The sequence below is a fragment of the Methanoplanus limicola DSM 2279 genome (assembly GCF_000243255.1).
In the GTDB taxonomy this organism is placed as follows: domain Archaea; phylum Halobacteriota; class Methanomicrobia; order Methanomicrobiales; family Methanomicrobiaceae; genus Methanoplanus; species Methanoplanus limicola.
The window spans coordinates 2446569-2504239 of record NZ_CM001436.1 but is presented as its reverse complement, the minus strand read 5'-3'; the positions used below and the strand labels follow the sequence as shown (position 1 = coordinate 2504239).

General features: G+C 42.4%; 47 protein-coding genes (1 of these 47 only partly in view). 16 read left to right on the top strand and 31 right to left on the bottom strand.

Annotation, left to right across the window (positions count from 1 at the left end):
- Positions 1 to 655 precede the first annotated feature (655 nt).
- Positions 656 to 820, bottom strand: a complete 165-nt coding sequence (locus tag METLIM_RS16720) for a hypothetical protein (RefSeq protein WP_004078681.1) — start codon at positions 818 to 820, stop codon at positions 656 to 658.
- Positions 821 to 946: 126 nt separating this feature from the next.
- Complete coding sequence (locus tag METLIM_RS11785; RefSeq protein ID WP_157202308.1) at positions 947 to 1306, bottom strand: hypothetical protein; 360 nt, start codon at positions 1304 to 1306, stop codon at positions 947 to 949.
- 302 nt (positions 1307 to 1608) lie between these two features.
- Here METLIM_RS11785 and METLIM_RS11780 point away from each other — a divergent pair, with 302 nt between their 5' ends.
- From METLIM_RS11780 to METLIM_RS11755, 5 genes are all read left to right on the top strand, one after another.
- A complete protein-coding gene (locus METLIM_RS11780) occupies positions 1609 to 2277 on the top strand; it encodes a hypothetical protein (protein WP_004078680.1) in 669 nt (222 codons plus the stop codon).
- Positions 2278 to 2631: 354 nt separating this feature from the next.
- Entirely contained in the window at positions 2632 to 2838 is a 207-nt protein-coding gene (locus METLIM_RS11775) for an antitoxin VapB family protein (RefSeq protein ID WP_157202307.1), read from the top strand.
- On the top strand, positions 2839 to 3255 hold the full coding sequence (locus tag METLIM_RS11770; protein WP_004078678.1) for a type II toxin-antitoxin system VapC family toxin: 417 nt from the start codon (positions 2839 to 2841) through the stop codon (positions 3253 to 3255).
- Between the two features lie 829 nt (positions 3256 to 4084).
- Entirely contained in the window at positions 4085 to 9367 is a 5283-nt protein-coding gene (locus METLIM_RS11760) for a NosD domain-containing protein (RefSeq protein WP_004078674.1), read from the top strand.
- A gap of 188 nt (positions 9368 to 9555) precedes the next feature.
- On the top strand, positions 9556 to 10356 hold the full coding sequence (locus METLIM_RS11755) for a hypothetical protein (RefSeq protein WP_157202306.1): 801 nt from the start codon (positions 9556 to 9558) through the stop codon (positions 10354 to 10356).
- A gap of 269 nt (positions 10357 to 10625) precedes the next feature.
- Here the strand turns inward: METLIM_RS11755 and METLIM_RS11750 are convergent, their stop codons facing one another.
- The 3 genes from METLIM_RS11750 to METLIM_RS11740 are packed head-to-tail and all read right to left on the bottom strand — an operon-like array spanning position 10626 to position 15004.
- Entirely contained in the window at positions 10626 to 12011 is a 1386-nt protein-coding gene (locus METLIM_RS11750; RefSeq protein WP_004078673.1) for a TolB family protein, read from the bottom strand.
- Positions 12012 to 12017: 6 nt separating this feature from the next.
- Positions 12018 to 13439, bottom strand: a complete 1422-nt coding sequence (locus METLIM_RS11745; protein ID WP_157202305.1) for a hypothetical protein — start codon at positions 13437 to 13439, stop codon at positions 12018 to 12020.
- A gap of 59 nt (positions 13440 to 13498) precedes the next feature.
- Positions 13499 to 15004 (bottom strand): hypothetical protein, encoded by a 1506-nt coding sequence (locus METLIM_RS11740; protein ID WP_004078671.1) that lies wholly within the window; start codon positions 15002 to 15004, stop codon positions 13499 to 13501.
- A 394-nt stretch (positions 15005 to 15398) separates the two neighbouring features.
- Here METLIM_RS11740 and METLIM_RS11735 point away from each other — a divergent pair, with 394 nt between their 5' ends.
- The 5 genes from METLIM_RS11735 (at position 15399) to METLIM_RS11715 (ending at position 24871) form a co-directional block, all read left to right on the top strand.
- Positions 15399 to 16136, top strand: coding sequence for a winged helix-turn-helix transcriptional regulator (locus METLIM_RS11735; protein ID WP_245543533.1), 738 nt, complete (start codon positions 15399 to 15401; stop codon positions 16134 to 16136).
- Between the two features lie 425 nt (positions 16137 to 16561).
- Positions 16562 to 19366: a type I restriction endonuclease subunit R gene (locus METLIM_RS11730; protein ID WP_217177978.1), complete on the top strand. Its 2805-nt coding sequence runs from the start codon at positions 16562 to 16564 to the stop codon at positions 19364 to 19366.
- Between the two features lie 2 nt (positions 19367 to 19368).
- Positions 19369 to 21684, top strand: a complete 2316-nt coding sequence (locus METLIM_RS11725; protein WP_048145972.1) for an nSTAND3 domain-containing NTPase — start codon at positions 19369 to 19371, stop codon at positions 21682 to 21684.
- 17 nt (positions 21685 to 21701) lie between these two features.
- Entirely contained in the window at positions 21702 to 23330 is a 1629-nt protein-coding gene (locus METLIM_RS11720; RefSeq protein ID WP_004078667.1) for a restriction endonuclease subunit S, read from the top strand.
- Entirely contained in the window at positions 23327 to 24871 is a 1545-nt protein-coding gene (locus METLIM_RS11715) for a Fic family protein (protein ID WP_004078666.1), read from the top strand. Before METLIM_RS11720 ends, METLIM_RS11715 begins: the two co-directional genes overlap by 4 nt.
- 401 nt (positions 24872 to 25272) lie before the next feature.
- Here the strand turns inward: METLIM_RS11715 and METLIM_RS16265 are convergent, their stop codons facing one another.
- From METLIM_RS16265 to METLIM_RS16715, 3 genes are read right to left on the bottom strand one after another with little or no spacing between them, the layout of a single operon-like run.
- Positions 25273 to 25488 (bottom strand): type II toxin-antitoxin system HicA family toxin, encoded by a 216-nt coding sequence (locus tag METLIM_RS16265; protein ID WP_004078665.1) that lies wholly within the window; start codon positions 25486 to 25488, stop codon positions 25273 to 25275.
- On the bottom strand, positions 25466 to 25690 hold the full coding sequence (locus METLIM_RS11710) for a type II toxin-antitoxin system HicB family antitoxin (protein WP_004078664.1): 225 nt from the start codon (positions 25688 to 25690) through the stop codon (positions 25466 to 25468). Before METLIM_RS11710 ends, METLIM_RS16265 begins: the two co-directional genes overlap by 23 nt.
- A 20-nt stretch (positions 25691 to 25710) precedes the next feature.
- Positions 25711 to 25854, bottom strand: a complete 144-nt coding sequence (locus METLIM_RS16715; RefSeq protein WP_004078663.1) for a hypothetical protein — start codon at positions 25852 to 25854, stop codon at positions 25711 to 25713.
- Positions 25855 to 25989: 135 nt separating this feature from the next.
- Here METLIM_RS16715 and METLIM_RS11705 point away from each other — a divergent pair, with 135 nt between their 5' ends.
- The 3 genes from METLIM_RS11705 (at position 25990) to METLIM_RS11695 (ending at position 28204) form a co-directional block, all read left to right on the top strand.
- Entirely contained in the window at positions 25990 to 27447 is a 1458-nt protein-coding gene (locus tag METLIM_RS11705; RefSeq protein WP_004078662.1) for a type I restriction-modification system subunit M, read from the top strand.
- A gap of 285 nt (positions 27448 to 27732) precedes the next feature.
- Positions 27733 to 27993, top strand: a complete 261-nt coding sequence (locus METLIM_RS11700; RefSeq protein ID WP_004078661.1) for a type II toxin-antitoxin system HicB family antitoxin — start codon at positions 27733 to 27735, stop codon at positions 27991 to 27993.
- Complete coding sequence (locus METLIM_RS11695) at positions 27980 to 28204, top strand: type II toxin-antitoxin system HicA family toxin (RefSeq protein WP_004078660.1); 225 nt, start codon at positions 27980 to 27982, stop codon at positions 28202 to 28204. Before METLIM_RS11700 ends, METLIM_RS11695 begins: the two co-directional genes overlap by 14 nt.
- Positions 28205 to 28268: 64 nt before the next feature.
- Here the strand turns inward: METLIM_RS11695 and METLIM_RS11690 are convergent, their stop codons facing one another.
- From METLIM_RS11690 to METLIM_RS11665, 6 genes are read right to left on the bottom strand one after another with little or no spacing between them, the layout of a single operon-like run.
- Complete coding sequence (locus METLIM_RS11690) at positions 28269 to 29504, bottom strand: ABC transporter substrate-binding protein (RefSeq protein WP_004078659.1); 1236 nt, start codon at positions 29502 to 29504, stop codon at positions 28269 to 28271.
- The gene (locus METLIM_RS11685; RefSeq protein WP_004078658.1) at positions 29501 to 30385 is read right to left on the bottom strand and encodes a class I SAM-dependent methyltransferase; all 885 of its coding nucleotides are present in this window, start codon (positions 30383 to 30385) and stop codon (positions 29501 to 29503) included. The genes METLIM_RS11690 and METLIM_RS11685 overlap by 4 nt, the downstream gene beginning before the upstream one ends.
- A gap of 3 nt (positions 30386 to 30388) precedes the next feature.
- The gene (locus tag METLIM_RS11680; protein WP_004078657.1) at positions 30389 to 31630 is read right to left on the bottom strand and encodes an ABC transporter substrate-binding protein; all 1242 of its coding nucleotides are present in this window, start codon (positions 31628 to 31630) and stop codon (positions 30389 to 30391) included.
- Complete coding sequence (locus METLIM_RS11675) at positions 31621 to 32463, bottom strand: class I SAM-dependent methyltransferase (RefSeq protein WP_004078656.1); 843 nt, start codon at positions 32461 to 32463, stop codon at positions 31621 to 31623. The genes METLIM_RS11680 and METLIM_RS11675 overlap by 10 nt, the downstream gene beginning before the upstream one ends.
- A 23-nt stretch (positions 32464 to 32486) precedes the next feature.
- Entirely contained in the window at positions 32487 to 33344 is an 858-nt protein-coding gene (locus METLIM_RS11670; protein WP_004078655.1) for an ABC transporter ATP-binding protein, read from the bottom strand.
- A 4-nt stretch (positions 33345 to 33348) separates the two neighbouring features.
- Positions 33349 to 34428 carry a FecCD family ABC transporter permease gene (locus METLIM_RS11665; protein ID WP_004078654.1) on the bottom strand — a complete coding sequence of 360 codons (1080 nt, stop codon included), beginning with the start codon at positions 34426 to 34428 and terminating at the stop codon, positions 33349 to 33351.
- A 252-nt stretch (positions 34429 to 34680) separates the two neighbouring features.
- Between METLIM_RS11665 and METLIM_RS11660 the strand changes: the two genes are divergently transcribed.
- Positions 34681 to 35895 carry an ISL3 family transposase gene (locus METLIM_RS11660; RefSeq protein WP_004078653.1) on the top strand — a complete coding sequence of 405 codons (1215 nt, stop codon included), beginning with the start codon at positions 34681 to 34683 and terminating at the stop codon, positions 35893 to 35895.
- 178 nt (positions 35896 to 36073) lie between these two features.
- On the top strand, positions 36074 to 36355 hold the full coding sequence (locus METLIM_RS11655; RefSeq protein WP_004078652.1) for a hypothetical protein: 282 nt from the start codon (positions 36074 to 36076) through the stop codon (positions 36353 to 36355).
- Between the two features lie 191 nt (positions 36356 to 36546).
- On the opposite strand, the gene METLIM_RS17450 is transcribed toward METLIM_RS11655, so the two are convergent.
- The 9 genes from METLIM_RS17450 to bchH all read right to left on the bottom strand — a co-directional run bounded on the left by METLIM_RS17450 (position 36547) and on the right by bchH (position 48263).
- Positions 36547 to 37422: a vWA domain-containing protein gene (locus METLIM_RS17450; RefSeq protein WP_052300922.1), complete on the bottom strand. Its 876-nt coding sequence runs from the start codon at positions 37420 to 37422 to the stop codon at positions 36547 to 36549.
- A 128-nt stretch (positions 37423 to 37550) separates the two neighbouring features.
- On the bottom strand, positions 37551 to 38615 hold the full coding sequence (locus METLIM_RS17445) for an ATP-binding protein (protein WP_048145970.1): 1065 nt from the start codon (positions 38613 to 38615) through the stop codon (positions 37551 to 37553).
- Between the two features lie 120 nt (positions 38616 to 38735).
- Entirely contained in the window at positions 38736 to 39500 is a 765-nt protein-coding gene (locus METLIM_RS11640) for an ABC transporter permease (protein ID WP_004078650.1), read from the bottom strand.
- Positions 39497 to 40489: an ATP-binding cassette domain-containing protein gene (locus tag METLIM_RS11635; RefSeq protein ID WP_004078649.1), complete on the bottom strand. Its 993-nt coding sequence runs from the start codon at positions 40487 to 40489 to the stop codon at positions 39497 to 39499. The genes METLIM_RS11640 and METLIM_RS11635 overlap by 4 nt, the downstream gene beginning before the upstream one ends.
- Positions 40490 to 40641: 152 nt before the next feature.
- Positions 40642 to 41409 carry an ABC transporter ATP-binding protein gene (locus METLIM_RS11630; protein WP_281034227.1) on the bottom strand — a complete coding sequence of 256 codons (768 nt, stop codon included), beginning with the start codon at positions 41407 to 41409 and terminating at the stop codon, positions 40642 to 40644.
- 8 nt (positions 41410 to 41417) lie between these two features.
- Positions 41418 to 42461, bottom strand: coding sequence for a FecCD family ABC transporter permease (locus METLIM_RS11625; RefSeq protein ID WP_004078647.1), 1044 nt, complete (start codon positions 42459 to 42461; stop codon positions 41418 to 41420).
- Positions 42462 to 42479: 18 nt separating this feature from the next.
- Positions 42480 to 43703, bottom strand: a complete 1224-nt coding sequence (locus METLIM_RS11620) for an ABC transporter substrate-binding protein (RefSeq protein WP_004078646.1) — start codon at positions 43701 to 43703, stop codon at positions 42480 to 42482.
- A complete protein-coding gene (locus tag METLIM_RS15785) occupies positions 43703 to 44185 on the bottom strand; it encodes a hypothetical protein (RefSeq protein ID WP_157202304.1) in 483 nt (160 codons plus the stop codon). Before METLIM_RS15785 ends, METLIM_RS11620 begins: the two co-directional genes overlap by 1 nt.
- A gap of 259 nt (positions 44186 to 44444) precedes the next feature.
- The gene (bchH, locus tag METLIM_RS11610) at positions 44445 to 48263 is read right to left on the bottom strand and encodes a magnesium chelatase subunit H (protein ID WP_004078644.1); all 3819 of its coding nucleotides are present in this window, start codon (positions 48261 to 48263) and stop codon (positions 44445 to 44447) included.
- Positions 48264 to 48445: 182 nt separating this feature from the next.
- Between bchH and METLIM_RS11605 the strand changes: the two genes are divergently transcribed.
- The gene (locus METLIM_RS11605) at positions 48446 to 49180 is read left to right on the top strand and encodes a class I SAM-dependent methyltransferase (protein ID WP_004078643.1); all 735 of its coding nucleotides are present in this window, start codon (positions 48446 to 48448) and stop codon (positions 49178 to 49180) included.
- Positions 49181 to 49409: 229 nt separating this feature from the next.
- Here the strand turns inward: METLIM_RS11605 and METLIM_RS17075 are convergent, their stop codons facing one another.
- The 8 genes from METLIM_RS17075 to METLIM_RS11565 form a co-directional block, all read right to left on the bottom strand.
- On the bottom strand, positions 49410 to 49982 hold the full coding sequence (locus METLIM_RS17075; RefSeq protein ID WP_004078642.1) for a type IV pilin N-terminal domain-containing protein: 573 nt from the start codon (positions 49980 to 49982) through the stop codon (positions 49410 to 49412).
- A 2-nt stretch (positions 49983 to 49984) separates the two neighbouring features.
- Positions 49985 to 50689, bottom strand: coding sequence for a type IV pilin N-terminal domain-containing protein (locus tag METLIM_RS11595; RefSeq protein ID WP_004078641.1), 705 nt, complete (start codon positions 50687 to 50689; stop codon positions 49985 to 49987).
- A gap of 335 nt (positions 50690 to 51024) precedes the next feature.
- Positions 51025 to 51972 (bottom strand): hypothetical protein, encoded by a 948-nt coding sequence (locus METLIM_RS11590; protein WP_004078640.1) that lies wholly within the window; start codon positions 51970 to 51972, stop codon positions 51025 to 51027.
- Entirely contained in the window at positions 51969 to 52385 is a 417-nt protein-coding gene (locus METLIM_RS11585; RefSeq protein ID WP_245543532.1) for a type IV pilin N-terminal domain-containing protein, read from the bottom strand. The genes METLIM_RS11590 and METLIM_RS11585 overlap by 4 nt, the downstream gene beginning before the upstream one ends.
- Before the next feature lie 17 nt (positions 52386 to 52402).
- Positions 52403 to 54232, bottom strand: a complete 1830-nt coding sequence (locus tag METLIM_RS11580) for a type II secretion system F family protein (protein ID WP_245543531.1) — start codon at positions 54230 to 54232, stop codon at positions 52403 to 52405.
- A complete protein-coding gene (locus METLIM_RS11575) occupies positions 54192 to 55904 on the bottom strand; it encodes a type II/IV secretion system ATPase subunit (RefSeq protein WP_004078637.1) in 1713 nt (570 codons plus the stop codon). Before METLIM_RS11575 ends, METLIM_RS11580 begins: the two co-directional genes overlap by 41 nt.
- Before the next feature lie 8 nt (positions 55905 to 55912).
- Positions 55913 to 56692, bottom strand: coding sequence for a hypothetical protein (locus METLIM_RS11570; protein ID WP_004078636.1), 780 nt, complete (start codon positions 56690 to 56692; stop codon positions 55913 to 55915).
- A gap of 787 nt (positions 56693 to 57479) precedes the next feature.
- On the bottom strand, positions 57480 to 57671 hold the 3' end of the coding sequence (locus METLIM_RS11565) for a hypothetical protein (RefSeq protein ID WP_004078635.1). The gene runs 312 nt beyond the window's last position; 192 of the gene's 504 nt are visible here — the last part of the coding sequence; its start codon lies off the right edge, out of view; it ends in the stop codon at positions 57480 to 57482.

Genomic DNA, 57671 nt, shown 5'->3' with positions numbered 1-57671 from the left:
TCTTTGAAGTGACCGTAATTTTGAGTTTTTCTATGATGTGACCGTAATTTTGATTACTTCTGTGCAGTTTACCGTAATTTTGATTACTTCTGCGTAGTTTACCGTAATTTTGATTACTTCTGTGCAGTTTACCGTAATTTTGATTATTTCTGTGCAGTTTGCCGGATTTTTTATCTGTTCAGAGAGGTCTGAATTTTTCCGGGAAAAAAGTGCTTCTTAAATTTATGAAATTATATGGGCCGGGATATATTGGATTTTATCTGATATTGCCCGGTTCCATTCGCCCCAAAACCCGAAGATGCCGCAATGAAAACAACGGGGCGGAACGGCATGCGGATTTTTTATCTGCCGGACGATTGAAGTGATTTGGAATAAAGACCGCCCGATATTGAGATTGTGTCTGATAATATATATGTCTTCTTATTTTGTTCTGTTTCCGGCCTGATTTTAATCCTCCGGTTCTCTTAATTTTTCAGGTTCCTGATTTCAGGACATGGTGTTATCAAGCTATCATGATCTCATGATATAGTTTTGTCAGGTCATCATGATCTCATAATATAGTTTTGTCAGGTCATCATGATCTATAGGTTTTGATGATCGAAAACGGCATTATTGATGATAATACTGATGATAATAATGATTATAATGATAATAATCAGTACATATCAAGTGCTTCCATGTCATCGTCTATGTCATCCGGATACTTTAGTTCAATAACTTCCGATCCATCGGGCAGGATATCTCCTGTCTGAAGCCACATTGTATCTTTCATCTCTACTGTGTCAAGTTTTCCGTCTGGTGTTTTTATTACTACCTGCATGTCTTCTTAAAACCTCACATAGTGTGATTACAATTTTATATTATGTTCCGGAATATTAAATCTATTGGCTGTGCCTGCCGGAATTTGCTGGTGTTTTTGGTTATTGTAATTTTAAATTTATCCGCCTTATGGGTGTTTTTTCCCGCAAACTACTTCTAAAAATTCTTCTCCGTGTTTTGTAAGCTGATAGTGGGTCTTAATCTTTTCAAGAATTCCATGTCTTACAAGGAGTTCTCTTTCATATGAGTCCATCTCTTCAGGATCACCCATTAAGGCACTGACGAGATAGGAGAGGTAATCTTCAGGATATGGGAGTGTCGGAATTCTGATTATTTCGTATGAACGCCGGGACGGGAAGAGTATATAGTCATAATCCTGCCTGTTTGCTTCGTAAAGTTCCTCTTTTTCTTCCTCTGTTCTGGCTAATGCAAAATTCTGAATCTCTTTTCTGTAAAATTCAGGCACAGCAGTTTTCATGGGTTGCATAAGGCGTTACACCAAAATAAGGACTGCAACGGGAAACAGAATGGCAGAGGAAAGGTGACACATTCAAGTTGCATAAGGCGTTACACCAAAATAAGGACTGCAACAGGGTAATAAAGATATGCGGAAGGAAGCAGAATGGCGGTTGCACAAGACGTTACACCAAAATAAGGGCTGCAACCCGTTTTATTAACTGAAATATCGAACCTATAATAATTGCAGCAGGGCATTGCACAGCAGCATAATGACTGAAAAACCTCATCAGAAATGCTAAGTTAATCCGGAATAAATAATTATAATATATCATGACATCAGGCAAAAAATCCGGAAAATCCGGGAATCCTGCAAATGCCGGCAAAAATGGAAATACCAAATACCCTGTAAATAACCGGAAAAACCCTGTCAATACCCGGAAAGATGGAACTGCCGTAAAATCTGAAAAAACTGCAAAATCTGCAAAATCTGCAAAATCCGTAAATGCCACAAACCCTACAAACTCCGTGAACAAATACACAAAAACCTCCGCAGCCATATTAATAATATCCGGAGTGGCAATTGTGGCAATTCTTCTTGCAGCACTATTCCTCTTCCCGGCAGATTTAAACCCTGAATCCCGGACTGACCAGTCGTCCGGCAATGACCTCTCAGGCAAAAAAGACAGCCCTGCTGCCCGGGAGATAATTGAAAATGAGAGTAAATCACTCTTCTTTGAAGAAGCACTTGTCAGTGATGAAAATATCATCTTCAGGGTAGTTCCAACCGGAGAGGGAACCGCCAACTACTCAATAGAATACCAGATAGAGAGGGAATACGGCAGCGACTTCACAGGGGCAGAAAAACTCACCGGAATAACGCCCAAAAACCCGGTTGAACTTAACATCACCAAAAGTCCGGGCGAACGGGTGAATATACACATTAATATTACAGCTGAAAACGGCACCCTTCTTTGGGACAGTCAGAGCGGTTATGCCTGAAGATAGATTACTTAAAACCTGAAAAAAATTTTCAAAATTTGCTTTTAATCCACATTGTCAAAGTTTAATCCACATTGTCAAAGTTTAATTCACATTGTCAGATTTTAATCCACATTGTCAGATTTTAATTCACATTGTCGGATTTTAATTCACATTGTCGGATTTTAATTCACATTGTCAGATTTTAATCCATATTGTCAAAGTTTAATCCACATTGTCAAAGTTTAATTCACATTGTCAGATTTTAATCCATATTGTCAGATTTTAATCCACATTCTCAAATTTAAATCCTCAGATATTCTCTGATTGATAATTGTGAAACATTTATTGCTGAATATGACTATAGGTGAATATATGGGAACTAAAAGTATAAACGTTTCAGAAGAAGCATATGAGCGCCTTAAAACATGGAAACAATCAGATGAAGAAAGTTTTACGAGTGTTATTCTGAGAGTATTACCTAAAAGAAAAAGTATATTGGAGTCATATAGAGAATTTCAGAGATCAGGAAAGACAATATCTGATGAAGATGCAGATCAGTTAATAAAGGATCTCGAGTGAATGATAATCCTCGACACCACCTTCCTGGTAGATTATATAAGATGCGGCAATAAGAAAAATAATAATTCACCAATATTAAATAAATTTGAATACCTTCTAAATTCTGGTGAACCCTGTGTAACAACATTTGTCAACATTTTTGAACTGCACAGGGGGGCATACAAATCTCTGAAAAAGGAAAGGGAACTTGAAGCTATAAGAACCCTGATGGAAGAAATAGTGGTTCTCGGCTTTGAAGAAAATTATTATTCAGAATATGGAATCTTATCATCAATGCTTGAAAAAAATGGTAATCACATTGGGACTTTTGATGAGTTGATTGCAGCAATAGCCCTTTACAATGGAGCAAAAGTCCTGACAAGAAACGTAAAGGATTTTTCAAGAGTCCCTAACCTGGAAGTAATTCCATATCCTTAATAGCCGTATTGGTAAATATTAATGTGATTTTATATAGATATTTCATTTTACCCCATATTGTAATGCCATCTCGATCTGCTCAGCTCTGTCACTTAGAAACATCTCATCTTTAACAGGCTCGGGATAGAGCTACAATAGCTTCACGGATATTATTAAAAGCTCCCTCTTTATTATCGCCTTCGCTTATGCGAAGCCCGGAAGAGGCGGCACATATAGTATATCCTCCCTCATCACCTGGTTCAGGAAGGATCTGCAGGTTCATTATGATAGTTATGGACAGATAATTTATTTTTTTTCATTGTTATCCATTCATTAAAGGCTGCATCTCAAAACCTAAAAAAATCAGACATACAGAAATATGTTTCAGCCAAAAGCACCAAAAGTCCGGGCGAACGGGTGAATATACACATTAATGTTACAGCTGAAAACGGCACCCTTCTCCGGGACAGTCAGAGCGGTTATGCCTGAATGATTAGAATTTACTCTATTTCATCTTATTTTAGAATGTCATTAGCTGTCCGGAGTGCACACTCAGCAGCATTTACCACAAATTCAGCTGATTCAGCATTATAAAAACATCCATAATCAGCATCTTCCCTCATTCTCATAGCATCTGAAAAATTTTCAATAACAGAATAATCAATCCTGCCGGCACATAAAACTCCGGGCAGACTTTCCGGAAGACATAGCCATCCTGAACAATTATCCGAAATTATAATCCCTCTCTGGAGCAACTGTTAATTTATATTAATAAATCTACAATAGTGTTCAGGTTGTGTTCAGGTTGTTCAGAAATACATCATATAAAATTTTAATACTGGCGTCATTAATGCTGGTATTTTTAATTCAGCCGGCGTTTGCAGAAATGCCGGCAGGGGATAATACATCCCCTACAGAAGGTCTGGAATACGAATACAGCAATCCGGAAATTCTAACGAATCCGGGTTTTCTGCCCGGAAATTCCGGTGAACAGACAGAAGTGCGGGAGAGAACTTCCGGAAATAACCCCCGGCTCCCGCCGGCTGATCAGGAATGCACAGGAAATTCTGACAGAGCAGATAAAACAGGAATAGAGAAGGTCCAGGCCTTCAGTCAGGATAAAAACTCCTGTGATTCTCTTCCCTACATCGACAACCGGACAGTCTGGTATGTAGATGCCGGTGCCCCCGCAGGAGGAGACGGGACAAAGGAGAAGCCGTTTCAGGACATCCAGACAGCCGCAGATGCCTGCAACACCTCAGAAAAAAATACAATCCTTATCGCATATGCAGGCGGAGCCGTATATCCGGGATTTTCTGCATCAGTGCCTGACCTTATAATCATGTCGGAGTCAGACGTCCCTTCAGAATATCCGGTTATCTCAAACCCAGACGGAACAGGGGCCGAATTAACCGGAGATAACATAATTCTCTGCAAACTTGTCATTACAGGGTGCAGCGGGGATGATTCCGAATATGAAATATCGGGAAGTGCCGTATTTGTCCACGACAGCAGCGGGACTGAAATTAAACGGTGCATAATCAGAGACAATTCAGGATATATAGGTGCAGGAATTACATTTCACAATGCTGAAGGGTGGATCTGCGGAGCAGAGATTAGAAACAATAACGCCTCAGCAGGAGGAGGGATATTAATCGTCAACAGTTCCGTATATGTCCGCAATGCAACAGTCTGTGAAAACGAGGGCTATGAAGGTGCAGGCATCACCGTTATATCGGGGAAAGCAGACATCCGCAACTCCCGGATAATACAGAACAACGGAGAAATCGGTGGAGGAATACTCTCATTATTCTCAGAATGTGAGATCCATTACACCAATATTTCAGGAAACACTGCTGAAAACGGTGCAGGAGTTGTTCTGGCAATGAGTGAATCCTCAGTTTATTACTCAGATATCACCTCAAACAGTGCAGCAAATACGGGAGGCGGACTGGTAAGCCTTATGTCTGATACAGAAGTTTATGATACCGACTTTTCAGGCAATACCGCAGATTTTGGAGGCGGATATCTGAGCAGATACGGCGCTGACACAATCCGCGGTTCGGACTTTACCGGAAATAAAGCAGTATCAGGTGCTGGAATTGCATTAATCAATGTAAATTCTTCAGTATGCGGGAGCCGTGTAGAGAATAATATAATCACTGCTCCGGACAATACCGAAAATCTGCTCTCAGAAGATACATCCATAACAGAAGTTCTCCTGTCCGTCATCGATCAGTTCCCGGTTATCCCTGCCGGTGAAGACATGAACAGGTTGGACAACCTCCGGACAGAACAGGAAGATTATACCCCATACACAGGAGCCGGCATATATGCACAGTACTGTGAAGATCTAACCCTGAAAAACAACGAAATCAGAGATAACATTCCGGCTGAGAACATCACACCGGCTGTAGCCGGCGGCGGAGTTGCAGTACTGGAGTCAGAAGGAATAATATCCGGAAACAGATTAGAAAGCAATTATGCCGATATGGGAGCCGGCATTCTCTCTTTTAATTCAGAGATGGAGATATGCGGAAATATAATTGAGAATAACAATGCAACCATGGCCGGTGGCGGAGTAATTATTGCATCAGGCTCAGCCATAATCTCGGAAAACACCATATCAGAGAACAACGCATCCCTTTTTGGTGCCGGAATAGTTGCATTAACCGGAAAAACTGAAATTACAGATAATACCATCGAAGAAAACAACGCAGGATTTGGAGGTGGCGGAATCTGTGGAATTGCAGCAGAACTTTTAATATCTGAAAATACAGTCTCTTCAAATACAGCAGGAAACGGCACTCCGCTGCTCTCCGGAGGAGGGGGTCTCTTTATTCCGGGCGGTATAATTGGCGTGGGTGAGATTAACAGTCCTGAAAGTATCTCTGAATTTTTCGGGGATGAAAAATCATCCCTGTACACCTTAGATGCTGATGAACTGATCTCAGAATATACGGGCCGGATTACAGTCAGCGAAGCCGAACTTGCAGAGTTCTTATCCGGAGATCTGATCTCCGGTGTTCAGGAGAAATATCTTTCAGATAAATTATCATCCTTTGATATTCTGAATACCGATGAATCTGAATTAAAACCTGTGCTGATCAGTAACAATACATTCTGCGGCAACAGTGCGGAAATCTCAGGCGGTGCAGTTAAAACAGTTGGCAATCTGGCTTTTATTACCAACAATGACTTCTCCGGCAACAGGGCTAAACGTGGAGGTGCCGCTGAAACAATCTTATCTTTAACTTTAATGCTGAATAACAGAATAGAGAATAACAGTGCAAAATCAGGCGGGGGATTAAGCCTGATACTCTCAGAATCAATAAACCTGGGTTCAGAATTTAATGGGAACAATGCTACCGGATTTGGAGGAGCAGCACTCTTACTTGGCAGCAGTTCGGTATTTGCCGGCCCTTATATCTCCGAAAACACCGCAGGAAAAGGCGGCGGCGGTATAGCAGCGGTTTTGGGAGAGGTTTTAATCGAATCAGGGACAATTACAGACAATTCAGCTTCAGGAAATGCCAATATAACCGGCGGAGGCGGGATTTTCATAACCGATATTTCGGCAATGGGAGATGATGCCGATGATCTCCCGGAGATTATGGAGTTCTCACCCTATACGGCAGATTCAGCAGGCATTGGCAGATTTATCAGTACAACTCCCCGGGAAGATGAAGAGGATCTCTTCACCGATGATTCCGGCTCAGAAATTTTGATTTCAGAGGCTTTTTCCTATCTCATTCTGGATTTGGAGATCACAGATAACCGTGCAGATACGGGCGGAGGTATTGCAGTCCTGAATACTGACAGTTCATATATTTCCGGGTGCAACATCTCAGGAAACCGGGCCAGACTTGCAGGAGGCGGAATCTCCTTAATTTCTGCCAATAATACAGTTGTTGAATCATCAGTTATTGCCTTAAACAGGGCATACGGTGGTGACGGGATATTTATCCGTGACTCCCATAATTTTGAGGGGTACGACAATCTCCTCTTAAACAGGGAGAATATCATTGCAAAGACTACGGAGTCTTCACCTTTTGAGTGGAATGCTCTATTCAACATCACAGAGAGGAGGATGTTTACAATTACAGGCAGTCCGTATGCCGGAGGAAATGTGTGGGCAGAACCGGATGGTACAGGCATATCACAGACATGCACTGACGCTGACCTTGACGGCATCTGTGACTCCGACACCTGCTCAATATATGATAATGACAACACCCCCGTCGGAACTGATGAAAGAACGCTGTACTATAACCCTGAGTATGGCACGCTTCTTGTCTTAACAGATCCTTTGGGTGCGGAAATTCTGCTTGATAAAAACTCATATGGCAGAAAATCGCCTGCCGGTTATTATATTCCTCCCGGAAATTACACTGCTGATATAACTCTTGAGAATTATTTCGATGCACCCCGGATGCTTGTTCCGGTTAAAACAGGAGATAAAGAGTACATCCGGTATCAGTTCTCAGACGTGCCGGAGTTTTGGAGCACAGGTTCAGGCCCTCTTCCGCTAAACTTCACAGCAGAAATTACGAAGTTTTCTCCGGATGTAACAGCCTGGAACTGGTACATCACCATGCCGGACGGTAGTGTGAATACCTACAGCAAAGAGAGTATTTCAGCTGTCTTTGATAAGACCGGAAATTACAATGTCACACTTGAGGCGGTATGGAGCAGCAGTAAGATTACAAAGTCAGAGACAAAGAGGGTTCTTGTAACCACAGCACCGCCAAAGCCAAAGGCCTCGGAGAAGGCATCTTCGGAGGTTAACGGCACAAAGACAGAGGTTCTCCCTGACGGTTCACAGATGATTACGGTAAATGAGACCCTTGCAGGAAATGTAACAACGACAGGTTCAGGCATCATTATTGACAAACCGGACGGGACAAGGATCAATATAAAGACAAATGAGACGCCCGGAAGGTCCGGCGGCAATATCACCGGGAAGGTCACATCCGTGACTATGGAGCAGCCGCCCCTGAATGCCGATTTGGGTGAGGGACTTGGTAATGCCTCGGTCGGTGTTTCGGTTACAATGGATGGGTATAACGGAAATGCAGGTCTTACAACAGAAATTTCTTCCGGATGTGCAGATGATGCCAGGAATGCCTTCTCCATTGCCTGCCCTGAGATGACCGGGGTTGCTTATACTGTTTACTTTACAAAAACAGGATTTGACAACAGTTCAGCAATAAAAGAGGCAGTTTTAAACTTCTCTGTCAATACAACGTGGGTTGACTCGATGGGAGGGCCGCAGAGGATTACAATAATCCGGTGGAAGGATGACGGCTCATCTGAGAATATCAGGCCTGATTATCTCGGAGTTTCCGGCACTGAGTCACTCTTCCAGGTTAAAACAGACGGCTTTTCTGTATATGGTATAGCAGGGTTCACTCCGTCTCCATCACCCTCTGACAGCAGCAGTGGCGATAATCCGGTCTGCATAAAGGACATGCATGACCTGAAGGCAGGTTCTGTGTCTGCAACTGCTCTGACCGGCACGGCCTTTACGGAGATTGCCATCACTCCTGCAAAGGATATCTCTGACTTAAGAATTACCGCAGAGGAGATGAATTATCCGGGTGCAGGCATGGGAGTGCCAGAGGATGCACGGGTTTTTGAATACATAAAGACAACTCTTTACTATACCACTGCTTCATCGCTTGAGAAGGTTGAATATACAGCAAAGATCCCGAAGGAATGGCTGGATAATAACAACAGTTCCCTCCCGGCAGTATGGTATTACAACGAATCAGCGGGTGTATGGAATAAGGCGGAGGTCCTGGTTACCGGGGCAGAGGACGGCTATACTTTCACAGTCTTTGAAGCTGAGATGCCCGGATTCGGGTGGTTTGCAGCCGGAGGAATTCCGGCTGAACTGATTTTAGGCAATGAAACCCTGCCTTTTGGACCGGGGCCTGAAATAACGTCTGAAGAACCGGCAGAATCCGTAACTCCGGCATCTCCCACTGCAACACCGGCAGAACCAGCCGGAGGTATGAAGGGTGATACGCCTGTGCCCACAGCAACGCCCCTTTCTGTGCTGGTGGTTGTATCCGGAATATTCATGGCTGCCGGGGTTTTCCTGTATAAGAAGAGGTTTCAGGTGAAATAAACAGGATATGGGGCAGAATTACAGATATATTCATATCTGCTGCGGCAAAAAAGCGTAACCGGCGGGTGATATTCCGGGAGACTTCCCATAAATATCCCCGGTTTATCCGCTGATATATATTTTATCTTTTTTCCGGGTATTAAATGGTTATTTATTCTTTAAAATCAAAGTTAAATAATTCAGGTGAAATGATGAGAATAAATCGCCTTGCAGCCGCAGTACTTCTGGTACTGGCACTATGTCTGACAGCCGGAGTTCAGCCGGTTATGGCAGAAGAAACATCTAATGACATCACAGCTGACGGCAGCTCTGAATGTATAAAATATGCAGAGGACTTAAAGGCAGGTAAGCCTTCTGTAATCGAACTGTCGGGCACAGTCATCACGGAGATGAGCATAACTCCCGCAGATAATATTCCTAAGTTAAGGGTTACAGTACAGAATATGGACTCTCCGGATGAGGGCATGGGTGTGCCGCAGGACGGTATTGTCCAGCATTATGTAAAGGCCGCCCTTGAGTACACCACTCCGGAGACCTTATCAGAGGTGACATACACAGCTAAGATCTCAAAGGAATGGCTGGACAGTAACAACAGTTCGCTTCTTGCAGCCTGGTATTATAATGAACCGGAAGGTACCTGGGAGCGTGCAGAGATTATTAATGCAGCAGGTGAGGACGGGTACTCCCTTGCAGTCTTTAAGCCGGAGATGCCGGGATTCGGGTGGTTCGCAGTCGGAGGACTGCCGGTGGAACTGATTTTAGGCAATGATACCCTGCCTCTTGGGCCGGAGCCTGTGATTCCGTCTGAAATTCCGGAAGAGACCCTGCCTTTTGGACCGGGACCTGAAATAACGTCTGGTATTCCGGAAGAGACATTAAATCCTGAAAGCACCAGGGCAGAATCTACCGCAACTCCGCTTCCGGTGGTGACAGTCATCTCCGGGGTATTCTTCGCTGCCGGAATTTTACTGCACCGGAAGAAGTATTAATCTGAACAAATCAGGTCAGTTCATGAACACAAAGGGCGTATAATGCCCAATTCTTTTTTTTAGAAAAGTATTCCATCCGGAATGATTAATATTGTTCATTTGTAATGGATGTTATTGTCCGGTGGTGATGGATAAATATGTCTCTGTCTGGTTCAATCAGCATATGGCATGATCCTAAGGGATGAACTCTCAGAAATTGTCAGGTCACAGCGGAATAATATCGAAAATATGCAAAATTTCAGATTAGAAAAAACCCTTTTTCTGGTCTTTTAATACCAGCAGATGTCATAATGTGAATTACTGTCTGATATGACATCTCCGGTGACTGCAATTGTCCACTCCCCCTTTGTATAATATCCGGAGTTAATCCCGGAGACTGTCATCCGGATAGCAGAATCATTCTTTAGATCATCTTCGTCTGAAAAATGCCAGATTGAGTTGTCAGGACTTACTACAGAGAGGGAAATTTCATCATCTGAATTTTTCCATCTAATCTCAAAAGAAATCCTGTCACTCTCTTCAGAGGGACTTAACGAGTACCACTCGGTTTTGCCCTCTGAAATTTTACTGTAATATCTTACCTTTGTATCGGGTGTCGGAAAAGGGGTCGGGGATGAGTGAACACCGGTATTCCTGCCGGAATAAGAGATAATATCGGAACTGCCGGGGATATTGAAGAGATAAACATCATGTGCACTTCCGTGCCTGTCAGTCCAGACAACATAATTCTCAGAGGCCCTTGGAAAGTCCTGATTCTCACCATCCGGCGAGATCATCTTAGATACATCTGCGGCAATATCATATAGCCAGATGTCTCCGCCATCTCTGACATTCTGTCCGCTCTGCCCATAGCAGCCCCATACAATATTGTTTCCGCAAATATCAGGGTACATCTGGTATTCATCCGATGGAGCGACCGGTCTTTTTTCCCCGGAGGATATATTGTACATCCAGATGGAATAATTATCATTATACCGTCCGACCCAGACCACAACGTCACCGTCAATGGCCGGCGGCTGATAAATAAACGGCATCCCGGAGACATCTGTCAGACTTTTTGTGGTAAGATTGCAGAAAACAAGGCTGATTTCAGAAGTTACTGTGTTTTTATCTATAAAGACAAGCCTGTCACCTGAAATTGCCGGCAGGTAATAATTGTGGCCTGGCTCACTCTCTTCGACTACATCTCTGTATTCTCCGGTTGAGACATCATACATTCTGAGAAATGAGTGATTTCTGGTCTTCTCCTCCCATACGATGATGTTGTCATCAATGACGGGAGAATGCTGTTTATTTACGGAATAGAGGTATGTGAGCAGATTTGACGAGTCATCGTAATAGAATATCCCCCTCTGGTCAGACCAGACATAGCGGTCACCCGATATCTCAAGGCTGAATTTACCGGAAGGATCGGCAATTACTGTTTCCTGTCTGCCGGAATTAATATCAAATTTTTTAATTGAGCCTGAAAGTGTATTGTCATCATTCAGCCCATATTCAATCCATGCAACAGTCGTGCCGTCAAAAGCAACGGAGTTGTACTTTGCAGAGTCACTCTTGGCAATTATCACCGGTTCGGGAAGTTCAAGTGCAAAAACGGATGGAATCAGAAGAGATATGATGATAATCAGGCAGACAGCAGTTCTCTTCATCATAACAAATCATTTCCTTCTAAGAGCAAGACACACAATGCCTGTAATAAGCACTGCCTGAATAATTATGACCGGAGATATGGGGCTTTTGTTCTTTTGGGAGTTAGTCTCTGATATATCCTTTGTCTCCGGGTCAATAACATATGACTGTACAGTCAGAGAATTCTCTTCGGCACCGTCCACAAAATATGTCCTGTCAAATATGTTCATGGTGTTGACAATCTCTGCATTTTTGTTTATATCATAAATAGTTACAATATATTCTCCGGGGCCAAAGGATGCTGCATCAACTTTTGTTGTCCATGTGTAATATGGTGTATCCTCTTTAACGTAAATATCTGAGACAACAATTTTTTTAAGCCCGGAATTTCCATTGACCGAAGGTTCTGCAACTAAATTAAATTCAGTTCCGGGTTTTAAATTGGTTGTGCCTGATAAAGTAACAACAGAGCCTGAAAGTGCATCCGGAAGTAAACCTTCATCATCCAGGTCAAACCTGATCCACGGCTCTTCAAGCAGGATCGGGAATTTCTGATACGGGCTGTTCTGTTCATACCTTAAAAAGACCTCATCGGGAAATGTTCCGGATTCAAGCTTATTTTTCAGCTCTGAAATCCCTGTATTACTACTGCTTACAGCATAAATGATCCATTTACCTGACATCAGATCCTTTGTATCTTCTGAGGAGATGATTATATTTTCATCTAAAATATTACCATCTTCATCAGCCTGAATGATATGGCCACTGCTATATGTCATATCGGGGATGGATGTTTTTTTGTACATCCAGATGAGGATGTCATTGCCTGCAATGCCTTTGCCTGTTACGGTAAGGTCCTGACCTTTTGCAAATCTACCTTCAGATATACCTAAGTCCGGATTTAAATAGAACTCTATTCCGGAATTTGGGGTAATATAACTGTAATTGTCATAATAGTCCCCGAAGGGTGCTGTTAGAGGTACGGATATTTTGCTCCTTTCAGCAGAACCTGCGAGTTCAACCATTGCGGGGGATATAAATACCTGTCTGGTTACCCTCTCCTCATTGCCCTCTTTCCAGGCACTGAACAGATAATATCCCGGCATTTTATCTTTCAGTTCTATGTTAAATGACCATTTTGCATCTGATCCGGGAGTTATCAGCGTTGCCCCTCCCGCTTTGTCCATCTCGTCCTTCAGATTGCCATTCTCATCATAGTTCTGCTCAAGGCTCAGCTCAAAATTCAGGACAGACTTCTCTTTAAAATCGGCATTTCCGGTTATAATAAGGCTGTCTGTCTGGACAAGTGCATAGTTTACAGGGTCTATTGTAATTGTTTCTCCTGCAAGGGCCGGCAGAGCTGTCAGTGCCAGGCATAATACTGCAAATACTGCATTTCTGTATTTAACTCTGTGAATCAGGTTTTTCATCAGATCACCTCTGTCAGTCATGTAAATCGGCATTTATATGTAAGTGATTTCTGTGAGAGATTTCGTCTAATGACTGATGCTCATCTCCTCTTCCTTCTGAGTGTTGCAGAATACAGAACAATAAAAATACAGACTATTCCGGTGAGGATGGTAACCGGCAGGAGCGGACTTTTTTTTGCAGGTTCATTAAGTTTCACCACTGTCTTTGACACCGGATCGACGCTGTATGACTTAACAATAAGTGTTTCTTCCTCTTTCTCCTCTCTGTTGTATATGTTGTCAATGACTTCAATTACTGCATTGTCCTCTGCCAGCCTGTAATCCCGGTCACTTACTCTGATTATATATTCGCCGGGAACAATGGCAGATGAGTCAAATAAGGTCTGAAAGCGTTTATCTCCGAATTCATCTATTTTAACTTCAATATCTCTGATTAATACTCCGTCTTTTTGTATCGGATTATCTCCGGTTGGCAGAATTTCAGCAGTAAGTACTGTTTTTTCCTCAAAATTGGTCCTCCCGGATACCAGTATGTCCTCACCGGAGAAGAGATCTCCTGTATCGTCAAGACTAATCCATGGCTCTATGACTTTTATCTTAAAACGCATGAATTTACTCTCTTCTTCATTGGCTTTCAGAATCTCTTCGAGTGCAACTGATGACCTGGGAGATTCTATGATCTGCTCTTTTGGGTCTGACCAGTCCCGGATGTCCCCTGGTTCCGGTGTTGTTGTAAGATAATCATAATACTCATCTTCATCTCCGTTAAACAGGTCTGATCTGTGTCTTCCGGAAATTTCTACGAAGATGTAGTAATCTCCCGGAGTCAGGCCCGATGTTACCTCCCTGTTGAAAGAAATTGTACATCTGCCGCAATATGAATCTGAGCCTGTATATGTGAAATATCTGTAATTGCAGTCCGGAAATGCACTGTAAAGCCAGAGGCCTGCTGATCTTGCAGGGATTGTAAAAAAGTCGATATTTATGTTGTTCCCGATTACAACCGGTTCTTCTGAGGATATATGTCCTGATGGCATATCGCAGTCAAATATTTCGATCATCTCTGACAGCAATTCAGATGATCTGTCGGGAACAAATTTGGAGTTCGGGCTGGCATAGTAATCAATATCAGGGGATATTTCGGAGAGTTTTTGGTTATCCGCGACTCTGCTTTCGTTATCAAATATTATTATCCTCTCGGCAAGTGCTTCATTTCCTGTTATTCCAAAGCTGTAATATCCCGGAATGAGTTCTTTTGTGTCCAGCTGCACTATCCACCTGGAGTTTTCATCCCCCCTGAATACATTTGTCGTACCCTTTTTTTCATACTGCCAGTCCATACTGTCAGGATAACTGTCGGCAATGAGGGAGTTTTCATTTGCAAAAAGCCATGTAAGTTCTGTTCCCGGTGAAAGCGAACTTGTTCCTGAAAGCTCAATAATGCCGCCTCCCGGTTTCTGGGGTACGGCTACCGGATCGATTGTAAGCACTTCTGCTGCAATTGACGGCGATATTATGAGGATAAACATTAATATAGCTGCAGTTGCGTATTTCGGTCCGTTTTTTCCGTAAATTATTTTTTTCATAATGAACCCTTTGGGTAATGTTGATATTATCCGGGTTTATGTAAGTGATTTCTGTGAGAGGTTTCGTCAGAATGACACTGCTGTCTTCCGGAAATTTGAGTGAACTTTTGTTTTTTTATACCGGATGTCAGGTTATTTGTACCTTTTATGTGTAATTCCTATATTATTCAGAGCATTTATTTTATAGTCATATATTATTTGTGAATTAATTTTGTGTAGCATTTTGTCAAAAATATAACTGCAATGACTGTATTTTTGCGGCCCCGGAATCTGTCTTATGCAGGTTGTATCATCCGGCTACGAAGTGTTGACTTCTCTCACAGAATATTAATATAAAGTACCGACTAATTTAAAAAAGGGATGATCAGTTGTGAGGTTTTTCTTTAGACGGGTTTTGAAAATTCTGGTTATAGCTGTCCTGCTGATCTCATTTTATCCTGCATCAGCAGTTACCGTGGAGTATTCGGTCCAGAACTGGGATGAAGCACCACCTGTAAGCGAAGCAAAGGCTCCTTTGGCAATTGATTTCTGGCAGGTATCTCCGGTTGTAATCCTTGCGGTTATGCTGACCCTGATTTCTCCCGTGTTTATTCTTCCGGCAAAGATTATTATTGCAGGGATGGGTATGTTATCCTTAAATTTCCGGCGTGTTGAGAAGAAGACAGTTCTCGATCATGAACTCAGGGGTAGAATATATGATTATATTGTTAGAAATCCCGGTGTGTGTTTTACTGAAATTGAAAAAAACCTGTCAGTAAACAGGGGGACACTGGAATACCACCTGAGAACGCTCAGACGTGAGCACAGGATTGCCGTTTTGATCAGGAAAAGAAGAGGTTTTTATTTTGAAAATTCAGGTCGGTATTCGCGTGATGAGATGGAAATGCTTGCAGCACTCAGAAATGATACCGACTATATAATCTGTGAATATCTTCTGCAATGCCCCGGTTCTTCGAGAAATGATATTGCATCCATTATCAGAACAACCTGTTCTACAGCATCATGGCATATGAAGAGGCTTTCTGATTCAGGCGTTGTATTCCCCAGTAAAGAAGGCCGTGTTGTAAGTTATCACCTTTCCTGCTCTGCCGAGAAGGTTCTGGAGGATTTGAGAGGAGAAAAGGCGGCTTAATGATATAGCTGTTCACATTGATTCACCTTTATTTGTATATGCTTTTAAAAATAATATGACTCTTGTTCTTATATGATTACAATGCAATATGAGATATTTTGCCGTCAAAATCGGGTATTCCCAGACCGGAAAATAAACGTACTTCCGGAGGCAATGGAGAAATTTGATTTTAAAGGGAGTTATATCCTGACGTTTAACCAGAAGGATGAAATTACTGTTGATGGCAGAAAGATAAGCATAATTCCGGCTAATGATTTTGATTGCTAAAAGCAGAGTTATTTATCTGAAAATATCTTTTTTGACACCGTGAATATATTATCAGTATTTTTCCGGATGACAGATTATTTAAATGAGCGGGGCAAAAATATATATTTAGAGCCAAATATATGACGCCTGAGGGGAAATCAAGGGAAGAAATAGATCGGATGCTTCTGTCTGCAGGATGGGTTGTCCAGGACAGGGACGATATAAACCTTGGTGCAGGTGTCGGGGTTGCAGTCCGGGAATTTCATCTCAGTTCCGGTTTTGCTGATTATCTTTTATTTGTGAACCGGAAAAAAGTCGGGGTTATTGAGGCTAAGAAGAAGGGTGCTACTCTTAGTGGTGTGTCTGATCAGTCTGATAAGTACCTGAAAGGTGCAGTGTCGGGTATCCCAAATAAGTTTGATTTCCTGCCTTTTGGCTATGAGAGCACAGGAAAGGAGACTTTTTTCAGGGATATGAGAGACCCGGAACCGAGGTCCAGGCGTGTTTACAGTTTTTTCCGCCCGGAAACTTTACTTGAATGGTCTAAGCAGGATATGACCCTCAGGGGCAGGATGAAGGAGTTTCCGCCTCTTGTTACAAAAGGGCTTCGTGAGTGCCAGGTGGAAGCCATAACAAGTCTTGAGCGTTCTTTTGCAGGAGATCACCCCCGGTCCCTTATTCAGATGGCTACCGGTTCAGGGAAGACTTTTACCGCTGTATCCTTTATTTACCGGCTGATTAAGCACTGCAATGCAGGGCGTGTTCTTTTTCTTGTTGACCGGACGAGTCTCGGCACTCAGACTTTTAAGGAGTTTCAGAAGTATGAAACTCCGGATGATGGGAGAAAGTTTACCGAGCTTTACAATGTTCAGCATCTTTCCGGGCAGAAAATAGATCCAGTATCAAGGGTCTGTATTTCAACGATTCAGAGGCTTTATTCCATTCTGAGCGGTGAGGAGGATTACAGCCCGGAAGATGATGAGATGTCGCTTTTTGAATCCGGTTTTTACGGAAGGAAGATGGAGGTTGTTTATAATCCGGAAGTTCCGGTTGAGACATTTGATTTCATTGTTACGGACGAGTGCCACCGTTCGATATACAATCTCTGGAGTCAGGTGCTTGAGTATTTTGATGCACATTTGATAGGGCTTACTGCGACTCCTTCTGCACAGACTCTCGGTTTTTTCAATAAAAATCTGGTTATGGAGTACGGCACTGAGAGGGCTATTGCAGACGGGGTTAATGTCGGTTTTGATGTGTTCAGGATTGTTACCGGGATTACAAAAAACGGAAGCACGGTTGATTCTGATTTCTGGGTTGAGAAGCGGGATAAGCTTTCAAGGGAGAGGAGATGGGAACTTCTTGATGAGGAGTTATCCTATACCGGTAATCAGCTTGACCGTGATGTCGTATCGGCGGACCAGATTAGAACTGTTGTCAGGACGTTTAGGGAGCACCTTTTCACATCTCTTTTTCCGGGGAGGAATGAGGTGCCGAAGACTCTCATCTTTGCGAAGAATGATTCCCATGCAGAGGATATTGTCGAGATTGTGAGGGAGGAGTTTGAGCGTGGAAATGACTTTTGCAAGAAGATTACCTACAGGACCGGCAGGAAACCGGATGATATGATCCGGGAGTTTAGGGGTTCGTATAATCCGAGGATTGCTGTTACTGTGGATATGGTGTCAACCGGAGTTGATATTAAGCCGCTTGAGTGCCTTGTTTTTATGAGGGATGTCAAATCCCAGGTCTATTTTGAGCAGATGCTTGGCCGTGGGACAAGGACGGTTGAGCTGACTGAGCTTCATCAGGTAACTTCGGATGCACCGGCGAAGGACCGGTTTATTGTGGTCGATGCCGTTGGTGTCTGTGAGTCATCGAAGAGTCCGCTTGTTGTTGTGGATAAGAAGCCCTCAGTTTCGTTTAAGAAGCTTTTGGAGTCGGTTGCTTCCGGGAATTATGATACTGATACGGTTTCAACGCTTGCGACAAGGCTTGCCCGTCTTGACAGGAAGATTGGGGATAAGGAGCGTGAGGAGATCTTTGACTCTGCCGGTATGCCGCTTTCAGGGATTGTGAATGATCTTTACAGTTCCCTTGATCCCGATGAGATTGAGGGTGCTGCAAAGGAGATGTTTTCAACTAAAAGTCCGGGTTATGATGAGCTTTCCGAGGCAGGTTTTGAGCTTAAGTCCCTTGCATGCAGGCCGTTTGACAGCCCGAATTTCCGGCGTCTGCTTCTTGATATGAAAACCAGGTCTGAGCAGGTGATTGACAGGGTGAGTGAGGACTCTCTTCTTGAGGCTGGTTTTTCAACGGATGCTTCCGAGCGTGCTATTTTAACGGTTGCGAACTTTAGGAAGTTTATCGAGGAGAACAGGGATTCGGTTACAGCCCTTCAGATTATTTACAGCCGTCCGCATAAGGAGAGGCACCTGACTTTTGAGCAGATTAAGGAGCTGTCTGAGATTTTGTCAGAACCGCCTTACGGTTTTACCCCGGATAATGTCTGGGCTGCTTATGAAAAGGTGGAGAAGGATCGGGTGAGGGGTGCAAATCCTCACCGGATGCTTACCGATATTATCTCGCTTGTCCGGTTTACGATTGGCAGTGATTACTATCTTGAACCCTTCTCCGAGACGGTTGAACACCGCTTTGAGAGGTGGATTAAGGAGAGGGAGTCTGCATACGCAAAAGGGAGCACAAACGACAGCGACACAAACACAACCGGCAACAAAAGCCACACAATCAACAACACTAACAAAACAAACGAAACTAACAGAAGCGGAAAGTTCACCCCTGAACAGATGGAATGGCTCAATATTATTAAAGACCACATCAGCACAAGCATATCCATATCCCCGGATGACTTTGAGTACAATCAGCGTCTTATCCAGAAGGGCGGTTTAATCTCCGCATACCGTGCCTTCGGTGACGATTTAAACACGATTATGGCAGAATTAAATGAGGCTTTAACGGTGTGAATATGGCTGATTATGATTTAGGGTGTCTGTCATCTCATGAATTTGAACTATTAGTCTGTGACATTTTCCAAAAGAAATGGAATGTCACTCTTGAAACATTCAAAGAAGGAAGAGACAATGGAATAGATATTAGAGGATGTTTCAAAAGCGGAACTACAATTATTCAGTGCAAACACTATTTCAAAAGTTCTGTAAGTAAATTAAAAAGTAATCTAAAGAAAGAAGTGGAGAAAATTGAGAAAATTAAGCCAAATGAATATATTGTTGTAGCATCAACCGGATTAACTCCAGGTAATAAAACAGAAATCAAGGATTTGTTTGAGCCGTATTGTCAGAGTGAGTCAGATGTCTTTGGCAGGGAAGACATTCTGAATTATCTTAGGAATAATGAGGATATAGTAAAAAAACATCCTAAATTGTGGTTTACAAGTTCTGCTGTATTTGAAAATATTTTGAACAAAGATATTTATAATGATACTGATATTGATATAGAAAATTTCATTGAGTTTCTACCAAAAATGGTAATAACAGAGGAATTTCAGAAGGTCGAAAAAATTTTAGAAGAGGATTCTGTATGTATCATTTCTGGAGAACCGGGAATTGGCAAATCTACACTTATGAAAGCACTGGTTGTTAAGTATTCTGCAAATGGATATCAACCCATTAAAATATCCAACAATATTAAAGATGCCTTTAAAATAATTGATAGAGGTAAAAAACAGGTTTTTTATTATGATGATTTCTTAGGCACCACATATTATAATATTAATGCTGGGAAAAATGAAGATAAGTCTATTGAGTCATTTGTTAAAGCTATAAAACGGTATAAAGGGAATATAAAGTTTATTCTTACAACAAGAGAATACATTTTAAATCAGGCGCAGCAAAAATCAGATGTTGCTGAAAGATTTGGAGATTTAGAATATATTATTTCGTTGAAGAATGCCTCAAAAACCATTAAAGCTCAAATATTATACAATCATCTTTGGCATTCAGAAATAAAAGATGAAAATATTGAACAAATAATTAAAGATGAGAATTATTTAAAGATAATTAATCACAGAAATTTTAATCCAAGAGTTATTGAGACAATGACTGATTCAATATTAGTTAATAGTTCTAATTTTGTAGACTCTTTTCTCTATAACCTTGAATATCCCGAAAAGATTTGGAGTAGAGTTTTTGGAAGTTGTATATCAGATTATTCAAAGACAATATTAGTTCTTTTAGGAATATTTGAGGGTGAAGCAAGCATTAATGCTATATTTGAATGCTTTAAATATTACTATTATTCTGAAGATGATTTAATAAAATTAAAAGAAGCATTTAATAATTCTTTGAAGGAACTGGATGGAACATTTACCTCATCAATAACTTATCACTGGGATTATGATAAAAAAATTAGATATAAAAACCCATCCGTTGAAGATTTCATCTATAATAAAGTATATGCTGATGATTTTCTTTTAGAGAGAATCTGTGATTGTATATCTGATGTAAATCAAATAATTGAAATATGGGACATTTTTGTAAGTCAAACTCAGGCATTTAATTCAGAAGATTATCCAAGATTTTCCAATTCTTATTTTTTGGCAATTAAAAGAATTGGGAAAAAATACATTGAATCTGGTATTAACGATAATTTGGCAACATTTACAATTCATTTATTATCAATTAATGGACAATTAAAAATAGGGAATATTTCTCAATATACAAATGATATCTTAAAGATGAATTTAAATAAATTCAAATGCAAGAGGGGTTTTTATTATAGAGACTTAACTTCAGTTCTAAAGGAATTAAATGGACATGAGGATGAATACAAACAAATTTACTATGAGATGGTAAATGAAGCAAAAATATTTCTTCAATCTGAGAATTATTCCTTCATAACGGATTTCACTAAAATAGTGGAATTTTATAAAATTACTGGGCTGAATCTTGAAGGGACATTTATTGAACCTTTAAAGTTGCAATTAGAACAAATTATCCAAGAAGGTATCATAATTGAAACTGATCCGGATAGTTGTGAAATTCAATTTTTTTGTTATGATTTAGATTCAAAATGTCACGAACAAGTAGGATCGGAGATTAGTGAATTAGAAAAATTAAATAGAGAAATTATTCATATAACTGATTTTTTTGAAATAGACAATTTTAAATTATCATACCCTATTGAAGAATATCTTGAAAAATACTATTCTGATTATGAGCCTGATGAAGATAGATATGAAGACTACTTGTTAGAAAGGGATCTCATTCAAGAAGAATCAGAATTTCAGGAAATGTTTGAAGGACTTCATGAAAAAAATTGCTGAATCATTATTTATTGTAAATGACTAATATATCTGAAATTCCATTAAATTGGGCAAATGTAATCATAGAAACCATTTGTAATACAACAAGTGGAGGAACTCCCTCAAGAAAAAATTCTTCATATTATGAGGGGAATATTCCTTGGTTAAAATCCGGAGAACTTGATTATAATATTATTTATTCAAGTGAAGAAACAATCTCAGAAAGTGGATTGGACAATTCAAGTACAAAGATGATTCCAAAAGGAACAATCTTAATTGCACTATATGGAGCAACTGTTGGAAAATTAGCTGTATTAGGAATTGATGCTGCAATTAATCAGGCAATATGTGCTATCTTTGTGCCAACTTCGCTATCAAAAAAATATTTGTATTGGTTCCTATTTGCTCAAAGATCTAAATTACTTAACTTAAGAAAAGGTGGGGCTCAGCCAAATATCAGTCAAAAAATAATTAATGAAATTGAGGTTATACTCCCACCACTCCCGGAACAGCACAGGATCGTTGAAAAGATCGAGGAAGAGTTCACCCGCCTTGACGCAGGCGTTGCCGAACTGAAGAAGGCAAAGGCATTAATCCCCAAATACCGGCAGTCAGTCTTAAAGTCAGCAATGTGCGGTGATCTGACTAAGGAATGGCGGGCGGAGAATCCGGATGCTGAGAGTGCTGAGGTTTTGCTTGAGAGAAGTCTAAATAATTTAAGACATAAATGGGAAACTGAACAATTAAATAAATTCAACGAAAGAGAGAAGGTTCAAAAAAATGATAAGTGGAAATTAAAATACCGTCCCCCTATTACTTCAAAAAATTTACCTCAAATAAAATTACCTCAAAGTTGGATTTGGGTCTCACCTGATGAAATTAAAGATTGTAATGACCCATATGCATTAGCCATTGGTCCTTTTGGGAGTAACCTTAAAGTTTCTGATTATCAAACAAAAGGAGTTCCTTTAATTTTTGTTAAAAATATTAGATCAGGGGTTTTTCAGGATGATAATACAAAATATGTTTCCATGGATAAATCTTTAGAATTAAAACCACATGTGGTGAATGGTGGAAACGTATTAATTACTAAGATGGGCGATCCGCCGGGTGATGCATGTTTATATCCAAAGGATTCTCAAAAAGCTATTATTACAGCCGATTGTATTAAACTGAATGTTTCAGATGAAATTCAAGATCCATTATTCTTTGTTTATGCAATAAACTCAGATATTATCAAAGCACAAATACTTCACATAACAAAAGGTGTCGCTCAAAAAAAGGTTAGTTTGGAAAGATTCAAAACTATAGGCATTCCACTCCCACCACTCTCAGAACAGCACGAAATCGTAAGCGAAATCGAGAGGAGGTTCTCGGTCATTGATGAGGTTGAAAGGGCGGTTGATGAGTCGCTTGTCCGGGCGGAGAGTCTTCGGCAGAGTATTCTTAAAAAAGCGTTTGAAGGAAAACTTGTCCCGCAGGACCCGGATGATGAACCGGCATCCGTTCTTCTGGAGAGGATTTTAGCGGAAAAGAAAGGGAAGAAAGAGGAGGCAGAGGAGAAAAAGAAGGCAGAAGCGGCAAAGAGAGTGAAACAGGGGAAGAAGAGTAAGGGTAATGAGAAAGAGAAGAAGGCTGAGCGGGGTCAGACCAGTGTAAGATCATGATTCCGGATAAAATCAGAGACTTCCTCGTGCCTGGTGAAGGGCAAAATATCGAATTTAAAGAGGACTGCCGGGATGTTGATGGCATTGATGCTATTGGTCAGGCGGTTAGTGGTTTTCTGAATACTTCAGGTGGTTATATTATCTGTGGTGTCAATGACGACGGAACAGTTGTCGGTGTTGAAGACTCTGATTTTAGAAAGGAAAATACTGAGAAGATACTTCTAATGGGAATCTCTCCAAAAGCACTGATTTCAGTTGATATTGCCGAAATTGAAGGTAAAAAAGTGCTCTTAGTCGAAGTCCCGGCAGGACTGGATGTTCCGTATTCATTCAGGGATGTTTATTATATCCGGAAAAACGACACTACAGTCGTAGCCGACAATGAAACTGTCCGTGATATGATCCTTAGGAATCAAGTTGAACCTGAAAGATGGGAGAGAAGGTTTTCAGCAGCAGATATTCACCAAGACCTTGACCTGAAAGAAATAGATAACACAGTCCGGGATCTTTCATTGTCCGGAAAACAGGCAAATATTGGAGTGTCGGGGAAAACTGATGATTTATCAGGTTCTGAAGGGACTGACGGTGCAGTAAAGGAGTCTTTCGGAATATATGGATATAGTCGTCTTAACCTTGCAACTGAAATTCTTAAAAATCTGTCATTATTTAGTTATGGCAGGCTTACAAATGCAGGCGATGTTCTGTTTACCAAAAATCCGGCAGTGAGATACCCACAGATCCGTCTCCGTGCTGCCTGTTACTTTGCCGGTAAAACGGATGATAAATACCTGGATATTGAATCATTTGAAGGACCACTGGTTTCTGTTCTTGAAGAGACTTTCAGGTTTGTTATGAGAAATACTGCTACATCTGCACATTTTGAGGATGACAACCTTAAACGAAATGAAAATAATTCATATCCTCCTGATGCTATCCGTGAAGGGCTTGTAAATGCTTTTGTTCACCGGGATTACAGTAGTTTTTCAGGAGGAATTTTTGTCAACATTTATCCAAATCGTCTTGAAATTACGAACTCCGGCTCTTTCCCCGAAGGTGTTACCCCGGAAAAACTCTCAGCCGGACATATCTCAGTCCTGCGGAATCCGGATATTGCTCACGTTATGTATCTTCGTGGATTTATGGAACGGTTAGGACGTGGCAGTGTAATGATTAGAGAGTCATGCACAAAATCAGGGCTTCCTCTTCCTGAATGGTCCGAAGACGGCCATAATGTTACACTGACTTTCTTTGCCACTGAAGTTACCCCCCAAGTTACCCCCTATGTCGCCCCTCAAGTCAACCCCCAAGTCACCCCTGAAGTAATGAAAATAATAAATGCCTTAAATGGTGAGATGTCACGGAATGAAATTCAGGAAATCCTCGGTTTAAAGGATGCCAAATATTTCCGTAAGGCATACATCCTCCCTGCTCTGAACGAAGGGTTAATTGAGATGACAATTCCCGATAAGCCAAAAAGCAGACTACAGAAGTACAGGCTTACTGAAAAAGGAAAGGAACTGAAGAACAACATGAAATCGTAATCGGGATTGAGAGGAGACTGTCATAGATAATATTGAAAAGGCAGTTGATGAGTCACTTGTCCGGGCAAAGAGTCTTTTGGCAGAGTATTCTTAAAAAAGCGTTTTAGGGCAGACTTATCCCGCAGGACCCTGATGATGAACCGGCATCCGTTCTTCCGGAGAGGATTTTAGCGGAGAAGAAAGAGAGGGCAGAGGCGGCAAAGAGAGCGAAACAGGAGAAGAAGGCTAAGCGGGTTAAAAAGGATAATCTGGCTAAATAGGAGGAATAACAGCAACTGATGACAGATTATCTAAGAAGGCCTGGAGGGCTAAATAATAATTAAACGAAGAATGAGATAAAAGAAGGAGCCGATATAATATTCTGTGGTCTTGAATTATTTCAGCAGTTCAAGTATTTCTTCTTATGACAGAGAATTTCTTTCAGAAACTTTTGTAATAATATCGTTAAGAGTTCCTCTTGCTATTTCATCGTGAAGTGGAACTGTAATATGATACTCTCCGTTAACTGTATTTGTCATTAGTCTGACATGACTGCCACGTTGCCGAACAATGGTATAACCCAATGAATTGAGTAGTTTTATTAGCTGAGAACCACTAACAACCGGAAACTTTGGCAAATGAACCAACCTGAAATTCAGTCAGAGAAACAACAGTAATGTCTTCCCCATCATTAATATTATCTTCATAATGCAATTCTACAGCCTCGTTAATATTTTGCATAAGTTCATCCAGTGATTTACCCTGTGTAAATATATCAGTCCCAATTCCACGGGCACACCAGAATTCTCCATTACGATATATATCAAATTTTATCAGCATACTTCTTTCTCCTCTATTTTTTATGTTTGATTCACATGAATATAATATGTCTCTTTGTGGGTATTTTCCTCTTTAATCCTCATCAAATTTTTGTAATTATTCTTAAATCCTGTTCTCATCTTAAGATCTATTGTATAGCTCCCTGCCATGTATTGCCCGCTCATAAAACGGCAGGTTCCTGTTTATGATATTCCTGAACTCACCTGGTGTTATGATAACAAAACAGGACGGTAAACAAAATTCCGGCAGTAAATCCAACAGAATAAAGCACCCGGAGAATAAAAACTAAAAAGCAAATAATGGCATCCGAATCTGCGGCACTTGTGCAAAAACTATGGAATTACTGCAATGTACTAAGAGATGACGGCGTAAGCTACGGGGACTACGTTGAACAGCTCACATATCTCTTATTCCTAAAAATGGCAGACGAACAGAGCCGCCCGCCATTCAACAGACCGTCCACAATCCCGGATGAATACAACTGGGAGAAACTGACATCAAAAGACGGCGATGAACTTGAACTCCAGTACCGCCACACACTCGAAAACCTCGGCAAAGAGTCAGGTCTTCTCGGCATAATATTCAGAAAATCCCTGAACAAAATACAGGACCCGGCAAAACTAAAACGCCTCGTTGACCTCATCGGAAAAGAGACGTGGATTGGACTTGACATGGACGTCAAGGGAGAGATCTACGAAGGACTTTTACAGAAAAATGCGGAGGACACAAAGAGCGGTGCCGGGCAGTACTTCACTCCAAGACCTTTAATACAGGCAATAGTTGAGGTGACAGGGCCAAAGCCCCTCCAGACAATAACCGATCCTGCATGCGGAACAGGCGGATTCTTCCTCGCAGAACGGGACTATCTCGTAAAAAACTACAACCTCGACCGTGACCAGAGCAGGTTCTTAAAAGAAGAGACCTTCAGGGGCGTTGAAATCGTAGACAGTGCAGCACGCCTCTGTGCCATGAACCTCTATCTGCACGGGATTGGAAGCGATGAAAGCCCGATAAGCGTAGGCGACTCCCTGCTCTCAGAGCCAAAAGAGCACTTCGACCTTGTCCTCACCAATCCTCCGTTTGGGAAAAAGAGCAGCTACACAATAATCAACGGTGACGGAAAAGCGGAAAAAGAGAAGCAGACATACGAAAGGGATGACTTCTGGGCGACAACATCCAACAAACAGCTGAACTTCCTTCAGCACGTAAAAAGCCTCTTAAAAATAAACGGCAGTGCAGCAGTCGTTGTCCCCGATAATGTCTTGTTTGAAGGCGGTGCCGGAGAGACCATCAGAAGAAAACTGCTTGAAGAGTGCGATGTCCACACACTCTTAAGGCTCCCCACCGGAATTTTCTATGCACAGGGTGTTAAGGCAAATGTCATCTTCTTTGATAGAAAACCCGGTAGGGAAGAACCTTGGACAGATTCGCTCTGGATCTATGATTTAAGGACAAATATACACTTTACCCTGAAGGAAAACCCTCTCACAACCGAGGACTTAAAAGACTTCATTGCCTGTTATAACCCGAAAAACCGGCACGAAAGAAGGGAAACAGAACGCTTCAGGCAGTTTGGTTATGATGATCTAATAAAAAGGGACAAAGTCAGCCTTGATATATTCTGGCTCAAAGACGACAGCTTACAGGACACTGAAAACCTGCCTGAGCCTGATGTCATAGCCGGAGAAATAACAGATAGCCTTCAGACTGCAATTGAGCAGTTTTCAGAGATTTATGAGGACTTAAAAGCAGAATAATATTCACTCATCATGGAAAATACTGGTATTTTTCCCGGAAGGCACTACTGCTCAGAACCATGCCGGGGTCCATTGAACGTGGTGAAGACAAAAAAATAAGGATTGTTGTTGAGAAGTTTAAGAAGAAGGAATAACCACTCAATTTTGAAGTTATCCTCTGGTGATATAGTTATTATCCTTTGTAAGAAGAAAATCTGTACATCTACGATACATTAATTAAATTGCCTGATAATACGATAATCTATATGTGCCGGGAAAATCAAAAATTTAAACGGGGTATATAATATGATAATTGAATATATTCAGGCAGCATTATCAAAAGCAAATTACGAGATTATTGAAGACGATGAGCCTTATTATGGTGAAGTTCCCGGACTTGCAGGAGTCTGGGCCACTGGTAAAACACTTGAAGAATGCCGTAATAATCTTGCTGAAGTGATCGATGGCTGGATTGTTATAAGGCTTAGAAAAGGTCTTTCCATACCGCCTATAGACGGATATAAAATAGAAGAGTTTTCAAGGATGAATACCGGTGTCACAGTCTAAATTATCACCTGTTTCATGGAATGAATTCATAAAGCGACTCAGGCAGCTTAATTTTGACGGACCATATCAGGGTGGTAAACACCCATACATGATAAAAGGTGATCTCATCCTGACTATTCCAAATCCGCATCAAAAAGATATTAGTGTCGATTTGCTGTCAAGAATACTAAAGCAGGCGAATATAACAAGAGAAGAATGGCTTAATAATTAATTGAATGTCAGACAATTTTTATTATTTCAACATCTCAACAATTCCGCCTGAAACCAGCGTTAATTCAGTTGGCACAGGTCGGGCATTCCTCAACACACCAGTCCATCCACTGTGTACTTCTCAGCTCTTCGGCTGTCCCTGCATCAACACCGTAGACATTTTCATAAAAGTCCAAAAGCCAGTCTGACAGCTCAATGTCCTCAAATAATTCCGGATAGGAAGCCTTCGCAATTACCATAACATCAACCGGATACTCAAGCCTCTTGGCACAGTTGCACGGAGTCCATGGCAGTGCTGCAACTCTTCTCTCTTTCACTGCCGTTAGTTCGGCCAGATTCTGGTAATACGGAGCAGAATAAAGTTCCTCAGGCGGATGGTAACCGGAGGCTGTACAGAGCACAATCACATCCGGATCTAATGCAAGTATCTGCTCCGATGAAACGGTCTTAAAATACCCGGCTTCATCAAAGGCATTTTTAGCATGGCAAATATCGGTTATAAAATACGACTCAATAGTATCAAGCCCGAAAACCTGCCCGGCGCCACCGGCCTTTCTTGCAGTCGGCGAAAGACCGAATATCAGCACTTTCGGCTTCTCACCACCGGGAACATTCTTTGTCCGTTCAGAAACGATCAGAACCTGCTCTTCAAGATAGGCCGCAAGCTTTTCAGCACTCTCCTCCTCTCCGAATACATCGCCCACAATTCTTATCTCATCCGAAATTTTGGTCAGATCAGGCTCATCATAGCAGTTTGGACCATAGATTACCACAAGCGGAATGCCAAGCGATTCAATAGTCTCAATTGACTTCTTAACTGATTCATCGTCAATATAACGGACCGAACATGAACCAGCCCTCATAATTACAACATCCGGATTTAACGATGACAAAGCCTCAAAATTAAGAGCTGACCCGGACTCACTTATCCTTGGAAGATCTATAATCCAGCGGTTAAGATAAGTGACAGGGTTCATCCCGTCTTTATACTCATAAGATTCGCCACCGGCAGTCTGGTAGGTATAATTAAAATTCCTCTGGATACATGACGAGCCAACCCCGACAATCTTATCTTCAACACCCAGAACAGTCATAATGCCTTCGACCATACCGTCTGAGATCGTAACAACCCGGTTGATCTCAGCCGGAATTTTAACCTCAACCCCCCTTGAGTCGGTAACTGTCCTGAATTCATCTGCACCTGCGGCTTTTACTGTATCTGCCGACTGTGCGGTACAGCCGCAGAAGACCGCAGAAGCCGCAAGCAGAATAAAAAGGAGTGCAAATATTCTGTTATTCATCTGTATTCTCCATCATACAAATTATTCCCGTACTGCGTGACATCCCACCAGAAGACAGTACTCATATTTGTTCCTGAGATCTCACAGCAATCTTTCTTTTTATCTGATATTTCCTCAAGATAGCTCTTTAAAATCTCCTCCTGCCTTTCGGTCTGTACATTATAGACCCTGCTGTAATGCGACAGCATAACATTCATATCGGGAAACACGGTCCTGCTCTCAATCCTGCGGACCTTCATATCCGGATAAATACCCATGGAATAGAGGACATTATAGATGATATCGGCCTGCGGAGTGCAGCAGAAATCCCTGCCATGAAGCTCCGGCCAGAGCTTAACCATACCTCTCTCCCAGTCCGGCAGCCCTGAAATCCAGAATATATACACCCGTCCGGACGAAACCGCACACATCTTACGGACTGCCTCCCCCAGGTCCTGCATCCCAAGCGAATAAGAAGCAATTACAAGGTCATAAGGGCCTGATAGTTCAGTAAAGGGGTCAAGGTCCTCCCAGCGTTTCCTCACAATATCCAGGTTGGACACCCCTTTTCGGGCTGCATACTTCTCCATGACATCCGCCATACCGGGTGAAGGCTCAACCGCCGTTACATGGGCAACCTTACCTGCAACCGGCACTGCAACAGTCCCCGGCCCTGAGCCGATATCCAGTACACGAAATTCCGGAGATAAAGGCAGTTCCCCAAGAATATAATTCAGCCTTGTTGGGTCATCCTCTGAACTCTTCAGAAAACTCTCTGCCTGTTCCTTACTCTCCCATATCGAGGCACATTCACCATACGCACCACAGCTGATATTTGCACTGTTGACCTCATTCCAGATGAGATCCCAGTCAGCTCCGATGCTGTTTCTCCTGGTATTCATTCTTCATTCCTCCACACACCAGTTCATCCACTGTGCTGCCCTGAGTTTCTCTGCCGTGTTATCATCCACGCCATATACGTTCTTGTAAAATCCAGTCAGCCATTCATCGAGTGCGACATTCTCAAACTTCTCCGGATATGCAGCCTTTGCAATGACCATCAGATCTATCGGATATTCCAGTCTCTTTGCACAGTTGCACGGCGTCCACGGCAGTGACATTACACGCCCGGTTTTTACAGCCGAAAGTTCCCTCAGTGACTCATAGTATGTAGCTTCAGTCAGCTCTCCGGGAGGGTGATATCCCCATGCAGTACAGAGAACGATAACATCGGGGTCAAGGGCAAGGACCTGCTCGGCATTCACAATCTGAAACGCCCCGGCTTCAACCTGGTAGGCATTTATGGCATTTACTGAATCCTCAATCATATAGGATTCCGTTGTCCCAAGCCCCTGGACAACACCCGCACCGCCCTGTGCACGGTGTGTGGGTGATAAGCCAAACATCAGGACAGACGGCTTTTCATCTTCCGGAATATCTGCTGTCCGCTCTTCTACAAAAGCAGTCTGTGACTCAAGATATCCGGCAATCTCTTCTGCCTCTTCTTTTTTACCGAAGACATCGCCGATAATCCCAATCTCATCAGAGATCCGGGACAGCGAGGCGTCTTCGTAACAGTTGGGGCTGTACAGGACAACAAGCGGGATGCCAAGTGATTCTATAGTCTCAATCGTCTTTTTTGCAGTCTCGCTGTCCTTCTCCTGGAGGGAACAGCTGCCAAGCCTGAGGATCACAACGTCCGGTTCAAGCGAAGATAAAGTCTCATAATTCATCGCAGAACCTGACTGCATAACAAGCGGCAGCTCCCTTATCTCCGGATATAAGACCTGCATGATATTGCACCCGCCCGAACCGTTTACATATCCGCCGTCATCTGTCGGATAAGAGTACGTCCAGTCCTTCTGAATACAGGCAGAGCCAAGCCCTGAGAGTGTGTCCTCAACTCCAAGTGCATACATCACACCCTCGACAAGCCCGTCGGATACAGTCACAACACGTGTAATCTCAGCCGGAATTTTAACCTCAACGCCCCTTGAATCGGTAATAGTCCGGTAATCTCCTGAATCTGCCACTGTATCCAAAGGGCCTTTTTCTGCCGTCTGGGATACGCATCCGGCAGAGAAAATAAGAAGGAAGACCAGGGCAGAAATCGAAATGATCCACCCTGCGGTTCCCTTTACCTGCATCTGTCAGTCTCCCACCAGAGTTTCATTCCTGTGGTTGTCCCCGGAAAGAGGAGATTTCCGTTCTCCTCTGCCAGTGAACTTTTCAGGTACCGGGCAAGGACAGACTCCTGCTCTGCGGTGGATACGCCATACTGCTCCCTTAAATCATCAAATGCCGTATCATAGTCCGGGTAATGGAAATTATTTGCAAAAGTCCACGGTTCGGCATGTGGATAAATATCCATTGAACAGAGGAGGTTAAAGAGCACATCTGCCTTCGGTCCGCAGCAGTATTCCCTCCCGTGAAGCTGAGGCCATAAATCCACCATCCTCTGCTCCCATGCTGTAATTCCGGCAAACCATAGCAGACAGACCTTTCCGGATGAGACCGCATTCATCTTTTCAACAGACTCTTTTATATCCGGCATTCCAAGCGAATGAGATGCAAAGACAATATCGTAACTGTCCATAAGGTCAGTTCCGGGAACGACATCCTCCCACCTCTTCCGTACAATATTAAGGTTGTTAACGCCTTCTTCTGCGGCATACCCGGCCATAACATCCGCCATACCGGGCGACGGTTCAACTGCGGTCACATGCCCGGCCATCTTTGCAAGCGGCACTGCAAGAGTCCCCGGCCCCGAACCGACGTCCAGAATTCTGCTGTCTTTATCCGGATTTAAAAATTCAACAACTTCCCTGACACGGCCGGGGTTCTTGTTTGACCGGTCAAGAAACTCCTTTGCCTTCTCTTTACAGTCCCATATACCTGCACAGTCACCCTTCCCCCTTGAGAGAAGATTTTTCTCATATTTCTCTTTCCAGACTAAATTCCAGTCGGTATTTTCTGTCATTATATTAATCTCCTTAATCTTTTTCACACTGCATTCAGGGAGACTTCACAGGCCCTGCTGCTCATCTCCGGATCGCTTAAGTATTCTGAATACGCCGCACGGGATTTTTCCGGGTTCATAATACAGCCCGGCATAACCATCCGGACACCGCCAATCGACCTGACTGAGCATGCATCACTGTAGATCACAGAGAGAGTTTCCTCTGATATGACCTCGGACGGCGGTCCGTTGGCGACGATGCCCTCACTGCCGACGACGACCACACGGTCACAGAACCAGGAGACGTGGTTTGGGTCATGGCTGCACGCAATGATGGTCTTTCCGTCTTCTGATATCTCACGCATAATCTTCCAGATCTTCATCTGGTTCTGGAAATCAAGGGCACTTGTCGGCTCGTCAAGGAAAAGGACAGGCGTATCCTGTGCCAGCGCCCGTGCCATGAGAACCATCTGCCTCTGCCCGCCGGAGAGCTGATTATAAGGGCGGTCTGAGAGGTCTGAGATCTCGAGTTTTTCAAGTGCGTCAAGGGCAATCTGTTTGTCCTTCTTTTTTACGCCGAAAAATCCGCCGAGATGCGGAGTCCTGCCCATCAGGACAACTTCCCGGACAAGGTACGGGAAGGGCGGCTTATGCTCCTGCGGGACATATGAGACCACCTTTGCAAGCTCTTCTGTTTTTTTTCCTGAAGTAGGTTCACCGTTCATGGATACTGTCCCTCTTCCGGTTTTCAGAAAGCCGAGGCAGCATTTAAACAGTGTCGTCTTCCCGGACCCGTTAGGGCCGAAAAGTCCGCATAACTCTCCTCTGTCCACACCAAAGGAAATCCCGGAGAGGACCGGAAAATTCCCGTATGAGAAATGAATGTCATTTACCTGGATCATAATATCACCCGAAGATCACACCGCCTTTGTTTCTCAGCAGGTAGCAGAGGTACGGTGCACCAAGAATTGAGGCTAAAATCCCCACCGGAATTTCGGCACTTGTAATTGTCCTTGCGAGGGTATCGCAGACGATGAGGTAAAATCCGCCCATCATGAGCGAGGCCGGAATCACAAAGCGGTTGTCGGGGCCGAGCAGCATCCTTGAGGCATGGGGCATCATAAGCCCGACCCAGGCAATTATGCCGACAAGCGAGACCGCAAAGGCGGTTACGGCGGTGGCGAGGGCGACAACGATAAACTTGTACCTCTCCGGATTTACACCGAGGGTTCTTGCCTCCTCGTCACCCATCGAGAGGATATTAAGCTTCCATCCAAGTGCCCACAGTATGAAGAAGCAGACTATCACAACCGGACCGAGCATGAAGACGTCGTTCCAGGTTGCATAGTAAAAACCGCCCATGAGCCAGAAGACTATCTCCCTTAATGCCGTATCGTCCGCCATATATTTAAGCAGTGATACCAGTGCTGCAAAGATGGAGCCGATAATGACTCCGGCAAGGATGAGCGTTACAATCGGTGTCTCGCCTCTAACCCGTGCCAGCATATAAGCCATTGCAACAGCCATCGATCCGAATGCGAAGGCTGAAAGCTGAATTGAGAAGAATATTGCAGGGAATACTATTCCCATTGCGGCACCAAATGCTGCTCCGGATGACACACCCAGGATATAAGGCTCAACAAGGGGGTTTCTGAATACGCCCTGAAATACCGCACCGGCGATTGCAAGAGCACCGCCGACGAATACCGCAAGCAGAATTCTTGGTACCCGTATATCCCAGATTATTGTATTATGAAGTTTTGGGATCTCAGTAGTATCTCCGAATGTGATATGGGTGAATATTGTCTTATAGACATCGGCAATTGTTATGTCATATGCACCCATCACAACCGCAACTGAAGCTGTTACGGCGAGTATGATGAACAATATTCCCAGGATGGCAGTTTTTTTTGCCTCATTAAATCCGTCGGAGCAGTCATAGCCGATATTTGATAGCTTCTCCCTCAGACTGAAATGCTCAGTCATCTTTTTCTGTCTCTCCTGCACTTACGCATAATTCTAAAGTTTGGTATTACAATATATTTAATCTGTAGTACTGATTATGTATTTCTCTCCTTTAGATTTAATTTTTGTAAATATTTTTAATAATTTTGTAATACTAAATATTGTCTAAATTTGTTCGGGTGTGCCTAATCATTGTGGGAATTATTTCTTGGCTCTTCGTCAAATTGTGTGGGTATTTAAATACTTCATCTAACAAAATTTCTTTGTTGGAACATGCTTGAAAAGGAACTATTTCAACTTGCATTGAATATTGAAGAGCCATGGTATATTGAAAATATTGAGTTTAATCCTGATGAAAACAAACTTGACATTTGGATTAATTTCATAGCAGGATCAGAATTCATTTGCCCTAAATGTGAGAAAGAAGATTGCAAGGCATATGATACATCTGAAAAAATATGGCGACATCTAAACTTTTTCCAGTATAAATGCTATCTTCATTGCCGTGTACCAAGAGTGAAATGTGAAGAATGTGGTATTCATCTTGCAAAAGTTCCCTGGTCACGAAAGCAAAGTGGCTTTACACTCCTTATGGAGAGCCTAATAATCATAATGGCCCAGAAAATGCCAGTATCACATATTTCTGAACTAATTGGTGAAACCGACACAAGAATATGGAGAGTTATTAGTCATTACGTTCACAAAGCTCGTGATATTGAGGATTTTTCTGATGTTACATCCATTGGTATTGACGAAACCTCGTGCAAAAAGGGTCATGACTATATAACGGTGGTTGCTGATCTGGATAATTCAAAAGTCCTGTATTTAACTCATGGAAAGGATTCCTCTACAATTAAGAGTTTTAAAGAGGATTTTTTAGCTCATAATGGTGATATTGAGAATATCTCCCAAATCTGTTGTGATATGTCTCCCGCTTTCATTAGTGGCAGCAAAGAGAATTTTCCGAAGGCCGAAGTCACTTACGATAAATTCCATGTCATGAAAATCATGAATGAAGCAGTTGATCAAGTTAGAAGGGAAGAACAGGTGAATAATCTCCTTCTTAAAAGAACACGCTATATTTGGTTAAAAAATCCTCAGAATTTAACCAGTAAACAAAAAAAGAGTCTTGGAAACCTAAAGGATATGAATCTAAAGACTGTAAGGGCATATAATATAAAATTAAGTCTTCAAATGTTTTGGAGCGTCGAGGATCTAAACACTGCGGTGAAATATCTAAAGAAGTGGTATTTCTGGGCAACACACTCAAGACTTGAACCAGTAATTACAGCAGCAAAAACAATAAAATCTCATTGGACCGGCGTGGTTAATTACATCAAATCTCATGTTACCAATGGTATCTTGGAGGGGTTGAATAGTTCAATTCAGACTCTCAAAAGAACTGCAAGAGGGTACAAAAATATTAAGAATTTTATGACTATGGTTTACCTGAGACTAGGTCAGCTTAACTTTGGGTTACCCACATGAAATAGCGAAGAACCTATTTCTTTAAGTATCAGATCATATTTTATACCTGTTTGGTAATTTCAGCCTGGATTAAATACTGCCTGTTGCCTGTATTTTCATAATATCCGTTTATCCCTTTTTCTGGATTTCCGGGAGAAACAGATGAACAATTATATGCCAGTCATTCCAATGTGGATATATGAATAATGAAGAAGTTGAGATCAATGATTACACCCTGAAACTCTCAGGTAATGTCGATGAGATTGAAAATTTGGAGGATGTCTTAAATAACCTCTCAACAATGGGTGACAAAAGTAAATTTAAGCAGTTTTTACTCTTTTCAATGCCTTTTGCACTACCATACAGCCATAATATCTATGTTTCAAAGGACGGCCTCGTTTATGTGGATATATTTGAAAAGGATGATATTACTCTGGAAACTCCTTTAAACTATGAAATTGGTAATATTCTGGATTTTTAAGTCAGAGTGTCCGGGTTATTTCAGCAGTTGTTCTTCATTGGCCCCCAAATTTGACACTTGATTCAAATATGTATTTTACACTCCCGAAATATACAAAAAAAAGTCGGAATTGAATTTGATCGTTAGTAGAATTTAAGGGTAAAATGAGAGTTATATTTTTAGATTATTCATACTGCATTAAATTCAGGCACCTAAATATATGAAGAAACAAGTCTCTCTTTTTCATTCAGAGCAATTGAACTGACGCCCTCTGTACTAAGCTCACTAAGAGAGTAATAGGAACCTCCTGATCTCTCTGCTATATCCCTGCAATAGCCAAGCTGAAATTTAATGAAGGAATTTTTAACGGATTCCGTATCTATTATTACAGTGTGAATTCTCTCATCCCGGAATCTCTCGGATATTGAGAAAATTTCTTCCTTAATGTTCTTCCCAAATCCGTAATTTGCCCTGCCGTCAGAGATGAGGATAATCAGAGGGATTATATCCTCCCTTTTTTTCTTCTCATTCATCAGGACCTCATAAGCCTTCATAAGACCGTGTGATAAGGGAGTTTTTCCTCCGGTGGGCATTTCCCTGAGATATTTATATGCCAGATCAACACTGTTACAGAGAGGCAGGACAACTTCCGCTTCACTGCCCCTGAATGCAACAATGCTGACTCTGTCCCTGTTTCTGTAGGCATCTTCAAGAAGCGAGAGAACCGCACCCTTTGCGCATTCCATCCTCTTATCCGCACCCATTGAGCCACTGATATCCACAACAAAGACACATGTTACAGAAACTTTTCCGACCCTTATCCTTTCACGTATGTCAGAGTCCTTAATTATAAGCCTGTTTCCGTTCTTCTGCCTTTTTTTCTGGTGGACAGATGCCACACGCATAGTTGCATCAAAAGCGATATCGTCCATATCCTTAGGCATGCAGATACGTGCATACCTCCCACGGTTCTTTTCAGAAAGAGTGTCCACACGCCTCCCGGATACATATAAACGCTTCATCCGGTCTTTGCATGAACTGTAGTTAATTCCTGATGTCTCGATAGGTCTTCCGATATCAAATACCATCTCCTGAGGAGGAGATCCGCTCGATGGAGGTATTTCGTTGTCGCGGTTCTCTTCCTCTTCAGGAAAATCGAAAGGTGGGATCTCCCCTGTCTCTTCAGGATTTTCATCCCTGTTTTCCGGCTGCTCCTCTACGTCCGGCTCATTATCGTTTTTTTTTGATCGTCCTGCATCATGTCATTGATCTTCTGCTGGTCAACCTGTGGGTCTTCAAAAGGTTTCCTTCTCATACGGTGCGGCAGGGCCAGGGCCATAGCCTCTCTGACATCCTCGGTTGTTACCTCCTCACGACCGTTAAAAGCAGAGATCGTCTTGGCGGTGCGGACAATTGTAATCTCAGCACGATGCGTCATAACTCCCATATCCACGCATGTTTGTGCTATCCTGTGTACAAGTTCATCAGAGATAACTACATTTGGCAGTATCTCCTTTGCAGAAACAATTCTCTCCCTGAAATGCTTCTGCTTCTGGTCATACTCCTCCATAAATGAGATTGGATCTGTCTCAAAGGCATCAGCAATATGTACAACCTCAACTCGTTCGCTGACATCGGCAATTCCCTCAACTGTAACCTGAAGCCCAAACCTGTCAAGAAGCTGAGGACGCAGTTCTCCTTCTTCAGGATTCATCGTTCCGATCAGTATGAATTTTGCCGGGTGTGAAAATGATATTCCTTCACGTTCGACAGAATTAACCCCCATGGCTGCGGAATCAAGCAGGATATCAACAACATGGTCATCCAGAAGGTTGACTTCATCAATATACAGGATTCCCCTGTTTACAGCCGCAAGAATTCCTGGCTCAAGGCATTTTGTTCCTTCCTTTATTGCCTCTTCAATGTCAATCGTTCCTATTACACGATCCTCAGTTGAGCCTAAAGGGAGTGTAACAACCTGTACTTTGCGTATTACGGTATCGGTGGATTCGCTATTATTTAATTTTTCATAGCATGAATCACAGAGTTCGTTTGGGTTATGTGGATTGCAGTTGAAAGGACAACCCTTTATGACCTCAATTTCCGGAAGAATTTCCGCAAGTGCTCTGACTGCGGTAGATTTGGCTGTGCCTTTTTCTCCCCTGACTAAAACTCCCCCTATCCGGGGATTAATTGCGTTAAGAATAAGTGCGAGTTTCATCTGGTCCTGCCCGACAATTGCTGTAAATGGCAGAATATTCCTGCGTATATGGTGAGTCATGTTCTAAAATTATTTAGTAATCAATGTTATTAAAATTTATTTTTTTATTACTCTTTAAAGTTTTATAATACTTAATTCAAAAATAGTCTAATAAAAATTTATTTTTTTAAAATTAATTGTTCAGACAGGTTTGCTTTTTTTGAAACTTATGCTGCTTATCCAGATCATGGCGGATGCGACAATTACAAGAACTGTTAAATTAAATCCCAGAGGGAATGCAGAATATCCAATCATAAGTCCCCTTAAGGCATCGACACCGTAAGTGAGCGGATCAATATATGAGAAAACCCTGATTGGTGCAGGAAGGTTTTCCACCGGAAAAAGGGCACCTGAGAGCAGAAAAATCGGGAATACTATGAAATTTGTCATTGTATTAAAACCATGCATGTCTTTCATCACAGAGGAGAGAATAAGCCCTATGCAGATGAAGATTATGGAAATCAGCAGCATTACAAAGACTGATATGAGAATGTCCGGCAGGGAAGGCAGATGAAAACCCAGGAATACCGAGATAAAGAGCATCATTAAAGCCTGGATTATAGAAGTTGTTGCTCCCCCGGAGATCCTGCCAAGTACTATAGAAACCCTGCTTGCCGGAGTTACCATGACCTCTTTTAAAAATCCAAACTGCCTGTCCATCAGAACAGACATCCCGACAAATGCTCCTGTAAAGAGAAGGGTCATTCCAAGTATGCCGGGCACCAGGTACTGAAGATATCCGACACTTTCCGGAAGCCCCGGTACCTCTACCCTCCTAAATCCAAGTCCCAGAAAAACAAGCATAAACGCCGGCATTGCTATAGCCCCGACAACGCGGGATTTTGCACGGACAAACTTTTTCATCTCCCTTAGCCACAGGACATAAACTGCAACCGGCTGGATCATCTCATCATCCTCCTTCTCATTCCTGCATGGATATGGGCATGCCTGCTGCCTTCCTCCTCACGAATGCCGCTTCCGGTAAGGTGAATAAAAACATCCTCAAGGCTTGGCTTTCTCAGGTTTACGGAATTAATTTCAACTCCCATTTTCTGTGCCAGTAAAAACAGTTCCGGGATTTTATTCTCGCCTTCTGTTATTGTTAACAATACTGTATCCCCTTTTTGTGTCAGATCTTTTATCTTTATCTTCTCCTCAAGAGCTCTGAGAAATGTAACTTTCTCTCCCGGAATTTTTAGTGTAATAATATCTCCTTCAAGCTGGTTTTTTAGGCTTTCCGGAGAATCAAGCGAGATGATTTTTCCGTTATCAATAATTGCTATTCTCTCGCAGAGATAATCAGCTTCCTCCATATAATGGGTTGTAAGAATAATGGAGAGGTCATACTTATTATTGAGGTCTTTTATGTAATCCCAGATCTTTCTTCTTGTCTGTGCATCAAGGCCAAGAGTCGGTTCATCAAGAAAGAGTACCTTTGGGTGGTGAATCAGCCCTCTTGCAATCTCAAGCCGCCTCTTCATCCCTCCGGAATAATATTCCACAAGAACGCCGGCCTTTTCAGTAAGCCCGACAACCTCAAGAACCTCTTTTATTCTCCTCTTTCTCTCATCGGCATTTATGCTGTACATCATGGCATGGAACTCCAGGTTTTCCCAGCCCGTAAGACCGATATCAAGTGAAGGTTCCTGGAATATTATGCCGATATTCCGCCTGACATCATCAGGTTTTTTTACAATGTCGTAGCCTTCAATTTCAGCTTTTCCGGAAGTCGGAAGCAGAAGAGTTGTAAGCATATTGATGATAGTTGTCTTACCGGCACCGTTTGGCCCAAGGAGTCCGAAAAGTTCTCCTTTTTTTACAGAAAAGGATACATTGTCAACTGCGGTAAGATCCCCGAATATCTTGGTTATTTCTTTTAGTTCAATTGAATTCATCTGTATTGTCTCCACAGAATTAATGTAAATAAAAATATGAAGGCTATAATCCTGACAACAGAACGTGTTTGGATTATTTACCCGGTAATTTTGGAAAATATGTTGCGCCGACGGTTTTATCCTTTTTTAGTCCCTAGAATTTATCTGAAATATTATAATGCTTCATCTGTGGCTTTCACCGGTACTATCACCGGATTTCCGAAATTGTCATAGAGAAAAGAAGCTTCAACTCCATAAACATCCTTTATGGCTTCAGGAGTAAAGAGATCCTTTGGTTTTCCAATTCCGTAAATTGTGCCTTTTCTTATCATTGCAACCGTATCAGCGTACCGTGCTGCAAGGTTTATGTCATGAATTGCCATTACAACAGAAATCCCTGAATTTTTCACAAGTGCGGAGATTGTCTCCATGGTATCGAGCTGGTGCCGCAGATCAAGACTGCTTGTCGGTTCATCGAGAAGCAGAACCTCAGGTTCCTGTGCAAGGGCACGTGCAATGAATACCTTCTGCCTCTGGCCGCCGCTTAATTCCCAGATGTCATCCATTGCAAGAGGTTCTATACTCATTTTATCGAGAACTCCACTCACCACATCCAGATCATGTGATGATGGTCTCCAGCCCATATGGACACGCCGGCCCATAAGAACAGTATCATAAACGGTCATTGGCATCCCCATTGCCTCTGACTGCGGTACATAGCCGATTCTTCTTGCAACATCGGATATCTGCATCTTCTGCAGTTCTTCCTCATCCATTACGATTCTGCCGCCCGGTCTTAGAATCTGATTGATACATTTTATCAATGTGCTCTTTCCCGAACCGTTAGGCCCAAGCAGACCAAGGAATTTTCCTTTACCTACATTAAATGTAAGATCATTAAGAACAGGAGTACTCCGGTATGAGAACCCGAGATCCTGAATTACAATTTTTACCAGAATGTTCCCCTCCTTCTAATAAACAGATATATGAAAAACGGCACTCCGATAAAAGCAGTCATAATGCCGATTGGTATTACAAGCGGTGCAAATACCGCCCTTGCAAAGGCATCCGCACTTATAAGAATCAGACCTCCCATAAGGCCGGATGCAGGAATCAAAAACCTGTGATCTGCTCCGATGATCATACGGCATATATGCGGCCCTACAAGTCCGATAAAGCCGATTGTCCCTGTAAAACAGATGATTCCGGCTGTAATCAGGGCTGTTAATACCATAGTTACTATACGGACCCTTGTTATATCAACGCCCATACTTTTTGCGGCCTCGTCGCCTGAACCCATGACATTGAGGTCCATTGAATACCACATTATCACCGGAATCGTAACTACGAGAATCAGTGTTACAATTTCAATCGATAGCCAGTTGGCTTTTCCAAGGCTGCCCATTGTCCAGAATACAAGCTGCTGGAGGGCATCGGCGGTCCCGATAAACTGTATGAAGGATGTCATTGCCCCAAAAAGATAGCTGATGGCAATTCCTGCCATGATTATCGCCCCTGCCGTAAACCTTTTGGCATATGCAAGGCTGTAAATTGCAAAGGAGGAGATGAGAGTAAATATAAAGGCATTTATCACGACAATATAACTCCCTCCGACAATACCTGCACCAAGTATTATTGCCAGTGATGCCCCGAAAGTTGCTGAAGTTGATATTCCAAGAGTAAAAGGACTTGCAAGCGGGTTTTTCAGTACTGCCTGCAGGACAGTTCCGGATATTCCAAGGCCGATCCCGGCAAGAAGTCCCATTAGTATTCTTGGAAGCCTCACATTCCATACGACAAGATCGGCTGTTGAGGTGCCGGGATTTAGAATTCCATAAATTATAATTGAGTATACATCAGCAATGGTCATATCATATGATCCTATTGTAACTGATACACCCATTACGATAACAAGAGCAATTATTATGGCTAATAGGAAAAATATTTTTTTCCTGATAAATTTCAGGTATCTGCCTTTGGATATTTCTTCCATTGATAATTATTCTCCTGCCTAATCGGGGTAGCTAAATACGCCGTTTTTGGTCACATCATAGGAAGATCCGAGGAAATCCGTTACAAACTCCTGGTGTATGGCTGATGGATCAATATCCTCAAAATATTCCGGATAGAACCATTTTGCAACTCTGGCACGTGCTGCCGGGTATGTAAGTCCGTTTGTGTAGCGGTAGCTGAGGACATAAATGCGGTTGTTCTTCACTGCCGGAAGTTCCTGCAGTGCCGGATGGGACATTAGCTCATTATACTGGGCACTAAGTTCACTCATATCATCTGAGTCATAACTGCCTGTATAGGAAACACCAAGAATTACATCAGGGTTCTGCTGTACAAGCCATTCAATATCAACAGTTCCCTGTGGACTGTTAAGGTCGGATGCTACATTGATGCCGTCTGCATCAGTGCAGTAATAGCTGTAATGCTCGGCATCAGATACTGTCCTTCGTTCATTGTTTCTGTCAGTATAGCTTGTTGACCAGACATCGACGAAAACACGGACTTTTTCATCTTCAGGGATCTCATCCAGCCTTTTATCAATCTCTTCCATCCATCCGTCATGCCACTCTTCGTAAGCTGCTGAATTGTCAGTGTGATTGATAAGATAACCCATTTTATTCATCTCAGGTACAAGCGACCAGGGTCTGATGAAATCAAGGCGTATTACAGGAACACCATCCGGCATTCTGTCCTCAAAAAATTCAGCACCCGGCCCGAGTTCAGTATATGTCAGTAGGGCATCCGGCTCGCATTCAAGAATTTTCTCAAAGTCAGGCTCATATGGTCCTCCTCCTCCGATATTAACCTTGTTGCCCAGTTCGGGAATGACACAGGCATCACTCATTGCACTGTTTGCAACTCCTACAACTGTATCTTCAGCATCAAGGGCTCCCATGGCGTGGAAGTTGTATGCAACAACACGCTCAAGTGGCTCTACAATCGTAATCTCCCGGCCTGTTGAATCTGTTATCCTTCGCGGGTATTCGGGATAACTGATGACAGCCTCTTTTAGCTGATCAGCTGAGAGATGTTCATCTCCTGAACCAAGGTACTCTGAGGAGAAGTAATCAAGGATCTCTTCTCTCAGGATTTCCTGCGCATATGCCTGGATTTCATCACTGGTCTGCGGGACATTTTCGTTATCTGAAGCAGCAGCAGGCATTACAGATAAAGTGATTATTGCAAATATGCAGAGTAATGCGGTCATAAATCCGGATTTCATTACTTAAACCTCCTGATCACGTATATGCAGGCCAGAGCCGACAGTGCAGCCAGGACCTGAAATGAAGCAAATCCGGGTGACTTCTGGTTACTTTTCAGGTCAGATGTATCCGCACCCGGTGTAGTCAGAAGTGTTTCTTCAGTACTTCCCTTAAGTCCGGAAGAAAAGTCCTCCCATTCTCCATAGAGATAGCCGCAGCCATCTTCAGGCATTTTGATGGAATATACGATCTCTTCTTCTCCGGTTACGGCAAAGATAACATTCTGCCCGTCTGTTTTAACAGCATCTGCGGGATGTTCTGAACCGGCATAATCAAATCCTTCCGGGATTTTTTCAATAATTCCGCCATAATAAGAAGGAGGAAGGCTTACTGTCATGGTAACCGTCTCACCTCCCTGGGGAGTTTCCGGCTGGATATCACGTGTAACCTGCATCCCGCCTGCGAGAGCAGGAGCAGAGATCAGAGATAAGAAAAGAAACACAATTATTGTTTTCTCTATTGTCGGATGAAATCTCATGTATTATTATGTCACTGCATTTTTTAAAAATGTGTCTTTTTGTATTAACTATTGTTACAAATTATGATGTTTGTCAATACTATATTTGAATAATGAACTATTTTATTTTAAAAAAATAATTTTGTTGAATTAAGTGTGAATTTGTCTGATATATTGCTGGTATTGTTTTAATATGATTGACCGGGTATTTTTCTCCCGGATTTTTTCCATCTTATTTTTTCGCTTATAATCTCTCCTCAATATCACCTTCCATCTCCATATAGGCCTGGCGGAGTTTTTCAAGTTCCTCCTCTGTTGCTTCCCAGTAACCCCTCTGCTCCGCTTCCATCAGGCGTTCAGTCAGCCCAAGGGCTGCAAACCGGTTATTTTCCATAAGCCTCTTACGCATCTCCTCATCATACACAAATCTTTCCGCAATAGACGACCAGATCCAGTTTTCAACCGCATGGGTAGTCGCTGCAAATCCGAGGGTTATATAGACCCTCTCCTCAATCTGCTGAGCCCCGTGGTAATCATGCTTAAGCATCTCATCTATCCATTTCGGGTTTAAAAGCCTGGTGCGGGTACCGCGTTTGATGACATCCTTAACATCCTCTGTATAGACAGCCTCCTTTGTTGTATCAGAGATCATGAGCATCGGTGTTTTGCCGGATACTGTCTCAACGGCCTTGTTAAGCCCGCCGAAATATTCAAAATAGTGGTCAAGATCAACTATCTCGCGGTCATGCCTGTCGCGGATCTGGGATACTATCTCAACCGATTTTACATTATTCTCATACAGTGCCCTCTGGCTCTGACCGTGAATATTATCGGTATATATGTGTGACATGGAAGACATGTAAACCTCAGCGAGGTCCTCTTCACTCTTCCAGACAGAATCTTCCATAAGACCCAGTATCCGTGTTCCGTATTCACCCCCGTGAGGGCCGTAGATCCTTGCGGTTGACAATTTCTTTGCGGTCTTTTCATCAAGCAGGCCTTCAGTCAGCTGTTCTGTAAGGCTTTGCATATTTTCGGTGGAATGCTTCTTTACATAATTCATCTCATCAGATTCATCAAGTGCTGAAACAAGGGCAACAGCCTTATTGATCATCTGCATGATGTTTGGGAACATGTCACGGAAAAAGCCGCATATGCTCACATGGCAGTCAATCCTTGGCCTGCCAAGCTCTTCCATCGGAACAACCTTTAGTTCGGGTGACCATGAGCCGGCTTTTCTTGTAACCCTGACACCCATATAAGAGAGGATCTGCCCGACTGTCTCCCCTCCGCTGTTGCTTGTCTCAAAACCCCACAGGACTGTTCCTACTCTCTCCGGGTACTTTCCTTCTTCATTAAGGTATTTCTGAATCGTATTCTCTGCAATCTCCTGTCCCCGTTCAAAAGCTGTCTGTGTAGGGATTTTTGTCGGATCAAACTGAAGAAGGTTGCCTCCGGTCGGGAGCACTTCCGGTTTGCGTATAACATCGCCCCCGACCCTCGGTGCGATAAACTCCGTATTCAGCCCCCTGATGCAGTTTTCAAGCTCAAGGCCGTTGTCGGCATAGTCGCCTGCAAGTGTAAGGCCGAGATTAAGGGTATTTCTCAGGTCGTCATGGAGCTCTTCGCCTGTTCCTGAGAAGACAACAGCTTCATCAATGCCCTGTTCAACCAGAACACTGACAATTTCAGAGCATTTTTTGTCAATGCTGTCAAGAACAGTTGCATAATTTCCTTTATCCCTTATTGCCTCATCATAGGGGATTTTTTGTGATTCTGCAATTATCCTGTTGAGGGATTTTGCTCCGTCCCTGTCATACCGGATTGTAAATTCAATATAATGCTTATATGCCTCAGGTTTGTACATTTCACCGAGAGTATGAAGGCCCTGGGGAATTATTGACCTCTTCATCTCATAGACCTGTTCATGAATTGCATGTATGCTGTCCAGGTCAAAATGAAGCTCTTCTGCAATCTCAAAGATCTTCTCTTCCGTTCTTTTTACCCTGACTTCCTGTGAGAGCCTTTCTGCCTCTTCATGCTCTGCGATTAAATCTTCCAGTTCTATATACTTCTCATAGAGATCGGATGTTGTAAACGGCGGAGAATTGTAGCTGAGCATTGTGCCGTAAAGCCTCCTTTTGGCAATTGTAGCCTCGGAGGTGTTTGTCACCGAATATATGTAAAGGTGCGGCATATTGCCTATGAGAATGTCCGGGAAGCATTTACTGCTCATTCCGATCTCTTTTCCTTTTGTAAATTCGGCAAGCCCGTGGGTTCCGACATGGAATACAAGATCTGCCCCCCATACTGTCTCAAGCCAGCGGTAGAATGCTATGTACTGGTGATGCGGCGGTTTTGTCTTGTCATGTGCAGCCTTTGCTACATCATCTTCGGTCAGGGGAGGGCGTGCAGGCTGAATAGCAACAAGGACATTTCCATACTGCATTCCGGGAAGGATAAACCTGTCATTAAGGGTCATGACATTACCGGGAGCAGTTCCCCATGCCTCATTGACGTCATCCCGGACATCTGGCGGGAAAGAGTTGAAATATTCCAGGTAAGATGATAAATCCCATGAAAAACTGTTCTCTGCTGTTTTTGATATGTCGAACCATGAGCCGGAATTGACAATGCAGTTCTCCTCAAAGATCTCATGAAGTTTTCCTTCAGGTATATCGACATTATATCCGTTATCCTTCAGCTTTTCAAGCATACGCTTTACACTGACGAAAGTGTCAAGATAGGAGGCACCTCCTGTGTTGCCTTCACCCGGAGGATAGCTGTATATAATTATGGCTACCTTTTTTTCACTGTTCATCAGCCTTTTAAGTCTGAGCCATTTGAGTATCCTTCCGGAGATCTTTTCAATCCTTTCCGGAATAACCTGTATTTCACTGCATTCTTCACCTTCAATCTCGACTGGCATAAGACCGCATATTGGAATTGGCTCTATACAACCGTCAAGTTCAGGCCAGATAACCGACATTATAGAGGCAACAGGTGAAATTCCGGCGATCGAATCCTCCCATTCGGAAACATCCTGGCCGAAGAGTGATACCGGCGCAAATACCGGGACATTGAGTTTTTTTAGAAGGATCTGTGTTATTTCCGGGTTTCCGCCAAGTGGGCCGCCGTTGATCCTGAACCATTTCAGGTTAATGATTCCGTCAACGAGCGGTTTTTCACCGTCCATAAAGTATTTCTCAATGGAATGGATGTTGTTCTCCGGGTTTGCATATACAGGTATTATATTGCATTCGGGAAGTGCTCCGATGAGCCCTTTTATTGACGGGATATTCTGGTCAAGGTGCATTCCGCCGTGAAATATTATGCCAAGTGTCGGCTTTTCCGGGTTGTATCCCGATGCAGCAAAGTATTCGTCCCGTTCTGTGTAATATCCCAGGTCGGGGTGAAATATTGCGTAATCCGGATGGTGAAGAGGGGGGTTTGGTGCAGGAAGGCCGGTCTGCCCGAGGTATCTCCTGAGCAGAAGTATAAACATCTGCGAGTAATTCTCCAGTCCTCCCTCGCGCCAGTACTGGATACACTGCAGATAATTTGCAATATCCTCACGGTTCAGTGAGCCTGAACTTTCGGAGAGCATATCCTTCATTATCTTCCGCCTGTCCTCCGGCGGTGCATTCTCATCTTTCTCTTTTTCTGGAGGACGGGCTGTATCGTCTTTAAAAACCGTTGGCTCTGATTTTTCCTTGTTTGCCCGTGATTTTGCAAGAATTTCCTTCCCCGACATCGCCCCGAGGCGTGTGATTTCAAAGAGATTGCTCCACGGTCCCATCATGTTAAGGCAGACTGAGTTTTTATCTCTGAGAGCCTTTATGGCAAGTTCATTTGCCCTGCCCACGCCTCTTATATCAAGCAGAACGCAGTCTGAAGATTGGAGATGCCTGATTACAGTCTCCTCATCTATGTTTTCGTTCTGTATCTGGTGCGGGTAATACAGCCGGAAATCGATATCAATCCCGAAATTTTTCCGGATTTTATGTGCAGCCTCAATGATCGAAGGTGATGATACAGTTGAGATGCATGTAATTTTTATCATGGTGACACATCCATATTAATATGTAGCAACAAATACTATTTATCACAGTATTATTGTGATTTTTAATGATTGTAACGTCTGAAAAATTATAATTATGATTCAGGCAACCGGGAGTCCCGAAAATCTGGAGTTTTACGGTTCCGGTTTACTGAATATTCGCAGAAATAAGGAGAAAAAAGATTATGGCAATGGAAAGACGGCCCGGATATGATATGAATTTCCCTGATGAGCTGGCAGGTGCGATGAGAAGAGCTGAGAAACTTGGTGTAAATTATCCGGAGGGCTATTATGAGGATATGGCCCGGAAGTACAGTACCGATAATGTCCCTTACCCGTATATTGTGAGGCATATCGGAATTCCACGGATTATGAAGCATTTCTTCTATGGAAATGCGCATAAAATCAGAGGGAATTTTCTCGATTACGGATGCGGAACAGGGGATGCAATCCGCCAGCTTATCCGTGACGGCTATCCGTCTGAGAAGGTTCACGGATTTGATGTAAATGACGGGAGCATCAGCCTTGGGGCTGATATTTACCTTGATGAGGAGTTTATCCGGAAGCTTACTACTGTTGCACCTGAGTTCCCGGAAACATCTGAGGTTTATGATCTTGTCTATTCAGGAAGTGTTGTGCATGTTATAAGGGATGAGGATGAGTTCAGGCAATACCTGAATAATGCCTGTAATGCTCTAAAAAAAGACGGGATATTTTTCGGTTCAACACTCGGACTTGAGGAATTTGCTGATAAGAGAAACGGACAGGGTCCTCCGAGGCTGATGAGATCTTCTGAACTTTATGACGCATTTTCCAAAGCCGGCTTTTCCGGCATCAGAATAATTACTGAGGAGATGCCGGATATGAGGAGGAGATCTGCCGGGAATATGTGTCTGTATCAGTTTTACGCCCGGAAATAAAGATCTTAATTTTAATTTTTTTTGTCAGATAAGAGTTCTCCATTTTTAATTATTCTTCCACCTGAAGATGAACAGAAGAAGAATATACTTCAGATAGGCTTTCATTCACTACAGGAATGAATGAATCTGGCTAAAATAGAGAGGGCCTGTTTAAACAAATGTGTCCGGATAAGTATCTCTGAATGAATTTGAAAGTTGTAAAGGGATTTACATCCCAAAAATGATATTTTCAGGGTTCTATAGGTACTTCAACCCTGGCAATCTTCTGCCCTTCCTTTGTGACAAAGTCAAGGAAGAAGGTAGATCCTATACATTTTGTCTGGTTAATACCACTATTTGTAGTGGAGCCTTTACGGTCAATATATACCATATTTGGAGTAAGCTCATGGGTATAGCAGTTTTCCGTACTGATAAGTGCAATATCCCCCGGAGCAAATCTACCTATTTCTCTTCCACCTTTGTAATCATACCATTCATTACCTTCTCCGTCAGTGATAAGCAGAGGGCTTATCTCAGTTACATAGGACTGTGATTCTATACTGCCGTAATTGCTTGAAGGTGTCAGAAGAATCCTGAACTCTCCGACTGTGAGGGTGTCCCCGCCGTTGTGGTACATTGTCATACCGTCTGCAACACTGTATTCCACAGCAATTGCAGCCTGTGGAGCCATCTGCTGTGTTGATCCGATTCCTCCGGCATATGCACTGACAACGGCAGCGATGATAATCGTTACAACAAGCATCAGCATTACCCCGACAACCGGAGATACTGCCTCTTCATTTTTATAACCGTATTCTTTCATATTCATCCCCCCTGAACTGCAACATTGTCATCATATATCACTTTCCCGGACGGGGTGTGGAGAATCTTCACAGTGACGATATCTCCGTTTCTCAGATTATTCCAGTTATATCCCAAAACTGCCTGCATAGGATCGATACAATCACCGATTGTATAGCCGGTGCCATCTGTGTACACATATGTGGCATCAGGACCCGGCCCGTATCCGCCATATATTGCAGGGTCTACGTTGGGACCCCACGCTCCGCACGGGTACGCCCTCATTGAAGTTCCGGGTGAGATAGAATAGTTTCCAAACCACTGCTCTGGATTCTTGATATTGTTCATCCCAAATTCAATCCCTGTACCTGTTGCCCACGGAGCTACGCCGTGTTGAGTAGATGAATATTCAAAATTTTCTACCCCGGGGATGATATTTGTAGTATTCATAGTACCGTTTGCTTTCCATGAAGTTACAATCTTAAGGTCACTGCTTGGAATAGGCTCACTTACTCCGGTTACGACAAGTGAGAAGTAGCTCCCATAATAGTAACCGGTATTAATTATCTTTGTCTCAGCGGTCATCTGAGGAGCATTTTTCTCTCCTGCACCTAATCCTGTAGCAAAACCGCTGACAACAGCTGCTATAATGATAGTTACAACAAGCATCAGCATTACACCAACAACGGGTGATACAGCCTCCTCAAAATCCTTATTTTTCTCTTTCATAACAATTCTCCTCAATGCACATGTGAATTTTTCATCATCTCAGAGCAAAAGCCCGCGTGTTACTTTAGATTTAGTAACATGTTTATGACTTATCATAATATTTTAAGATCAATAGTATTAATAATTCATTGTTTTGTATTATCATTTTTAAAATTAGTTAATATGGTTAACACTAATGGAACATCACAATTGGTTAATTTGTGATATTTTAAACTTTTTTTAGTGTTAATTACAATCTGGGCGCTGTCACCGCCGTGTTAAAAATTAAAATTTTGTATAATGGTGTAAATGGTGGAATTAAACCATTCAATCTGAATAGAGGATAGATATTTCAGTCAGTTGACTGAAACGGCAATATTGAATATGTTATATTCCATTCTCACAGGTTCATCCAGCTCTATTGACAGTTTGCCGAGATCCCCTCCGTCGGCATTAGAATAGCATGACAGATTGCAGATATTGTCAAACCCTTTGGATTCTATCTCCATCAGTTCCGAATTAATATTAAGCCAGACCGGATCATCTGCCCCTGAAATATTATCATAAATTCTGAATTCTGCATAACTGTCAGTGAAATTGGACGATATCACCTCGGACTCAAGAGTCAGTTTTGCCATTCCGTTTCCGCTTGTGTAATCATCGTCACCTTCAACCATATTTACAATTGTAAATTCCAGTCCTGAACAGTTCTGGTACACTCTGCCTGTCAGGTTTCCCAGGAGATCCTTTTCGAATTCAACCGAAGTATCGTAATCGATATCCACAAAGGACGAAAAAAATCCGGAACTGCTCTTAATATCATCTTCCACCCTGGACATATCGGTATACTGCAGCGGAGTATTCTCCCCGTATTCTGTCGTGAGGTTGACATAGCCGTACTGCCATGAATACCCCTGGTCCTGCCAGAAATTATTCAGCGGTGTATAAGATACAGATACAAGGGATGAATTCTGCACCCCTCCGGATGAATTAACGATGCCAAATAGTGTATCATCTGAATCCACCCTTAGAATACCTCCGGATTTCAGACCTGACAGAAAGATCTCACCTCCTCCCAGTTCAAAGTTCCTGCTGGATTTTCCTTCTGCCTTTCTCCATACAGCAGACTCTATGTCGGATGAGAAAGATAGAAACTCATCTTCTATCTCTCCGAGATGGTTTATCTCAGCCTGCTCTTTAAGGGACGGAACATATGTGCTGTAATAGAGAGCCATAAGAGTGATGGCCACAGCAAGAATCAGGAGCATTGCAATTACCGGTGCTATTCCTTCATCATTCTTCAATCCTCAACCCTCCCGAATAGAAGAACCGATCTTGAGCTTACAACCTGGATGTCCCATCCGCTTACATCTTCATCCGTTACAACAACCATGTAATCTCCGGGCATAAATGCCCTCAGTTCCGAATCATTGTTAACAACTAAATCCTGATTATACAGAACAAGCCTGCTGTTGTTTCCCGTTAAAATGACCTGAAGACTTCCCTTTACAAGAGTATCGCCGCCTTTATGCCAGAGAGTGACATTATGTCCGGAGTCACCTGTCGATCCCACCATAATGGTGGCTGATGGCTCCCTCTCCTGCGGTGCAAACTGTGAGGCTGACGCTGCAAAAATTGCAACAATAATTAATACAATGCTTATCATCAGCATTTCGCCCACAACAGACGAAACACCGCTTTCGTTATTATTGTCCATATTCATAACATCCTCTTTTAAATTATCACCGTAAACAAAACAACCGAAGCGGCCAGAAAGAGGACACTGTGCTTAAATCCGGCCATTATATTGTTTGAACTGAGCTGACCTGCCATAATTCCTGAAAACAGTCCGAGAATCATTGAAATATGAAACATATTTACGACATTTGAACTGATGTCCAGGTTCATGTCAAACCCTGAAAAACTATCAATGAAGGATACATTCAGCTGATAGGATGAATATAGGAAAATTCCGTATGAGAGATAAATGATCGCCACGTATATGAACGACACCCCGAATCTCTGTTTTTTCATCTTAAGGTAGTGTTCGAGATCACCAATGGCAATAATTAATATCTCCCGTAAATGATCCGTGACTTCACTTGCCTTCATAACAAGCGAGATTGCCCTTTTTACAGATACAAGCCCTATCCTCTCTTCAAGGTTATATAATGCATAAGATACGGTCTTTCCCATCTTAATCTCTTCAGATGCAATCTTTACCTCCGAAGTTAACACTCCGATCTTGCTTGTCGAAATAATATGGATGGCACTCTGAAGTGTCATTCCCATATCCTTCATATCTGACAGTTCCCTTAAAAATCCCGGCAGCTGTGCTTCAAACTGTTTCAGGTACCAGTTTCTCAGTTCATATGCCAGTGCAACCGGGACCATAACTGCGGAGATCAAAAGGCATATAAAAATTTCAAATGTGTAATCCGGAAATATTTCCGCTACATTTCCGTTCATATATGCAAGTGCAACCGCCGCTGCCGAGAGAAGCCCGAGGATAAGACCATACTGATAATCCGAGACATAAAACTTCAGCGGATTTTTCATTATTGATTTTATCCTGAGCATCTGTTTCTTTGATTTCAGGTTTTTCAGGAACTTCTCGTCAACCAGTTCCGAATCTTCGTCAGTAACAACCGAGTCCGTATATTCGGACTGCAAAACCCCTTTTGTGCTGACCTTAAGTCCGTCAGGCGGCATCAGGATATACAGGAGGTATATCATAACAGTTGCACCTATGGGCAGGCAGATATACATCAAAGGTTCAAGCATATCAACTGTAGCCTGTCCGCTCAGGTTCTGCGCAACTATCATAATCATAATGGCAATCGGTCCGGCAACAAAGGCCGTAACATAGATCTCGGCCATTATCTCCATCGTCTTTAATGTATTATCCAGTTCCTGAACTGCGGTCTCACGGTAATGGATGGACTTTGCAGCAAAGAATTCAGTCATACCTCCGCCGGTCCTGAATACCATTGCCAGGTCATTTAATAGATCACTAAAACCCGGAGACGGTGTGAAATTCTGGACCGTTCTCATGGCTGATGCGAGATCATCACCAAAATATTCCACATCCCTGACAATCATACCGCACTCTTTTGATACCTCTCCGTAAAGGTCCTCATTTTCAGATACATTCCTGAAAATGGAGAGAAGTGTCATAGTCGTCGAAAGTGCCTGCATATAGGTTACAGCATAAGGCAGATCAAGTTCAATCCTGGTTTTTCTTCCTCTGGCAACGAGTTCCGGGTATATATACCCGAAAATAAAAAATCCACCTACTATAAGCACAAAAAGAATTAAGGCTGCAACCTGTGGTGAGAATAGTGAGGCAGGATTTATCTCAATATCATACAGGATAAAAAAATTGACAAGTATGATATAATTTATTGCTATCAGCAGGCTTGCAGCTATAAGCAGCAGGAGATAATTCTCACTGCTTACAGGTATATGCGAAGCCCGAAGTGACCTCTTAAAATCTTCCGTATTAAGTGAAGAAATCAGAAAATTATTCCTTAAATTCATATCTGCCCTTCTTGGAATATTCATAAAATTCGGATGTAATCTCATCAGATTTACGAATGTTCCTTAAAAGAAGACTTTCAAGGATCTCTTTTCTCATCTGAATCTCCTGCTCCAGGTCATCCTGTGACCATCCGTGGCTGTATGCAATCTCCTTTAGAATGTTGGATTCACTGAAAATTCTCTGAAAACTGTCATCCGCCGGACTCCACCTGTAAAGGGTATTATGCTCTATAACACCCCTGTTTATGGTAATCTCATTTAACGAGATACACTTCCTCACCATTCTTCCGCCTATATACACAAGCTGCTGAATGATTATCAGGTCAAGAGCCTCAAACATGGCTGTTGCCACATTAATAGGATCTGTTGTAAGCCGGTTTATTGCCTGATCAACACCGCCTGCATGCAGGGTTGAATAAGTAGTGTGTCCTGTATTCATAGCCTGGAAAAGTGTCTGTGCTTCCGAACCCCTGACTTCACCGACAATGATGTACTCAGGCCGCTGTCTAAGGGCAGTCTTTAATAGAGAGAACATATCAACACTGCCTTTGCGTGATTCGGTAACCGTCTCCCTTGTTTTCATTGCCAGCCAGTTTTTATGCGGCATCTGGATCTCTCTTGTATCCTCAATCGATACAATCTTTGAGAACTGCGGGATAAACAGTGAAAGGGCGTTCATTGTTGAAGTTTTGCCGCTTGCCGTTCCGCCTACAACCAGTGCACTTTTTCTGCTTTCAACACACAGCCATATAAATGCCAGAATTTCAGGGTCGTATGTCCGGTAATCAATGAGATCTACCGGCGTTATCGGCTCGGTTTTGAACTTACGGATTGTAAATGAACTGCCTTTCGTTGAGACCACATCAGAGTAGGTGATCTGTGCCCTTGCACCGTCCGGAAGAGTGGCATCGACAAGCGGTGTTGTCAGGGACAACTGCTTATCGGCCTTCTGGGCGACTTTAAGGACAAATTTATTCAGTTCTTCCCCGGCGAAGGAAAGGTTTACGGGAAGGTTGGAATATTTCCTGTGGTAGATGAATACCGGAGAACCGGGGCCGTTGCATGTGATATCCTCGATATTTTCGTCATGCATCAGGGCGTCGAGTTTTCCGTAACCGTGAAAATTGCAGTCCAGATAATAACAGATAATACCCACCCTGTCGTCATCAATCTGCCTGTCAAAATTTTTTACGATTTTATGCACAGTGTCGTGATCAATTCTGATTTCATCCCTCTTTGCCTGTGTGTCATAAATCAGGACGGATCTTAACTCTGAATCGGCCTCTTCCAGAAGAAGCTGCTCTTTATTTGATATTTTAGGTTCACATACCCGGTAACTGAAATTCCTGTCTTCATCACGTATTATTACTGCATAGGAAAAAGGGGGTTTTAGCCAGTACCTTTCCAGTTCCTCATAATCACAAAGGAAGGATTCATCATTTCCTGACGGGATCTCCGGGTACTCATTTTCATAATAGTTCAGCGGGTCTAAAACTGATTTATCTGACTTCTTTCCCGTAAATCTGTTATATAATTTCAGTCTCTGTGAAAACCGGTTTTTATTTCCGGCATATTCTGTATCCGGTTCCGGTAAACTGTTCTCCACAGTGGCATTGTCCATGCATTCATTCTCTTCAGAATCACCTTTTTTAAAAAAGGAGGATTTACTTTTAATTTTGCATACTAGGTCCGACATGTTCGTTATCACCACCACGGTAAGAAATCATCATCTTCGTATTCATTATAACTGGTATACTGCTCTTCAGGATATTTCTGGGAATAGCCAAGAGATGTGATCCCTGATTTTACATTCAGGTCAACATTTACTCCGTTTCCATAGAGATCAATTCTGAAATCTCCGGTCTGCAGTACTTTCAGAGTCTGGTTTTCAGCGGTGGAGTACTGCCTCCCAAATCCGCTTTTTTCCAGAATATCACCGGTTTCGTAATCTGAGACAGTAATTTCCAAAAAAGAATTGTAGGGATCAAGTTCTTCAAGTGTGCTCTCGGTATTATATTCAACTATTAGTGGCCCTTTTCCGACATTTGCCCGAAGGCTCAGAGGAGTATAGACCATATCGATACTGCCGGAATAAAGGGTCTGTAATGCATCATTACCGGCTTCAGGTTCGGGGGGCTTTGAACTGTTTACTGATGTGTGGGAATAATAGGGGTCATCGGGTATGAACTGAGGAATTAAAAAAGCCGTATCCTCCATACCTTCAGAAACCGGATTTGATGACTGGTACGCGTTAATGGTGTTATCATCCGGAGAATTAGCATCTGCTGCTATCTGCTGTCCGGAATACCGGGTTTGAACAGGCATATCTCCGGCATATATCTCCTGACTGTCATTCTCAGGCGAGATTATTTTTATTAATGCAAAAGCACCGAGTACAATTGAAATAACCAGTGTGGCTATGATTGCTACAGCTATTATGGCTGTTATCCTGTCAATATCTAAATTATTATCCTTTAAACTCATTTCAGCAACTCTTTTATCTCAGCCTTAATTTTCTTAAATTTATGGTACAATTTCTATCAATGACCATGTTATTTAATGAAATTAAGAAAAGGAGAGGCATAATTCAGTTTCACCTGATTTTGCTATAATTTTTGCTCTCTCCTGTCGTTCTTCCTTTAGAATCATTGATTCAGGTTGTACCTGAATGTCATGCCCGGAATTATAATTGTTAAAGATCATATGATGTGATCTATATGTGTTGTAATATTTTATGCCGGCTGAACATAGTCCCGGAACCTTAACCGGAATATTTTATATCAGTATGAAATCTAATTGGCATAAGTAACAATAATCCTGATCTTCTTCATTTAATATGGTTTAGTCAAACTATTTAATAAATTTTTTGAAATTTGTATTACTGGTTGTGCATATATAATTGTGGTGTATCTTAAAATTATGAATAATTATTATATTTTATTTACTGTGTGGGGACCGGCAGGTGAAATAAGATTCATCCAGAGTTACTCCCACGGAAGTGGTGATTATACCAGGGACCGGAAAAATGGCTTGAAACAGATTTTGTTAAAGTTGTCGAAGGGATTATTAAAAAGCGTAATGAATCCGGTAATAAGTAATTGGTAAATTCAGATTTTTGTTCTATATGATTTTACATATATTTTAGGATTAACATTATTGTGTTTCCGCAGTTCCCCCAGGATTTTAAAATATAGCCTGCCGGAAAAAAAGTATGATAACCGGAGTAATCCGGTTATAGGAGGTATGCCTCGGCTTAAATGGAATATTCCTATCACAGAAGGGCGGTTACGCCGTCTGCCCATGTCTCAACCTTTGTCCTGATGGCTTCGTCCTGGTATGATGTCAGCCTTGCCTTATCCTTTGTGAGTGTGAGGTAGTAGATCTCTGAATTCGGGTCATGGCACTTAAGTGTGCATGAGAATGTGTCCTTTTCAGAGCTGTGGATGCAGTCGCCTCCGATGGC

What these genes read in the sequence shown, in the direction of transcription:
- METLIM_RS16720 (WP_004078681.1), bottom strand. Translation starts at nt 820, where the DNA reads ATGCAGGTAGTAATAAAAACACCAGACGGAAAACTTGACACAGTAGAG.
- METLIM_RS11785 (WP_157202308.1), bottom strand. Translation starts at nt 1,306, where the DNA reads ATGCAACCCATGAAAACTGCTGTGCCTGAATTTTACAGAAAAGAGATT.
- METLIM_RS11780 (WP_004078680.1), top strand. Translation starts at nt 1,609, where the DNA reads ATGACATCAGGCAAAAAATCCGGAAAATCCGGGAATCCTGCAAATGCC.
- METLIM_RS11775 (WP_157202307.1), top strand. Translation starts at nt 2,632, where the DNA reads ATGGGAACTAAAAGTATAAACGTTTCAGAAGAAGCATATGAGCGCCTT.
- METLIM_RS11770 (WP_004078678.1), top strand. Translation starts at nt 2,839, where the DNA reads ATGATAATCCTCGACACCACCTTCCTGGTAGATTATATAAGATGCGGC.
- METLIM_RS11760 (WP_004078674.1), top strand. Translation starts at nt 4,085, where the DNA reads ATGCTGGTATTTTTAATTCAGCCGGCGTTTGCAGAAATGCCGGCAGGG.
- METLIM_RS11755 (WP_157202306.1), top strand. Translation starts at nt 9,556, where the DNA reads ATGATGAGAATAAATCGCCTTGCAGCCGCAGTACTTCTGGTACTGGCA.
- METLIM_RS11750 (WP_004078673.1), bottom strand. Translation starts at nt 12,011, where the DNA reads ATGATGAAGAGAACTGCTGTCTGCCTGATTATCATCATATCTCTTCTG.
- METLIM_RS11745 (WP_157202305.1), bottom strand. Translation starts at nt 13,439, where the DNA reads ATGACTGACAGAGGTGATCTGATGAAAAACCTGATTCACAGAGTTAAA.
- METLIM_RS11740 (WP_004078671.1), bottom strand. Translation starts at nt 15,004, where the DNA reads ATGAAAAAAATAATTTACGGAAAAAACGGACCGAAATACGCAACTGCA.
- METLIM_RS11730 (WP_217177978.1), top strand. Translation starts at nt 16,562, where the DNA reads ATGCTTCTGTCTGCAGGATGGGTTGTCCAGGACAGGGACGATATAAAC.
- METLIM_RS11725 (WP_048145972.1), top strand. Translation starts at nt 19,369, where the DNA reads ATGGCTGATTATGATTTAGGGTGTCTGTCATCTCATGAATTTGAACTA.
- METLIM_RS11720 (WP_004078667.1), top strand. Translation starts at nt 21,702, where the DNA reads ATGACTAATATATCTGAAATTCCATTAAATTGGGCAAATGTAATCATA.
- METLIM_RS11715 (WP_004078666.1), top strand. Translation starts at nt 23,327, where the DNA reads ATGATTCCGGATAAAATCAGAGACTTCCTCGTGCCTGGTGAAGGGCAA.
- METLIM_RS11710 (WP_004078664.1), bottom strand. Translation starts at nt 25,690, where the DNA reads ATGCTGATAAAATTTGATATATATCGTAATGGAGAATTCTGGTGTGCC.
- METLIM_RS16715 (WP_004078663.1), bottom strand. Translation starts at nt 25,854, where the DNA reads ATGAGCGGGCAATACATGGCAGGGAGCTATACAATAGATCTTAAGATG.
- METLIM_RS11705 (WP_004078662.1), top strand. Translation starts at nt 25,990, where the DNA reads ATGGCATCCGAATCTGCGGCACTTGTGCAAAAACTATGGAATTACTGC.
- METLIM_RS11700 (WP_004078661.1), top strand. Translation starts at nt 27,733, where the DNA reads ATGATAATTGAATATATTCAGGCAGCATTATCAAAAGCAAATTACGAG.
- METLIM_RS11690 (WP_004078659.1), bottom strand. Translation starts at nt 29,504, where the DNA reads ATGAATAACAGAATATTTGCACTCCTTTTTATTCTGCTTGCGGCTTCT.
- METLIM_RS11685 (WP_004078658.1), bottom strand. Translation starts at nt 30,385, where the DNA reads ATGAATACCAGGAGAAACAGCATCGGAGCTGACTGGGATCTCATCTGG.
- METLIM_RS11680 (WP_004078657.1), bottom strand. Translation starts at nt 31,630, where the DNA reads ATGCAGGTAAAGGGAACCGCAGGGTGGATCATTTCGATTTCTGCCCTG.
- METLIM_RS11675 (WP_004078656.1), bottom strand. Translation starts at nt 32,463, where the DNA reads ATGACAGAAAATACCGACTGGAATTTAGTCTGGAAAGAGAAATATGAG.
- METLIM_RS11670 (WP_004078655.1), bottom strand. Translation starts at nt 33,344, where the DNA reads ATGATCCAGGTAAATGACATTCATTTCTCATACGGGAATTTTCCGGTC.
- METLIM_RS11665 (WP_004078654.1), bottom strand. Translation starts at nt 34,428, where the DNA reads ATGACTGAGCATTTCAGTCTGAGGGAGAAGCTATCAAATATCGGCTAT.
- METLIM_RS11660 (WP_004078653.1), top strand. Translation starts at nt 34,681, where the DNA reads ATGCTTGAAAAGGAACTATTTCAACTTGCATTGAATATTGAAGAGCCA.
- METLIM_RS11655 (WP_004078652.1), top strand. Translation starts at nt 36,074, where the DNA reads ATGAATAATGAAGAAGTTGAGATCAATGATTACACCCTGAAACTCTCA.
- METLIM_RS17450 (WP_052300922.1), bottom strand. Translation starts at nt 37,422, where the DNA reads ATGGTATTTGATATCGGAAGACCTATCGAGACATCAGGAATTAACTAC.
- METLIM_RS17445 (WP_048145970.1), bottom strand. Translation starts at nt 38,615, where the DNA reads ATGACTCACCATATACGCAGGAATATTCTGCCATTTACAGCAATTGTC.
- METLIM_RS11640 (WP_004078650.1), bottom strand. Translation starts at nt 39,500, where the DNA reads ATGATCCAGCCGGTTGCAGTTTATGTCCTGTGGCTAAGGGAGATGAAA.
- METLIM_RS11635 (WP_004078649.1), bottom strand. Translation starts at nt 40,489, where the DNA reads ATGAATTCAATTGAACTAAAAGAAATAACCAAGATATTCGGGGATCTT.
- METLIM_RS11625 (WP_004078647.1), bottom strand. Translation starts at nt 42,461, where the DNA reads ATGGAAGAAATATCCAAAGGCAGATACCTGAAATTTATCAGGAAAAAA.
- METLIM_RS11620 (WP_004078646.1), bottom strand. Translation starts at nt 43,703, where the DNA reads ATGAAATCCGGATTTATGACCGCATTACTCTGCATATTTGCAATAATC.
- bchH (WP_004078644.1), bottom strand. Translation starts at nt 48,263, where the DNA reads ATGATAAAAATTACATGCATCTCAACTGTATCATCACCTTCGATCATT.
- METLIM_RS11605 (WP_004078643.1), top strand. Translation starts at nt 48,446, where the DNA reads ATGGCAATGGAAAGACGGCCCGGATATGATATGAATTTCCCTGATGAG.
- METLIM_RS17075 (WP_004078642.1), bottom strand. Translation starts at nt 49,982, where the DNA reads ATGAAAGAATACGGTTATAAAAATGAAGAGGCAGTATCTCCGGTTGTC.
- METLIM_RS11595 (WP_004078641.1), bottom strand. Translation starts at nt 50,689, where the DNA reads ATGAAAGAGAAAAATAAGGATTTTGAGGAGGCTGTATCACCCGTTGTT.
- METLIM_RS11585 (WP_245543532.1), bottom strand. Translation starts at nt 52,385, where the DNA reads ATGGACAATAATAACGAAAGCGGTGTTTCGTCTGTTGTGGGCGAAATG.
- METLIM_RS11580 (WP_245543531.1), bottom strand. Translation starts at nt 54,232, where the DNA reads ATGAATATTCCAAGAAGGGCAGATATGAATTTAAGGAATAATTTTCTG.
- METLIM_RS11575 (WP_004078637.1), bottom strand. Translation starts at nt 55,904, where the DNA reads ATGTCGGACCTAGTATGCAAAATTAAAAGTAAATCCTCCTTTTTTAAA.
- METLIM_RS11570 (WP_004078636.1), bottom strand. Translation starts at nt 56,692, where the DNA reads ATGAGTTTAAAGGATAATAATTTAGATATTGACAGGATAACAGCCATA.